Here is a 57,671-nt window from a genome sequence, read left to right on the forward strand (position 1 = left end):
GTATTCAAGGTGTTGGCGGATTGGACGAAAGTACTACCGAATTTTATCAAGGTTTAGAAAGATTATGCAAACAATACAACACAATTTTAATAGCGGACGAAGTACAATCTGGTTTTGGTAGAACTGGCGATTTTTTTGCTTTTCAAAAACACAATATTACGCCAGATATTATTTCTATCGCAAAAGGTATGGGTAACGGTTTTCCTATTGGTGGTATTTTAATTCATCCAAACATCAAACCTAGCTTTGGTTTGTTAGGTACAACCTTTGGAGGTAATCATTTGGCTTGTGCAGCTTCATTATCAGTTTTAGAAGTTTTAGAGGAAGAAAAACTACTTGAAAATGCTAAACAAGTTTCAGAATATTTTATTCAGAAAACTAAAGAATTACCAAGTTTGAAAAGTATTAAAGGTCGTGGATTAATGTTAGGATTAGAATTTGATTTTCCTGTTTCAGAATTAAGAAAACAACTCATACATAAACATCATATGTTTACAGGAAGTGCTAACAATCCTAATTTAATCAGAATTTTACCGCCTTTAACCATTCAGAAAAAACATATTGATGTTTTTTTTGAGGCATTGAAAAATGAATTAAAATAATGAATAAATACACCGAAATAAAAGACATTTCTAACCTAAACGAAACTATAAAGGAAGCTATTTTATTAAAAATGAATCCTTTTGAATTTCAAGATTTAGGAAGACATAAAACCTTGGTGATGTTGTTTTTCAATGCCAGTTTACGTACTAGATTAAGTACCGAAAAAGCAGCAAAGAATTTAGGAATGGATGTGATGGTTTTAAACGTTAATGACGCTTGGCAGTTAGAGTTTGAAGACGGAACCGTTATGAATACCAATACATCAGAACACGTTAAAGAAGCAGCTCAAGTCATTTCGCAGTACGCAGACATTATTGCGGTTAGAGCCTTTCCAACCTTAACGGATAAAGCCAAAGACCAAAGCGAATATATTTTAAAAAGCTTTGAAAAATATGCTACAGTACCAATCGTTAATATGGAAAGTGCGACAGCGCATCCATTGCAGGCGTTGGCAGATGCGATTACCATTGCCGAATTGGTAGAAAAACCAAAGCCAAAAGTCGTGTTGTCTTGGGCGCCACATCCTAGAGCATTACCGCAAGCAGTGGCAAATTCGTTTGTAGAAATGATGCAAAATTTAGAGGTTGATTTTACAATAACTCATCCTGAAGGTTACGAGTTAGATAAAAATATCACTAAAGAAACACCAATAAATTACAACCAAAAAGAGGCTTTAAAAGATGCTGATTTTGTGTATGTGAAAAACTGGAGCAATTTTAATGACTACGGAAAAGTCTTAAATCAAGATGAAAATTGGATGATGACAAAAGACAAGTTAGGCAACGCCAAATTTATGCATTGCTTACCAGTAAGACGAAATGTTGTTGTAGAAGAAGCTGTTTTGGATGGTGAAAATTCAGCTGTGATAAAACAGGCTAACAATAGAACTTATGCAGCTCAAATTGTGTTGAAGCAGATTTTAGAAGGATTAAAATGAAAGCACTAAAAATCATAAAAATAGGCGGAAATATTATTGATGATGAAGTTGCTCTACAATCGTTTTTAAAAGATTTTTCTACGATTGAAGAACCTAAACTATTGGTGCACGGTGGAGGAAAATTGGCAACAAAACTTGCGAATCAAATGCAAGTTAAGGTTAAAATGATTGATGGTAGACGCATCACAGATGCTGAAACTTTAGACATTATAACTATGGTTTATGCTGGTAAAATTAATAAGCATATTGTGGCAAACCTTCAAGCTAATAACTGTGATGCTATTGGGTTTTCTGGTGCAGATGGCAATACAATTGTATCAGACAAAAGACCTGTAAAAAATATTGATTACGGTTTTGTTGGTGATGTAAAACAAGTAAATATAAAAAGTTTAGAATTACTCTTAAATAATAGTATCACGCCTGTATTTTGTGCTATTACACATGATAAAAACGGACAATTGTTAAACACCAACGCAGATACAATTGCTTCGGAATTGGCTATAGCATTATCTCAAATTTTCAAAACAGAATTGTATTACTGCTTTGAAAAAAACGGTGTTTTAAAAGATGTTAATGATGATCATTCAGTGATTGAATCAATAACTTCAGAAAACGTTCAGCAATTGATAGATAATCAAATTATATCAGAAGGTATGCTACCTAAAATTAATAATTGCATGCGTGCGGTCAATAGTAATGTCCAAAAAGTATGTATAGGTAAACCAGAAATGCTTTTCGATAAAAAATCAATCTACACAACCATTTCAAAATGATATCAACGTTAACAGAACAAGCCATTTCGTTGTTAAAACAACTGATAGAAACATCATCGTTTTCATCCGAAGAAGACCAAACCGCACAACATATTGAGCAATGGTTTCAGCTTCAAAATATACCATATAAACGCACAATGAATAACGTTTGGGCTATCAATAAACATTTTGATGAGACCAAACCAACGTTGCTTTTAAATTCGCATCACGATACGGTAAAACCAAATAATGGTTACACTAAAGATCCGTTTAAAGCGATTGTTGAAGATGGAAAATTGTATGGTTTGGGAAGTAACGATGCTGGTGGTTGTCTAGTGAGTTTACTATCAACTTTCGCCTATTTTTATGATAAAGACAACCTAAATTATAATCTGGTTATGGTTGCTTCTGCTGAAGAAGAAAGCAGTGGTGACAATGGTTTGAATAGCATGCTTAATATAATTCCAAAAATTGATGTGGCTATTGTTGGCGAACCAACCTTGATGCATTTGGCAGTAGCCGAAAAAGGTTTGGTAGTGTTTGATGCTGTAGTAAAAGGCACACCAAGTCATGCAGCACATCCTAATGACAACAATGCAATTTACAATACGATTTCAGTATTGGAATGGTTCAAAAATTATGAGTTTACAAAAACATCCAAAACTTTAGGTGAGGTGAAAATGACAGTAACGCAAATCAATGCAGGTAAACAGCACAATGCTGTTCCTGCAAATGTTGATTTGGTAGTAGATGTTCGTGTGAACGATAAATATTCCAATCAAGATATTGTAGATATTTTACAAAAAGAAGCGCCTTGCGATAGTATCATTCCGCGAAGCACAAAACTGAATTCGTCGTCCATTCCAATCGATCATCCTTTGGTAAAAGCTGGTATTGAAATAGGAAGAAACACTTACGGTTCTCCAACCTTATCAGACCAAGCAGTGTTAAGTTGTCCGTCGTTAAAATTAGGACCTGGAGATAGTACACGATCACACAGTGCAGACGAGTTTATTTACATCAATGAGATTGAAGAAGGCATAAAGATTTATATTGAATTGTTAGAGAAAGTATTATAATGTCTGGTCGAGCGCAGTCGAGACCTAATCAACCTCTCGACTACGCTCGAGGAGACAAAAGTTTAATTAAAAAGAAAGCAGAGATTCCTGCTTTCGCAGGAATAAATTATGAAACTCTGGGATAAAGGCATAAGCATAGACAAAAAAATAGAACAATTTACGGTTGGAAATGATCGTGAAATTGATTTGCATATCGCAAAGTACGATGTTCAAGCCTCATTAGCACATGCTAAAATGTTGCAAACGATAGGCATTTTAACGACTGAAGAATTACAACAATTAGAAAAAGGACTTCAAGATTTAGCATCACAAATTGAAAACGGAACATTTACCATAGACAATCAATTTGAAGATGTACATTCAAAAATTGAATTTGAACTCACTAAAACCTATGGTGATGTTGGGAAAAAAATCCATACAGCGCGATCAAGAAATGATCAGGTTTTGGTGGCCTTACAACTATTTTACAAAGCCGAGTTAATCAACATAAAATCTAAAACAAGAGTTTTTTTTGAAACGCTTTTAGAGTTAGCTGAAATACATAAAAAAGTATTAATTCCAGGTTACACACATTTACAAGTCGCCATGCCATCATCTTTTGGGTTGTGGTTTTCAGCCTATGCAGAAGTCTTAATTGACGATGTGTATTTGTTAGATGCAGCGTTAAAAACCGTTGATCAAAATCCGCTTGGTTCTGCAGCTGGCTATGGAAGTTCATTCGCAATTGACAGACAATTAACTACAGAACTTTTAGAGTTTTCAACTTTGAAATACAACGTCGTTGCTGCACAAATGAGTAGAGGAAAAAGTGAACGTACTATTGCATTAGCATTAGGTAGTTTAGCTAATACATTGGCGCGATTTGCTATGGATATTTGCCTGTATATGAGTCAGAATTTTGGCTTTATAAGTTTTCCGGATGAGTTAACTACAGGAAGTAGCATTATGCCTCACAAAAAAAATCCTGATGTTTTCGAGTTGATTAGAGGAAAGAGCAATAAAATTCAAGCCTTGCAGCACGAAATGGTATTGATTACCAATAACCTACCTAGTGGTTATCACAGAGATTATCAATTATTAAAAGAAAATATGATTTCAGCCATTATGGATATGCAGGATATTCTCGAAATTTTCAACTATTCTATTAAACAAGTAGAGGTAAAATCTATCGACTTAAATGATGAGAAATATCAATATTTATTTACCGTAGATAACATTAACAGATTGGTTGAAAGTGGCATGAGTTTTAGAGAAGCTTATCAAAAAATTGGTAGTGATGTACAAAATGGAACCTATAAACCAGACACCTCAAAACAGCATACGCATATTGGGAGTATTGGTAATTTGTGTCTGAACAAGATAAAAGAGAAGTTTCCGAAATAGAATGTAACAATTTTATATTTCATTTGACTTATATTTTAAGACATTACCATAAAATTTGACCACTAAACTTCATAGCAAATTCTCTATTAGACATGTTATTATTGAACCAACAATAATTATTCTACTTGTATGCTTTTTATCTACAGTCATCACCTTTGCTTCTATAAATATGGTAGATGAAAAAACATCTATATTGATGACACCAATATGGACGATAGTTATTTTTCTATTACTTTTATTTTGGTCATTTAGATATTATTTAAAGACATTTAAACAATATATATTCTTTGACAAAGGACTAGAAGTAAAAAATATTTTTGGAAAAAAATTTTATTCTTGGCAATCTGTTCAAGAAATTTCTATAATTGAAACTGAGTTTGAAAAAATCTTGTGGCAATATTTACAAGAAGATGCTTTGTGTATTAGGTTAAAAAATGGAACGACCTTAACACTTTATTCAAAGTATTATTCAAACATGCCTAAAATCAGACAGTTACTCAATTCTAAAAATCAATTAAACATCATTAACTCATATAATGAACTAAGGGCCAGAACTAATAAAATTCACTTTAATAAAAAGACATTTAAAGGCATTTTTATTTTATCATTTGATGGCATATTTGCTTTATTTATAATTTCTATATTCGGAATTGCTTTATTAATAAAATGGGAGTCTATAACAACTATAGGTTTTTTATTTTTTTGGGGTTTCCCTGTATTTATACTATTTATCCTTGGATTAAAATCTTATTATTTCCAACTAAACCAAAACTACCTAATTGTTAAAAACAATATTTTTCTTAACCTTAAAAAAAGAATTAATCTTGAAAAAGTGAAGGTGATATACTTTGAGCAAAAGCTCAAAAAAGAACCTTCAATTAGAATTATAGATGAAAACTATAACATTAAATCATTTCAAGGCGCTTCATTAAAAAATAAACACTGGAAATCATTAATCCTAAATCTCAAAAACAAAGGAATTGTAATCGTTGATTATATGTTTTATGAATATAATGAATAGCCAATCCTATTTCAACATAATGCTTTGTATCGTTACACTCTAGGCAAATCTAATCCATCTTTTAAAGGCAAATTAGATTCTCCCATTAAATAAGTATCAACATGATGTGCCGCTTGGCGTCCTTCAGAAATTGCCCAAACAATCAAGGATTGCCCTCTACGCATATCACCAGCAGCAAAAATTCCTGAAACATTTGTCGCGTAATCTTTAGTCGAAGCTTCAATATTTGTTCTAAAGTCCATTTTTAACCCAAATTGTTCAGCTAATGTCTTCTCAGAACCTGTAAAACCAAGTGCCAATAAAGCTAATTCACAATCCCAAGTTTTTTCAGTACCTGGTATTTCTTTTAATTGCGGTCGCTCACCTTCTTTAAACAGCCACTCCACCTCAACAGTTTTTAAGCCTTTCAGATTGCCTTTTTTATCACCGATAAATTCTTTGGTTGAAATACTAAAAAACCGTTCTACACCTTCTTGATGCGAAGAAGTCGTCTTTAACTTCATTGGCCAATATGGCCATGGTTGATGCGCTGGACGACCTTCTGGTGGTTTACTCAAAATTTCGAAATTGGTAACTGATTTTGCTCCATGACGATTAGATGTACCTATACAATCGCTTCCTGTATCACCACCTCCAATAACAATAACATTTTTACCTTCAGCTGAAATAATATTTTCAAAATCCACGACTCCGTCAACATATTCATTGTTGAGTTTTAGAAATTCCATCGCCTGATGCACACCTTTTAAATCTGCACCTGGAATCGGGATATGGCGTCTCACAGTCGCTCCTCCACAGAGTAAGATAGCGTCGAATTCTTCTTTCAATTTTGAAGCGTCGATATCTATGCCTACATGTGCATTAGTTTTAAAAATGATACCTTCCTCTTCTAAAACTTTGACGCGTCTGTCTATTATATGTTTTTCCATTTTAAAATCTGGAATTCCATAACGTAACAAGCCACCGACTTTATTATCGCGCTCATAAACCACAACATAATGTCCCGCTCTATTCAATTGTTGTGCAGCAGCCAAACCAGCAGGTCCAGAACCTATAACAGCAACCGTTTTCTTGGTTCTTACTTTAGGAGGTTGTGCCGTAATCCACCCTTCTTTGAAAGCCGTTTCAACAATATTTTTTTCAATATTTTCTATAGTTACTGGGTCTTCATTAATACCCAAAACACACGCTTCTTCGCATGGAGCTGGACACAACCTTCCAGTAAATTCCGGAAAATTGTTTGTTTTGTGTAATATCTTCGCTGCTTCTTTCCAATTGCCTTTGTAAACATTATCATTAAAATCGGGAATTAAATTACCCAACGGACAACCACTGTGACAAAAAGGAATACCACAATCCATGCATCGTGCACCTTGGTGTTTAAGCTCTGATTCCTCTAATGGAATGGTGAACTCTTTATAGTTTTTTATACGCTTTTTTGGCGCTTCGTAAGTTTCATTCTGACGCTCGTATTCTAAAAATCCTGTAATCTTTCCCATGTCTTACGCTATTTGTAATTTTTCGTTTTCTAATCGTATTAAAGCCTGTCTGTATTCCTCCGGAAGTACTTTTTTGAATTTTGGCAGATAGGTTTCCCAATTTTCAAGAATTCGTTTTGCCAAAGGACTGTTTGTAGCTTCAAAATGATTTTGAATTAAGCCTTGTAATTGTTCACTATCATCACCTTTTAAAATGATGTAATCTATATTTAAATCTTCACCATTACAGTTTTGTTTGAAGGTGTTATTTTCATCTAAAACATAAGCAATTCCACCACTCATACCTGCTCCGAAATTCCGTCCTACTTCACCTAGAATGACTGCAACTCCACCTGTCATATACTCGCAACCATGGTCTCCAATACCTTCAACCACAGCTTTGGCTCCTGAATTTCTCACACAGAAACGCTCACCTGCTTTTCCGTTGATGTAAACTTCACCTGAAGTAGCACCATAAAGCGTTACGTTTCCTGTGATGATATTATCTTCTGGAACAATTGTACTTTGCTCTGGAACTCTAATAATCAGCTTTCCACCCGAAAGTCCTTTACCCAAATAATCATTGGTATTTCCATGAACCGTAAATCGTAAACCTTTAGTAGCGAATGCGCCAAAACTCTGACCTGCCGAACCATAGAAGTCAATATTTATCGTATCATTTGGAAGGCCATCTGCACCATAAATTTTTGAAATTTCATTACTAACAATAGCACCTACAGCCCTATCAATATTAGTGATAGGCATTTCTAAAGCTGTTTTTTGTTTTCTGAACAAAGCTTGATGGGCTTGTTTTATAATCTGAAAATCTAGATGGCTTTCTAAATGATGATCCTGCGTCGTTGTATTATAGAGTTTTGTTCCTTCAGGCACATCGATTTTATGTAAAATCGGAGTTAAGTCAACCCCAGAAGCCTTGTAATGTTCAATCGCTTTATTTCTATTAAGCTTATGAACCTGACCTACCATTTCATTAACCGTTTTAAATCCTAAAGAGGCCATGATTTCTCGTAATTCTTGTGCCACGAAATACATATAATTCACCACATGCTCTGGCTTACCTTTGAATTTTTTGCGCAGTTCAGGATTTTGAGTCGCAATACCAACAGGACAAGTATTTAAATGGCAAACTCGCATCATAATACATCCTGAAGCCACCAATGGTGCTGTTGCAAAACCAAATTCTTCAGCTCCAAGCAAACATGCAATAGCGACATCTCTACCCGTTTTTAATTGCCCATCGCATTCCAAAACAATACGGTTTCTTAAGTCATTCATCACCAAAGTTTGTTGCGCTTCAGCAATACCTAATTCCCAAGGTAGACCTGCGTGTTTCAACGATGTTAGAGGCGAGGCACCTGTACCACCATCAAAACCTGAAATTAAAACAACATCAGCTTTTGCCTTAGCAACACCTGCAGCAACGGTCCCAACACCAACTTCCGAAACTAATTTCACATTAATCCTTGCATCTCTGTTTGCTGATTTTGCATCGTAAATTAATTGTGATAAATCTTCAATGGAATAAATATCGTGATGTGGAGGTGGAGAAATAAGTCCAACATAAGGTGTAGAATTTCTTGTTTTAGCAATTTCGCGATTTACTTTAGGACCTGGTAACTGACCTCCTTCACCAGGCTTCGCACCTTGAGCTATTTTAATTTGAATCTCGCTCGCATTAGTCAAATAATTTGAAGTCACACCAAAACGACCTGACGCGATTTGCTTGATCGCTGAATTTTTCCAATCACCTTGTGAACTTTTATAAAAACGCTCTTGATCTTCGCCTCCTTCTCCAGAATTACTCTTCCCAGCAATTCTATTCATGGCAACGGCTAAGTTTTCATGCGCTTCTTTACTAATTGAACCATATGACATCGCTCCTGTTTTGAAACGCTTCACGATTTCTGTCCAAGGCTCTACTTCATCTAGAGGAATCGGGTCATATTGATCAAATTCAAAAAGGCCTCTAATAGTCATCAAACTTTTAGATTGGTTATTCACCAACTCAGAATATTCTTTATAAGTTGTAGCCTTATTTGTTCTTACAGCTTCCTGAAGTTTAGCAACGGTTAAAGGATTAAACATGTGCTTTTCTTGTCCTCTTCTCCATCTGTAATCTCCACCAATTTCAATGTCAGCTTGGTCATCATTAGGCTGAAAAGCTTTTCTGTGACGTTTTACAATTTCCTGTTCTATCTCTCTTAATCCAATACCTTGAATTCGGGTTGGAGTATTTGGAAAATATTTGTCCACAGTCTGTGTATTGATACCAATACATTCAAACAATTGCGACCCACGATATGAGTTTAAGGTAGAAATTCCAATCTTATTCATCACCTTAAGAATACCCTTACCTATAGCTTTGTTATAATTTTTAATAGCTTCTAAATATTCCAACTCAGAAATTTCACCTGCATCAACTTGCTCTTGAACAATTTCGTTAACGATATAAGGATTTACAGCACTTGCTCCAAAACCAAATAATAGTGCAAAATGATGCACTTCACGTGGTTCGGCAGATTCAATAATTAAACTGATTTTCGAGCGTTTTTTTAGTTTGTGTAACGCATGATTCACATAAGAACAAGCTAAAAGTGCTGGAATTGGAGCATGGTTTTCATCAACATAGCGGTCTGAAAGAATAATAATATTTGCACCATTATCAATAGCTTTTGATGCTTTAGACATAAGATTTTCTAGAGCTACTTCAAGTTCATTTAATCCTCTATTAACTTCGTATAGTATTGAAATCGATTCAACTTTAAAGTTAGGATTTGTATCATAATTTCTGATTTTATCTAAATCGTGTTTAGAAATTACAGGATTTTGAATCTTAAGTTTTCTACAATGCTCAGGACTAATATCAAAAAGGTTAACATCACTACCTAACGTTAAGCTGATATCAGTAATCAACTCCTCACGAATACCATCTAAAGGTGGATTGGTAACTTGAGCAAATATTTGCTTGAAATAGTTATATACCAACTGCGGACGCTCTGACAATACAGCTATTGGAGTATCACTTCCCATAGAACCAATCGGCTCCTTACCATTTTGAGCCATTGGTTTTATAATGGTATTTAAATCTTCTCTTGTATAACCAAAAACTATTTTTCGTTTTTTTAGCTCAATTTCATCGTACTTAATTGGACCACGTTTAGCAGAAATACTTTTTAGATGTACTAAATTATCGTTTAGCCATTTTCTGTAAGGATGTTTTGCTGCAATTTCTTCTTTAATCTCTTCATCATTAACGATTCGTCCTTCATTCATATTAACCAAAAACATTTTACCTGGCTCTAAACGCCCATGAAAGCTTACATTTTCAGGCTTGATATCTACAACACCTGTTTCTGAAGACATCACCACATTTCCGTTTTTGGTAACCGTATATCTCGAAGGTCGTAAACCATTTCTGTCTAGCACTGCTCCAATGTAATTTCCATCTGTAAAAGGAATTGAAGCTGGCCCATCCCACGGTTCCATCAGACAAGAATTATATTCGTAAAATGCTTTTTTTGCATCAGACATATCAGGGTTTTTCTCCCATGCTTCTGGCACTAACATCATCATAACTTCTGGTAATGAGCGACCTGTCATAAGCAACAACTCTACTACCATATCTAAGGTTGCCGAATCCGATTTTCCTTTTAAAATTGTCGGAATAATCTTTTTAATATCATCCCCAAAAAGTGGACTCTCCATTATCTCTTCACGAGAAAACATACGCGACACATTTCCTCTCAAGGTATTTATTTCACCATTATGACAGATGTATCTAAAAGGTTGCGCCAAATCCCAAGTTGGGAATGTATTAGTAGAAAAACGCTGATGCACGAGCGCTAGTCTGGTATCTAAATCCGTATCAAATAAATCTAAATAATATTCATTAATGTGTTCTGGCTTTAGTAAACCTTTGAAGATGATAATTTTAGTAGATAGACTCGGTACATAAAAAAATTGTGATTCAGATAATTTAGAATCATATATAGTATGCTCAGCTATTTTTCTAGCAGCATATAGTTTTAGCTTGAAATCAAAATCAGTTTGATTATCATCAGATTTTCCAATAAAAATTTGCTTGACAAATGGCTCTGTAGTTTTTGCAATCCTACCTAACACCTCACTATTTACAGGAACATCTCTCCAACCTAAAAGTTTTAAACCTTGCTTTTCAATTTCAGATTCAAAAACATTGATACAAAACTCCCTTTGATTACTCTTCCTTGGCAGAAAGACATTACTAACGGCATAATCACCTGGCTCTGGCAATTTAAAATCACAAGACTTTTCAAAAAACTTATGAGGAATATCAATTAAAATTCCCGCTCCATCTCCCGTTACACCATCTGCGCTTACCGCACCACGATGTTCCAACTTTTCAAGAATTTCTAATGCTTTATGTATAATATCATTAGAACGTTTTCCCGTTAAACTACATATAAATCCTGCGCCACAATTATCGTGCTCAAATTCTGGCAGATAAAGTCCTTGTTTCTTTAGCATCATCATCTATTTTTTGCTCTAAATTAAACCTGAGTGATTAACTAAGATAGGTGCTAATTTTTGATTTTGAAAAAAGTCAATTCACTTTTCATAAAATATCTAATAAGATGCCTTAGCAATAAAAAATTGCTAATAATTACAGGAAATAATGCAGAAATCACAACGACAAGACACACAAAGCTTAACTCAAAAATCTATTAATTTTAAAATAAATACACTTAAATGATATAAATAATGTATTTTTTGTGTTAAAAAAATATAACAAACACAAAACCGTGTTGATTATTCAAAAAAAACAACTTAAAAACAAATCACCCTAGAATTTTACAGGGTTTAAATTCAAAATTTAATAAAAATACACATATTAACCCCATTTTTTTTAGGGCTAAAAATAAAATATATAAATTTGAACTTTAATTATAATACAAACTCTATTTTATCAACCTAGCCAGACAAAAAAAATTACAATCATCACCAAAATCATGAAAAAAATTGAAGCTATTATTAGAAAATCTAAATTCTCCGCTGTGAAGGACGCTCTTCACGACGTTGGTGTGAATTTTTTCTCTTATTGGGACGTAACAGGCCTTGGAAATGAAAAAGAAGGCCATGTATATCGAGGTGTTTCATACAGCACTAGCGATATCCAGAGACGTTACTTATCTATTGTAGTTAACGACGACTTCGAAGAGGTTACAATAAATGCTATTTTAAAATCCGGTGCCACTGGGCAAGTTGGAGACGGAAAAATCTTTGTTTCCACTATCGAAGAAGTTTACAGAATAAGAACTGGCGAAAAAGGCGGTAATACTTTAAAATAACCACAATGGAATCACTTACAATCAACAACGTATGGATGATGATCTGTACTGCACTGGTTTTCTTTATGCACTTAGGCTTTGCTTTTTTAGAGATCGGTCTTACACGTCAAAAAAACACGTTAAACATACTTTTTAAAAATATTTTCATCATTACAATAGGTTTACTTCTCTATTGCTTAGTAGGCTTTAATTTAATGTATCCTGGAGAATTCAATGGTTATTTAGGCTTTGCTGGTTTTGGCTTAGATGCTCCACTCACAACATCAGAAACATTAGACTTAGCTTACAACGGAGGCTATACTTATTGGACTGATTTTTTATTCCAAGGAATGTTTGCAGCTACCGCAGCCACTATAGTTTCTGGCGCTGTAGCAGAGCGTATTAAAATTGGACCATTTATGATATTCACCCTTTTTTACGTAGGATTAGTTTATCCTATAGCAGGTTCATGGAAATGGGGAGGTGGCTTTTTAGATCAATTAGGCTTCTATGATTTTGCGGGCTCAACATTAGTTCATTCCGTAGGTGGTTGGGCTGCATTAGTTGCAGTTTGCTTATTAGGGCCAAGAATTGGTAAATTTAAAAACGGTAAGTCACAAGCTATTCCTGGACACAATATACCTATTGCTACTGCTGGTGTATTGATTTTATGGCTTGGATGGTTTGGTTTTAATGGAGGCTCTGTTTTATCAGCTGATCCAGAACTAACCTCTTTAACATTAGTAACAACATGTTTAGCCGCTGCAGCTGGTGGTGTATCATCCGCTATCATATCAACCATAGCTTATAAAAATCTAGATCTTACTATGTTCTTGAATGGTATACTAGGTGGTTTAGTAGGTATTACTGCGGGAGCTGACGTTATGAGCCCAACAGACTCAATAATCATCGGAATAGTATCTGGAGCTTTAATTGTGTTTGCCGTAAGTTTTATTGATAAGTTAAAATTAGACGATCCTGTTGGTGCAATAGCCGTTCATTTAATATGTGGTATTTGGGGTACTTTAGCCGTAGGCCTACTTGGATTTAAAGCCGCAACCAATGACGGTGGTGAATTCATTAATAGTAACGGTGATGTTGTTGCCACTATTTCTGAAGCCGCTAACCAATTAGCATTTTTACCACAATTATATGGTGTACTAGCTTACGCCTTAATATGCCTCTTATCTTCCTTCATCATAATATTCATTTTAAAGAAAACAGTTGGTATCAGAGTTTCTGAACTAGAAGAACTAGAAGGGCTTGATGCCCACGAACACGGTATGGATGCCTATCCTGATTTCAGATTAAATGATCACTAAATGAGAATGTTTTGTATTGTTTCATAAATTTAATTACCAAAAAAACCTCTGAAAATATTCAGAGGTTTTTTTATTATATCAAAATTCGATTTAGTTTTTTTTATGCTGAATTACGACTAGCATTAATATTTCCAAACAATGATCTAGTTACCATTTTTTCAAAAATCTTTAATCGTTCTTCATCCTTAACCTCAGCTTTTTCTAACTCCTGAATTTTTTTCAATGCATATTGTTGAATTGTCAACAAAGGCAACACAATGGATTCTCTTACCGCTATCGAAGCTTTACCCGATGGCTCTTCCTGCATTAATTCTTTGTAACCAGTAAGTTTAAGTATTAGTCGTTTTGTAGTTTCGTATTCGTTGTAAATGATATTCCAAAACTCACCATACTGAGGATCTTCAGACATATATCTTGTTAAATCAAAGAACGATTTTGACAAGGACATCATACTGTTTTCAATAAGAGTTTTAAAGAAATCAGAAGTCTTATACAGGGTTTTAACCTTATCAAACTCACCAGAATCTTCATAATGCTTTAATGCTGTTCCTACACCAAAGAAACCTGGCACATTTTGTTTTAACTGACTCCAAGATCCCACAAAAGGTATAGCTCTCAAATCTTCGAACACTAAACCTTCAGATTTCCCTCTTTTTGAAGGACGACTTCCAATGTTAGTTTTAGCATAATATTTTAGCGTACTCATAAATTCCAAATAAGGAATAAACTTAGGATGCGCTTTAAAATCTGAATACACCTTATAACTTCTTTCTGCCAGATCTGTCATTACATCTCTGTTTTCTTGAGTCATACTCAAATCTTTATCACTGATACTATTATAAATACCAGAACTTATAAGCTGTTCAAGATTGTATTGAGACGACTCTAATGTTCCAAAATTAGAACTAATTGTCTGACCTTGTATAGTTAACTGCACCTCTTCATCTTCTATCGTTGGCCCTAAAGACGCATAGAAGTTGTGTGTTTTTCCACCTCCTCTTGCTGGCGGACCACCTCTACCATCAAAGAAAATTACCTTAATATCGTATTTTCTAGAAACAGCAGTTAAAGCCTCCTTGGCTTTATAGATAGCCCAATTAGCCATTAAATAACCACCATCTTTGGTTCCATCACTAAAACCAAGCATAATAGTCTGCTTATTTCCTCTAGATTTTAAATGCTTTGCATATTCTGGATTTGTATACAACTCCTCCATCACTTTAGGAGCATTTTCCAAATCGGTTATTGTTTCAAACAAAGGTCCTATATCTACCGTAAGCTCATCTTGAAAGGCAACCAACTTCAACATTGCAAACAACTGCATAACATTTAGCGTTGTTTGGTTGTTACTAATAATATAGCGATTAGCCGCTTTTTCACCATTCTCGTCTTGAATGGTTTTGATAACCTTCATGGTTTCCAAAGCTTTTAGGGTTTCTTCATCATTAATTAACGACAAATCCACCTCACCTTGTACTTTTGATAAAATAGCGACTTGTTCTTTTTCAGATAAGTCATGATAATTTTTTGGAAAAATATTACTTCCACTATCAATTAAGGCATCTACCATATCTGTAAAAAACTGGTGATGCTTACGACTATCTTGACGGATATCTAAATTGGCAAAATGAAATCCAAAAAGATGAATCTTATTCAACAAACTATTCACCTCTGCTAAGTAAAGCGACTGGTGCTTTTCTTTAACCGTATCTCGTACTCCCTCCATTATTTCCCTAAACTCATTTAGCGTTAAGCTAGATTCATTTCTGGTAAATAATTTATAGAGCTCATTTTCTAAATATCCAATCTTATCTTCGACACCAGAAAATGTAAGTTTACGTTTCAGACGACGTACATCACGGTAATAATTTTTGATTACCGTTTCTCGAAGTCTCATTGCTACATTCAAAGTAATCTCAGGAGTTACAAAAGGATTTCCATCTCTGTCACCACCTGGCCAAAAGCCAATATTTATAATATCATTATCAATCTGTTTTCCATCGAAAATATTCTGCTGAATGTAATCGTAAATCGTTCCAAAGGACTTATAGAACACATTTTCTAAATACCAAATTAAACTTACAGCCTCATCATAAGGTGTTGGTTTTTTATGTTTAAAAAATGGTGTTTTACCCAACTGAGCCAACAAATCATTAATTCTTAACAAATCATTTTCTCGGATAGCTTCAGTTAAATCGGTAATAATACCCAAAACAGCACCTGGATAAAATTGAGTTGGATGTGCAGTAAGCACAATTCTAACTTTAAATTCTTCCAGATATTTTTGAAGCGTTCCTAATTTATCATTCGCTATAACAGATTCTTTCAAACTCCTAAGCGTACCAATACCATCCATATTGTTCACTACCGGAAATGCAGCATCTTCAATAGCATCGAAAAGCACTACTTGTCTTTCAATGTATTGAATAAAACGAAATAATAAATTGATTTGACTTTCCTCTGACCTCCTTGCCTGATATTTTTTGAAGAATGTATTGACTATCGTAGTTGGATCTTCCTGATTGGCAAATCCCTTATGACAAGTTTCATGAAACAAAGGCAATAAAGCCCCTGTTTTAGTTACACTATCAAAGGGCAACGTCATAAAGATACTGTTATATATCTGATATTTGGCTAATACATTTTGATTAAATCGAGTAAGTTTTGGTTGTGTGGGCATCTAATTTATATGATTGTAGATTGTCCTAAATGGATATTTGTAAAATTTAAATTCGTGTCATTAGGATTATGAATAAAATCCTGTATGAAATCACCAACTTTATTTGTGGTGATATTGTCGTGCTTTTCGTTGACATCAGGAGTACTGATATGTAATTTCAGCGATTTTTCTACTGCTAAGTTCACCAATTCTGCTTCATTATGCAAATTAAAATGCTCTAAAAGCATTGCAGCCGATAAAATTGACGCTATAGGATTTGCTATTCCTCTACCTTTTGCCTGAGGAAAAGAACCATGAATTGGCTCGAACATTGCATACTTTTCTCCAACAGAAGCTGATGCCAATAACCCAATAGATCCACCAATAACACTAGCTTCATCACTAATAATATCTCCAAACATATTTTCCGTTAAAACAACATCAAACTGTTTTGGGTTTAGGATCATTTGCATCGCAGCATTATCTACAAATAAAAAATCTAAAGTCACGTCTTTATACTGTTCAGCTACTTCGCCCACAACTTTTCGCCACAGCCTTGAACTTTCTAAAACATTAGCTTTATCTACTAAGGTGACTTTATAATTTCTAGATTGAGCTGCTTTAAATGCTAAATGTGCTATACGCTCTATTTCTTCTCGTGAATATTCACATAAATCTGAAGCTACATTACCGTCTTCACTCAAATGTTTTTCACCAAAATAAATACCTCCTGTAAGTTCTCTATAAATGCTAATATCGGTTCCTTCAATGATATTTCTTTTTAGAGGAGATTTTTCCAGTAAGGTTTCATATGCTTTTACAGGTCTAATATTTGCGAACAAGCCCAATTCTTTTCTCAATTTCAACAAGCCTTGTTCTGGACGTACTTTTGCAGTTGGATCATTATCGTATTTAGGATCACCAATAGCACCGAACAAAATAGCATCAGTAGACATACAAACATCTAGCGTTTCCTCTGGAAGAGGATCATTATACTTATCAATGGCAATAGCACCAACATCTGCATTAGTAAACTTAAAATTATGATCGAACTCTGTCGCAATTGCTTTTAAAACTTTAATTGCCTGACTTGTAACCTCTGGACCAATTCCGTCACCTGGTAAAACTGCTATATTTAAATTCATTAGTGTAATTAGTATGTTTTTTGTGCTTCAAAAGCTTCTATTAATTCTTTACTATTAACAAGGTAATCGATATCGTCGTACCCGTTTATTAAACATGTTTTCTTGTAAGCATCAATCTCAAATGTTTCTGACAAATCAGAACCTAACACAGAAATGGTTTGATCTTCTAGATTAACTTCTATAGTTGTTGTTGGTTCTTTTTCAATCTGACTGAATAATTGATTTAAAAATTCTTCAGAAACCTGAACTGGCAACAAGCCATTATTAAGAGCATTTCCTTTGAATATATCAGCAAAAAAACTTGAAACCACGACTTTAAATCCATAGTTTGTTATTGCCCAAGCTGCGTGCTCTCTACTAGAACCACAACCAAAATTATCTCCAGCTACCAGAATACTTCCTGAGTATTTTGAATCATTTAAAACGAAGTCTTCATTTAAAGAACCATCTTTGTTATATCTCCAATCCCTAAATACATTATCACCAAAACCTTCTCTGTCCGTGGCTTTTAAAAAACGCGCAGGTATGATTTGATCTGTATCTACATTCTCAATATTTAGAGGAATGGCAGATGATTTTAATGTTGTAAACTTTTCCATATTTATTTCCTAAGATTAGGACTATTTTAAATTTTATAATGTGTAATGAAAAGGGTCTTAAACTTAAAAGCCGTAAGTTAAATACCTACAGCTTCCATTTCCTCTATTTCTTGTGTGACATCCACTATTTTTCCAGCAACAGCAGTTGCCGCAGCAACCAATGGACTAGCTAGAATAGTTCTAGAACCCTGTCCTTGTCGTCCTTCAAAATTTCTATTGGATGTTGACACACAATATTCTCCTTGTGGAATTTTATCTTCATTCATCGCTAAACAAGCTGAACAACCTGGCTGACGAAGTTCAAAACCTGCATCTTCAAAAATAGTTTTTAATCCTTCTTCAATAATTTGAGCTTCTACTTGTTTACTTCCTGGCACTAACCAAGCCGTAACATTATCCGCTTTTTGTTTTCCTTTAATGAAAGAAGCAGCCACTCTAAAATCCTCAATTCTTGAATTGGTACAACTACCTATAAACACGTAGTTAATTGGTTTATTGATTAGACTTTCACCAGCTTCAAAATCCATATATGCCAAAGATTTTTTAAACGAGGCATTTTCTTCTTTAGGAATATTAGAAGTAATCTTTATACCCATGCCTGGATTAGTTCCATAAGTAATCATTGGCTCTATGTCCTCAGCATCAAAAGAATATTCTTTATCGAACGTCGCTCCTTCATCGGTTGGTAAAGATTTCCAATACGCTACTTGCTTTTCAAAATCTTCACCCTTAGGAGCAAATTCTCGTCCTTTTATATATTCAAAAGTTGTTTCGTCAGGAGCAATCATTCCACCACGCGCACCCATTTCTATACTCATGTTACAAACGGTCATTCGACCTTCCATACTCATTTCTTCAAAGACATTTCCCGCGTATTCACAGAAATATCCTGTACCAGAATTTGTACCTAATTTTGAAATGATATACAGGATAACATCTTTAGGTAAAACGCCTTTTTTTAGTTTTCCATTTACACTAACCCTAAGACTTTTTGGCTTAGTCAATAACAAACATTGACTTGCAAAAACTTGGGCTACCTGACTTGTACCAATTCCAAAAGCAATGGCTCCGAATGCACCATGTGTTGATGTATGGCTATCGCCACAGACCATAGTCATACCTGGTTGTGTGATTCCTAACTCTGGAGCCATTACATGAACAATGCCATTATACTTGTGTCCTAACTCGTATAAGGTAATATCGTTTTTCTTACAATTCTCTGAAAGTTGCTCTAACTGTTGTCTAGATAACGCATCTTTTACTGGTTTATCTTGATTTAAGGTAGGCGTGTTATGATCTGCCGTAGCTACAATTTGATCTGGTCTAAAAATAGGAATTCCGCGATCTTCCAGTTCTTTGAAAGCTTGCGGACTTGTAACTTCGTGAATTAAGTGTTTGTCTATATACAATATTTGTGGACCGTTTTCTACACTACTGACCACATGCGCATCCCAGACTTTATCGAATAATGTTTTTTTTGACATTTAAGCTGAAATTATTTGTTTATAGACTGAACTCGTTTCAATAATTTGATGGATATCATTATCATCAATCTCTTTCTTTTTATCTGCAAAATCCAAGAAATTAGCATACACTTCATCTAACTGAAGCTTGGTTAATTCATAACCTACATTCTTAGCTCTGTAAGCTAATGCTGCTCTACCGCTTCTTGCTGTTAACACAATTGCAGATTCGGTAACACCAACATCTTTTGGATCTATAATTTCGTAAGTTTCTCTGTTTTTTATAACACCATCTTGGTGGATTCCTGAACTATGAGCAAACGCATTAGCACCAACAATAGCCTTGTTTGGCTGTGTATAAATACCCATACTATCACTCACTAATTGACTCATACCATACAGCATTGATGTGTTGATATTAGTATCTAAATTTAAGTATGGATGTTGCTTCAGTACCATCACCACTTCTTCTAAAGCAGTATTTCCTGCACGCTCACCAATACCATTAATAGTACATTCTATTTGTCTAGCACCATTAATTACACCTTCTATAGAATTTGCTGTAGCCAACCCTAAATCATTATGACAATGACAAGACAGTATAGCATTTTCTATTCCTTTTACGTTTTCTTTTAAGTATTTGATTTTCGCTCCGTACTCGCTTGGCAAACAATATCCTGTTGTATCAGGAATATTCAAGACTGTAGCACCAGCCTTTATAGCTGCTTCGCACACTCTAGCTAAGTATTCGTTATCTGTTCTACCAGCATCTTCAGCATAAAACTCTACATCTTCAACAAAAGACTTTGCATACTTTACAGCTTTGTAAGCTCTCTCAATTATATCTTCTTTATTAGATTTAAATTTGTGAATGATATGAGAATCTGAAGTTCCAATTCCTGTATGTATCCTAGGTTTCACAGCATATTTCAACGCTTCTGCCGCTACTTTTATATCATTTTCTACAGACCTAGTTAATCCGCATACTGTTGCATTTTTTACAATTTGCGAAATTGCTTCCACAGATTTAAAGTCGCCTGGACTAGACACTGGGAAACCTGCTTCAATAACATCTACTCCAAGAAGGTCTAGTTGTTCTGCAATAACAACTTTCTGTTCTGTGTTTAATTTACAGCCAGGAACCTGCTCACCATCCCTCAAAGTTGTATCAAATATTTGAATATGGTTATTTGACATTTATTAAAATATATTTTAGTATTGTCTTACGAATTTATACTTTGAAAATAGTTTGGCTCTAAGTCTTCGCTCTAGTTTACGATGCCCAAAGTCCAAAACGAATATTAATTAACTGATTTACAATTTAATAACTCGATTTTTAATTGATAACTAAAGACCAAAAAGACAATTTATTCGCTCTTGTGAAGTCACTCACCAAATCAGAAAAACGTCAGTTTAAGCTATACGTTGGTAGACTTGACGTAAACTCGGATTCTAAATTTTTAAATCTTTTTAATTTTTTGGATAAAGCTTCTAGTTATAATGAAGCTGCAATAGTAAAAAGCGGCATTGTAAAAAAGCAGCAACTTGCCAATGTAAAGGCGCATTTATACAAACAGATTTTAATCAGCTTAAAATTGAGCCCATCGCATCAAAACATACGTTCGCAAATTAGAGAACAGCTAGATTTTGCATCAATTTTATACCACAAAGGCTTATACAAACAAAGTTTAAAAATTTTAGATAAAGCTAAAGAGCTTGCTATTACTAATGAAGAAAAGAATCTTGCTTTTGAAATTGTTGAGCTCGAAAAAATAATTGAGTCACAATACATCACACGCAGCATTAGTAACAGAGCAGATGAACTTGCATTGCAAGCCAAAAGCCTAAGTGCCCAGAATGTTATTGCCAGCAAACTATCTAATTTATCACTTCAACTTTACAGTACTATACTAAAAACTGGTTACGTTAAGAATGAAGAAGAAAGCCAAAAAGTAACTAAATATTTTAATGACAGGCTTCCTAAATTTAATTTCAATAAAGTAGGCTTTAGAGAAAAATTGTGGTATTACAAAGCGCAATTATGGTATAGTTTTTTAATGCAAGACTTTTTGAGTTGTTACAAATATGCTTCGAAATGGGTGGACTTATTTTATCAAAATACAGGCATGATTCACCTGAATCCAGTTTTCTTTTTAAAGGGTAATAATTATCTTTTAGAAGCTATATTCTACATTAGAAATAAGCCTAAATTCCTTCAGAAGTTAGAAGAATTTAAAACCACAGTAAATCACCCTAAATTTCCTAAGGATGAAAATGTAGCATCACTAGTTTTTCTTTACACCAACTTTCATAACATAAATGCTCATTTTATTGATGGTAGTTTTGAAGAAGGTTTAGAGCTAATTCCTAAGATAGAAAAAGAACTAGAAACCTTTAAAGATAAAATAGATGCACATCATAAAATGATTTTCTACTACAAGTTTGCTAGTTTACATTTTGGAGCAGGAAACAACAAAGAATGTATTAGATATTTAGATAAAATCATTTCGAATAAATCACTTTCTATGAGAGAGGATTTACTTTGTTTCTCAAGAGTTTTAAACTTGGTGGCACATTATGAGGCTGGACTTGATTATCACTTAGAAACTCTATTAAGAAGCACCTATAAATTCTTAATAAAAATGAATGATTTGCACGAGGTACAAAAGGAAATGATAAAGTTCATCAAGAATTTACAACACATTTATCCTCATGATTTAAAGGATGCTTTCAAAGAATTATTAATCACTCTAAAAACTTACGAAGATCATCCTTACGAGAGACGAGCATTTCTGTATTTAGACATTATTTCTTGGCTTGAAAGTAAAATTGAAAACAAACCTGTTAGCGACATTATAAACCAAAAATACTTGACTAGATACGCGCCTTGAGCTTAAAATTCTCATAAAAAATATATAAAATCACTAAAATATTTGGATTTTAATTTTTTGTATTGCAATATTTGTACTCACAAAGTTCAAAACTTACTGAAATGTTATCAAGAAAGGTGGAGGGAATAGACCCGTTGAAACCTTAGCAACCCTTAGACTTACTGAGAAGGTGCTAAATTCTACTTTATTTTCGATTCATTTATCGAACAATTTAGATAGATAACTCAAGACTAATCACTCATCTGTAATTAGCATTTTCTTTTTAACATTTTTCTATTAAGTACGCTTCAATCGAAGCTTATTTGGCTTTTGGTTTAATTTATTTATTAACTCAAAAACTTAGAAAAATGAGTACACAAAAATTCGCAACAAAAGCGTTGCACACAGGACACGATGTTAGTAAAAATGGCGGAACCAGAGCAGTTCCTATTTACCAAACCACATCATACGTATTTAATGATGCCGATGATGCTGCAGGGCGTTTCAACCTTTCTGTCCCAGGATTTATCTACACAAGATTAAACAACCCTACAAACGACATCTTAGAGCAACGTCTAGCAGACCTTGAAGGTGGTATTGGCGCTGTAGCAACAGCATCTGGTACAGCTGCAATTTCAACAACGTTACTAACCTTATTAAGAGCAGGAGACCATATTGTTGCATCGAGTAGTTTATATGGTGGCACTTATAATTTATTGAGTGTAACCCTTCCAAGACATGGAATTACAACAACTTTTGTAGATCCTTCTGACCCTGAAAACTTTCAAAAAGCAGCGCAAGAAAATACAAGAGCATTCTTTATTGAGTCTTTAGGAAACCCTAAGCTCGATGTTTTAGATCTTGAAGCGATTTCTAAAGAAGCTAAAGCTCATAAGGTTCCTTTGATTGTTGACAATACAGTGGCCACTCCTTATTTACTGAACCCTATTGAATATGGTGCCAATATTGTTATTCACTCTCTAACAAAGTACATCAATGGTAATGGTACATCTCTTGGTGGAATTATTATTGATGCTGGTACTTTTGATTGGACAAACGGTAAATTTCCTGAATTTACAGAACCGTCACCAGGATATCATGGTTTGGTATATAGCGAAGCTCTAGGAGCTGCTGCATTTATTGCCAAAATTAGAGTAGAAGGCCTAAGAGATTATGGTGGAACATTAAGCCCTTTTAATGCTTTTCAAATTATTCAAGGACTAGAAACCTTAGAATTGCGTATAAAAAAGCACAGTCAAAATGCTTTGGAATTAGCGAAATGGCTACAAGAACAACCTGAAGTAAATTGGGTGAATTATCCTGGATTAGCAACAAGCAAATACAAAAAACTTGCTGATAAATATCTACCAAAAGGACAAAGCGGTATTGTAACCTTTGGTGTAGATGGAGGCTACGAATCTGCAAAAACTATTGCAGACACCACAAAACTATTCTCCTTACTTGCCAACATTGGTGATACAAAATCTTTAATTATACACCCTGCAAGTACAACTCATCAACAACTGAGTGACAAAGCTCAAGAAGCTACAGGAGTTACTAAAGACTTAATACGACTATCTGTTGGTTTAGAAAACATTGATGATTTAAAAGCCGATTTAAAAGAAGCTTTTTCTGTTGTTATTAAGAAAAAGTCGCTTCAAAATTAGTCTTTAATTAGTGTTGTTTATTAGAAAACAGATGTCTTGTCTTAGCAAGACATCTGTTTAACCTATTAAAAATAGAAATGGAAAATTTACATTACATAAACATTCCTAAATACACCACATCTACAGGTAAAACCACGAGTATTAATTTGTCTTACCAAACCTTTGGAAAAAACTTAAATGAAGCACCAATCATAATGATTAACCATGCACTTACTGGAAATTCAAATGTTATTGGAGAGAAAGGTTGGTGGAATGATTTAATTGGAAAAAACAAGTGTATAGACACAGACACCTATTGCATATTAGCCTTTAATATTCCAGGTAATGGGTTTGAGAACATAGGAGAACATCTTTTAGATAACTACAAAGACTTTACAGCTAGAGATATTGCTCAGTTATTTGCAATTGGATTACAAAAATTAGGTATCGACAAGCTTTTTGCTATCATTGGAGGCTCCGTAGGAGGTGGCATTGCTTGGGAGTTAGCTGCGTTAAAACCAAATTTAGCAGAAAACATTATTCCTATTGCTACAGATTGGAAATCTACAGATTGGCTTATTGCTAATTGCCATATTCAAGATGCTATTCTCAATCATTCTAGTCAACCGCTATCAGATGCTAGGATGCATGCTATGACACTGTATCGTACACCTGATTCCTTGAAGGATAAATTCAACAGAACAAAAACTGAATCTGGTTTATACAATATAGAATCTTGGCTCAACTACCATGGTGATAATTTAAATAATCGCTTTCACCTTTCTGCTTACAAGATGATGAACCAAATATTGAAAACTATTGATATTACAGAAGGAAGAGATAACTTTTTAGATGTTGCTTCAAAAATTTCGTCCAACATACATATTGTTACCATAAATTCTGATTTATTTTTTAAACCTGAGGAAAATTGGAATTCCTACGTGGAATTAAAAAGCATTAAGGATAATGTTTATATCAGTGAAATTAAATCTATTCATGGGCATGATGCTTTTTTAATTGAATTTGACCAACTTTCGCGTTTTTTAAAACCAATTTTCAAACCTAAAGTAAACACCATCAGCAATACATTAAGACAATTTGTGGCTTAAGCACATTTCACCTAACTAATGTTTTACTTATTGTAGCGATTTCTAACTGCTTATTATACTTTTGTCTTAAATAAATAAGTATATGGATAAGAAAGCATATTTTATGCAAGAAGCAGTTAACACTGCTTTAAAAGGTATGAATAATAATGAAGGCGGCCCTTTTGGTTGCGTTATTGTTAAAGACGGGAAAATTGTAGGTCGCGGCAACAACAAAGTTACCTCAACTAATGACCCAACTGCTCATGCTGAAGTTACCGCAATAAGAGATGCTTGTAAAAATCTTGATTCTTTTCAGCTTGAAGGTTGCGAAATTTATACATCGTGTGAACCTTGCCCAATGTGTTTAGGCGCTATTTATTGGGCCAGACCAGACAAGGTTTATTACGGAAGTAATCAGGTAGATGCTGCCAATATTGGTTTTGATGACGCGTTTATTTACAAAGAAATTCCTCTTCCTTACGAAAAAAGAAGTATTCCATTTATTCAACTAGCAAGAGATATAGCTATCCAACCATTTAAAGAATGGGCAAAAAAAGAAGACAAAACAGAATATTGATGGATTTATCTTAAAAGTAGAAACCAAAACTACCGGTAACACCAAATCTTCTGGCGTCGGGATTATCAAGATAATTTCCTCTAAAATTAAAATCTATTCGAAGGATTTTAAAAATGTTTGCCACACCAAAACTGTACTCATAATAAATATCCTTATCTGGTGCCATTAAAGGAATTTCAACTGGATTTCCTGTAGTGTTCAAAGCTATATTTTCATCTGATAATTCACCCCAAACACCGCGCAAGCTCATAATAGCTCTCAAGTTGTATTTCTTCAAAAAAGGTATTCTTGAAAAAATACGTCCGTTGAAATTATGTTCTATATGCATTGAGGTATAAGTATCTGTTACAAACTCGTAAAAATCTAACTGAGAAAACGTATTATATATAGAAAAATAGGTTTGGTTACCAGGTACCACATTTAGTAACGATAAAGGCACTTCACCAAAAGTTTTTCCTGCTTCAATAGATGTTGTTAATCTACCAAAGCCACCTACTTGCCATGGTTGTATATAAGAAAACTGAAGCTTTGTATAGTCAAAATCACTACTTAACCAATCTCTATCACCTCGACTGATCTGAGCAAACAGTCTAGCGTAATCATCGTTTCGCTCTTTACGCTCCACTCCATAACCTGTCATTTGTCGCTTAGGGAAATAGGCTAAAGAAAAACGTGTTTCAAACTGCTCAACTTCTGAAGAAACTCCTGTTGGTGACTCAGGATCGTTATAATCTAAACTAAAAGTTGGAGATGCCGAACTCAAAGTTCTAAAACTACCATCGAGTCGCATTTCAAAATTTCTGAGTGGCTCAATAGACAGCCCTAAATTGACTAGATTAATGTTGGTAAGCTTATCATTGGTTCCCGTTGTTATAACCGATGAGGATGCCAAACTTCTACCTAAAACATCTGTAGAGCTGGTAAGACTTGCCCCTATTTGTTCAATATCTCTACGATTACCACCAAAAATGGTTAAACGACTCTTTTTATCTAACAACCACTTTCCTGAAATACCGTATTTAAATTTATCATCTCTAAAGCCATAAGCCAAAAAGCCTTCTAATCTCCATAAATCATTTGGTCCAAAATAAGTTCTTCCTCCTGTTCTAAGTCGTAAACCTTCAACTTCATTATAACCAAAAGTTGAAAAGATTGGCCCATAATCGAAATTTATACTCGGAAATTCTATGTAGCCAGAAGCTAAAACACTTCCTAAATTATAGAGACGCTTAAATTTTTTAACTGTTTTAAGTGTGTCCAACATTTTATACACACCTTTTTCATCTTTATTTAAAGCCTCTAACCTATTCTCTTCCCAAAAATCATCTTCTCTGTTATAAACGTCTTCATCATAATTATAAACCTCTTTGTCATAAAAGTCTCTATCCTTTGACTCATTGAATTTATAATTATCGTACAACGTAGTTCGCTTTCCGTAAACACCTCTTGATTTTTCCTTTTTATTCAGAGCAAAATCAGACAAGAAGTAATCGCGTTTTATCAGAAATAAAGAATCATTGAGCACTTCAAATTCTTGCTCTATATAAATTTCTTTAACCCAGTTTATATTGGCACTTTTTGAAGCTTGTAGGTTAATTTCTTTTATGGCATAAGTAGAATCATTAACCCAAAAATCACCTTTAAAAGTGAGTTCATTTTTTCGTCTTGGATAATAGATAATATTGTAGCACCATTTGTTATCAATATAAGCGCTATCGGATAGCACATAATTGTAGGTTTGAATTCCTGTACGGCTCAAAGGACTTACAAAACTCTTATCGAAAAACTTTAAGTAGTTATCGTAAACATTAAAATCTGAATATAAATCTTCAATAAAATCAATAATGATTTGATTATTACTAAATCCTGAATTTTTATTACCTACAAGATCTTCACGCTTTTTGTTGATAATATTGTCTCCATAAACTTTCTTTACAGATTCATTTAAGAAAATAGGCAAGTAGGTTTTTCCTGTAACGTTTGAAGTATCTACCTCCTCAAAAACAAACTCCATGCCTTTAAAAAGTTTACTTTTAATTAAAGCACTGTCAATGGTATTGAGATCAAATTCTACTTTTTCGTACTGGTCGTATTGGTATTGCTTAAATTGGCTAAGACCATTTTGTCGCTTACGTTCCCAAATTTTTTTGAGAATTCTAATCGCTGGGTTTTCTGAAGCCTTTTTTGACTGCTTTCCTGTAACAATTACAACTTCATTTAAAGAAGAGGCTTCTTCTTTTAGCGTAAACTTAAGATCGTAATTAACGCGTTTAGTTAAAGGATATTCTTGCATTTCGAAACCTAGAAAAGATACAATAAGTGTTTCCCAATTTTCATCAGATTCTAGATAAAACCTACCTTCTTCATTTGTGATTGTACCTGTTGTAGAACCTTTGAAAAGTACATTTGCAAAAGCAATAGGCTGATTGCTTTCATCAAAAACATAACCGCTGACTTTAGTCTGTGCTATAGCAGAAAAAAAACTGAGGCCTAAAAGAGTGATAAGTAGTTTTATCTTCATATTAAAATAAAAAACTTCATCAACAACCGTGCAAACTTTAGCATGAGGGTCACTAATGAAGTTTATTAAACGCAGAAAACCGCGATTTATTTATTTGTACATTACTTTTTTAACTGCTTTTACCACATCATTGCTATTAGGCAACCACTCTTCAAGAAGAACTGGTGAATATGGCGCAGGCGTATCTGCTGTATTTATTTTTACTACAGGAGCATCCAAGTAATCAAAAGCTTCAGATTGTACCAAATATGTAATCTCAGTAGCAACGTTTCCAAAAGGCCAAGCTTCTTCTAAAACTACCAATCTATTTGTTTTCTTTACAGATTCTAAGATAGCTTTTCTATCCATTGGTCGTACAGTACGTAAATCTATAATTTCAATTGAAATACCTTCTTTCTCTAATTCTTCTGCAGCTTTGTATGCTTCCTTAATGATTTTACCAAAAGAAACTACAGTAACATCTGTACCTTCTCTTTTAATGTCAGCGACACCTAATGGAATAGTATATTCTCCTTCTGGCACCTCACCTTTATCACCATACATTTGCTCAGACTCCATAAAAATTACTGGATCGTCATCACGGATTGCAGATTTTAAAAGCCCTTTAGCATCATAAGGATTAGATGGCACAACAACTTTTAATCCTGGAGTATTTGCAAACCAGCTTTCAAAAGCTTGAGAGTGCGTTGCAGCTAGCTGACCAGCCGAAGCTGTTGGTCCTCTAAATACGATTGGACACTTGAACTGCCCACCAGACATTTGTCTAATCTTAGCCGCATTATTTATAATCTGATCAATTCCAACCAAAGAAAAGTTAAATGTCATATATTCTACAATCGGACGGTTTCCTGTCATTGTAGAACCTATAGCAACACCAGCAAAACCTAACTCTGCAATTGGTGTGTCTATTACACGTTTTGGCCCAAACTCATCTAACATACCTTTTGAAGCTTTGTAAGCTCCATTATATTCAGCTACTTCTTCGCCCATAAGATAGATACTTTCGTCTCTTCTCATTTCTTCGCTCATGGCTTCAGCTATAGCTTCTCTAAATTGAATTGTCTTCATTATTATAATTTTATTCGAATAGCAAAAATAGGAATAATTCAGTTTAATTTTATAATAATAAAGCGGATAAAATTACCTAGACACAATAAAACTTTTAGCACTTCCACCCAATCAAAATCAATCAATCAAATTCTCAATTATTGCTTTTAAAACTGAAAATTTAACATTCAAATGTTAAGTTTTGTGAAAAAACCATAAATTTACTATGCATGCATAGTAAAAATTCAAATTATATATTTATCTTCGTGACCATATAAATAAAGACCTTTAAATAAATAATTTTTTATGAAGATATTAGTATGTATTAGTCATGTTCCTGATACAACCTCAAAAATCAACTTTACGGAAGGTGACACTAAGTTTGACACTAACGGTGTTCAATTTGTAATTAATCCTAATGATGAGTTCGGTCTAACGCGTGCCATGTGGTTTAAAGAAAAACAAGGTGCTAGCGTAGATGTTGTAAACGTCGGTGGACCAGAAACAGAACCTACCTTAAGAAAAGCCTTAGCCATTGGTGCAGACACTGCCATTAGAGTTAACACTCCTGCTACAGATGGTTTTTCTGTCGCTAAACAACTTGCTAAGGTTGTAAAAGATGGTGGTTACGATTTAGTTATTGCTGGTAGAGAATCTATTGATTATAACGGAGGAATGGTGCCAGGTATGATCGCAGCTATGGTAGGTGCTAACTTTGTAAACAACTGTATTAGCTTAGAAGTCGATGGTACTTCTGCAAAAGCTGTAAGAGAAATTGATGGAGGAAAAGAAACTGTAAGTACATCTCTTCCGTTAGTGGTTGGAGGACAAAAAGGTATTGTTGAAGAAAGTGATCTTAGAATTCCTAACATGCGTGGCATTATGATGGCGCGTAAAAAACCTTTAACTGTTGCTGAACCTGTTGATGCGAATGCTGAAACAAATGCAGTAAGTTTTGAAAAACCAGCGCCAAAAGGAGCTGTGAAATTAGTTGATGCTGACAATTTAGATGAGTTAGTAAACTTACTTCATAACGAAGCTAAAGTTATTTAGTACTTAACAGTTGTTACAATTTAGTTTCATTTAAAAAAATCATTAATGACATCCTGAACGCTTAACTTCGGGATAAGAAAAATAAAAAACATATGTCCGTTTTAGTATATACAGAATCCGAAAAAGGAAAATTTAAAAAAGTAGCATTCGAGGTTGTCTCTTATGCCAAAGCTATTGCTGATAAAATGGGTAGTACCGTTACCGCTGTAGCTGTTAATGCAGATCAACCTGATACTTTAGGTAAGTATGGTGCTTCAAAAGTACTTTCAGTAAAAGCTGATAGTTTAGATAGATTTAATGCAAAAACTTACGCTTCAGTTATTGAGCAAGCTGCTAAACAAGAAGGCTCTAAAGTTGTTGTAGTAAGCTCTAGTGCTAATAGTAAATATTTAGCACCTCTTTTAGCCGTAAACCTAGATGCAGGTTATGTATCTAATGTTGTTGAAGCGCCTTCAAACGTTTCACCTTTTACAGTAAAGAGTTCTGTTTTCACTAATAAAGCGTTTGCTAATACCGAAATAAACACTGATGTAAAAGTTGTTGGTTTATCCAATAATTCATTTGGTGTAGTTGAAAATGATACTAGTGCTTCCACAGAAGAGTTTTCACCTTCATTACCAGAATCTGGTGTAAATGTAGAATCAGTTGACAAAGCTACTGACAAAGTAAGTATTGCAGATGCTGAAATTGTTGTTTCTGGTGGTAGAGGTCTAAAAGGCCCTGAAAATTGGGGAATGGTAGAAGAATTAGCCGAAACACTTGGTGCTGCTACAGCTTGTTCTAAGCCTGTTTCAGATTTAGGCTGGAGACCACATAGCGAGCACGTTGGACAAACAGGTAAGCCTGTAGCTTCAAACTTATATATTGCTATTGGTATTTCTGGTGCAATTCAGCACTTAGCAGGTATCAACGCTTCTAAGGTAAAAGTAGTTATCAATACAGATCCTGAGGCTCCTTTCTTCAAGGCAGCAGACTATGGAGTTGTGGGTGATGCTTTTGAAGTTGTACCTAAATTAACAGAAAAATTGAAAGCTTTTAAGGCTCAAAACGCATAATTTTATTACCTTGTAGTAAGATAAGGACTGTTTAAATTTAGAAATTCTCATATCCGTTACGTTTCATCGAAACTATGAGAAAATTAACCAAATCTGTAAATTGCAGTTGGTAAAGTCCAAATTTAAACAGTTCTTTGTGTTTTATAATTATGAGCTTAGTTCGTTTAAATATAAAGGGGATTTCTTACAGCCAAACTCAAAATGGCGCATATGCTTTAATCCTCAATGAATATGAAGGAGATCGAAAACTACCAATCGTTATAGGTGCCTTTGAAGCACAATCTATAGCTATTGCTTTAGAAAAGGAAATTCGACCTCCAAGGCCACTTACACACGATTTATTCAAAAATTTTGCAGATAGATTCGATATTGTTGTCAAGCAAGTTATCATTCATAAACTTGTAGATGGAGTATTTTACTCTAGCTTGATTTGTGAGCGCGACAAAATTGAAGAAATTATCGATGCCAGAACAAGCGATGCCATTGCTTTAGCACTTCGTTTTCAAGCACCGATTTTTACCTATAAAAACATTTTGGATAAGGCAGGCATCTATCTTAAAGTGAATCCAAAAAAAGAGGATGAAGAACAAGATAGCATCTTAGTAGACGACGTAATTGCAGAAGAAATAGAATCTGCAACTTTTGAAAAGGAAGGCTACAAAGACAAATCTTTAGAAGAACTAAATGCCTTACTCGATGAAGCAGTAAATAACGAAGACTACGAAAAAGCTGCTAAAATTAGAGACGAAATATCTAAACGCTAACTAACACTTACATTTTCATGAAATACTTTTTCAAGGCCCTTCTTGCTATTTTTATTGGACTTTCATCAATCACAGCACAAGAACTTGAAAAAAAATGGGTTTCAAAATCATCAGACAGTGAGTTTCATACGCTGAATTTTCAGGATGGTGAATTTGAATTCTCTTCAAATTCTTCAGAAAACCTTAATGGTGACTATATGTACCAAAACAAATTATTGGTACTTTATCATAACGACTCTATTCAATCTATTGAGCGCTATAAAATCACCGAACTAACAGATTCTACGCTTGTTTTCTCTGGAGAAAGCATGAATTTTGATCTAATCTCACACAAAGAAGATGTTTCAACTATAACAAATAAACCTGACACCAATACTATTATTCCCAGTCAAGGTGTTTCCTTAGATAGCATTTGGCGAGGTGTTTTAGGAATGGTTGTACTGATAATCATTGCTTTTTTATTTAGTAGTAACAGAAAAGCCATCAATTGGAAAACTGTCGGTATCGGTCTAGCTTTCCAGATTCTTATAGCTATTGGTGTTCTTAAAGTAGGCTTTGTAAAAATAGCTTTTGAATGGGTTGGAAGTTTATTTGTAAGCGTTCTAGATTTCACAAGAGCAGGAAGTAAATTTCTCTTTGAAGGATTAGTTGTTGATATGGATACTTTCGGGTTTATCTTTGCATTCCAAGTGCTACCAACCATTTTATTCTTTTCTGCACTAACCTCTGTATTATTTTACTTAGGCATTATCCAAAAAGTGGTTAAAGCTTTTGGTTGGCTGCTAACAAAACTCCTTAAAATATCTGGTGCAGAAAGTTTGAGTGTTGCAGGTAATATTTTCTTAGGACAAACAGAAGCTCCACTTCTCATCAAGGCGTATTTGGAAAAAATGAACAAATCTGAAATCCTGCTAGTAATGATTGGTGGCATGGCAACTGTTGCTGGTGCTGTACTTGCAGCTTATATAGGATTTCTAGGTGGTGATGACCCAGCATTAAGATTAATGTATGCAAAACATTTACTAGCAGCTTCTGTTATGGCTGCCCCTGGTGCTATTGTGATATCAAAAATATTATTCCCTCAAACCGAAAATATTTATACCGATGTTAGAGTCTCTCAAGAAAAAATTGGAGCTAATATATTAGATGCCATTGCCAACGGTACTACCGAAGGGTTAAGACTTGCTGTAAATGTTGGAGCTATGCTTTTAGTTTTTGTAGCTTTCATTGCTATGATAAACGGCATTTTGGGTTGGGTAGGTGACGTAACAACCTTAAATAGTTGGATGGCGGCCAACACACCTTACCCTGAATTTTCTCTTGAAGCTATTTTAGGAACCGTTTTCGCCCCTTTAATGTGGCTTATTGGTGTTGCTAAAGAAGACATGATGATGATGGGGCAGTTATTAGGTATAAAACTTGCTGCAAGTGAATTTGTAGGCTACATACAATTAGCGGATTTAAAAAATGTATCTAATGCAACACATCTCACTTATGAGAAATCTATAATTATGGCAACATATATGCTATGTGGATTTGCAAATTTTGCTTCAATTGGTATTCAAATAGGTGGAATTGGATCTTTGGCACCAGGCCAGCGCAAACAACTATCAAAATTTGGTATGAAAGCACTAATAGGCGGAACCATTGCTTCTTTAATCTCTGCTACTATTGCAGGAATGATAATTGGTTAAGAACCTTTTAATTCACCAAAAGGAATCGTCTTATTCTAGAAACTCGTTAATAACTTTTAATATTATAATAAAGCTTTAAGTCTATGATTTTGAAGCTTTTTTTTATTTTCGTTTCTCATATAGAGAGGTCACACTGAGCGCAGTCGAAGTGTATCTATAAAAATCTATGACTTTAAACCAAAAGTTTAATTAAATTAGATTCCCACTTTCGTGGGAAATATTATGAAACAATACCACGACTTAGTAAAACACGTTTTAGAGAACGGAAACGAAAAAGGAGATAGAACTGGCACTGGCACTAAAAGTGTTTTTGGTTACCAAATGCGATTTGATTTGAGTGAAGGTTTCCCAATGGTAACTACAAAAAAATTACACCTAAAATCTATTATTTATGAACTTTTGTGGTTTCTAAAAGGGGATACCAATATTAACTATTTAACTGAAAACGGTGTTCGTATTTGGAATGAATGGGCTGATGAAAATGGCGATTTAGGACCTGTTTATGGCCATCAGTGGCGCAATTGGAATAGTGAAGATATAGATCAGATTAAGGAAGTTATTGATACTTTAAAGAATAATCCTAATAGTAGACGAATGTTGGTTTCTGCATGGAACCCTTCGGTTTTACCAGATACTTCAGTTTCTTTTTCTGAAAATGTAGCCAATGGTAAAGCAGCTTTACCACCATGCCATGCCTTTTTTCAGTTTTATGTAGCTAACGGAAAATTGTCTTGTCAATTATATCAACGTAGTGCTGATATATTTTTGGGAGTACCTTTTAATATTGCGTCTTATGCACTATTCACTATGATGATGGCTCAAGTTTGTGGCTATCAACCAGGTGATTTTATTCACACTTTTGGAGATGCACATATTTACAATAACCATCTAGAACAATTAGAATTACAACTTTCTCGTGATCCGAGACCTTTACCTAAAATGATTCTGAATCCTGAAGTGAAAGATATTTTCGATTTTAAATTTGAAGATTTTACTTTAGAAAACTATAATCCACATCCACACATTAAAGGAGTTGTTGCTGTATAATAAAAAAGGCGTTTTCAGAAGAAAGCGCCTTTTCAATTTTATAAAATAAATATTTCTACAGATTCAATACTCCATTTTCAGCTGATGCATAATCGTTCCATGCATAAGCATCTGCTTGCTCATCATTGATGTAAGATCCATCAACAATATATCTAAACTCATAAGAGCTATCGCTTTCTAAGTCTACAGTACCTTTAAAAGTACCGTTCTTTAATTTCTTTAGTTCATTAGCTTCAGTATTCCACTCGTTAAAGCTTCCAACAACTGCTACACTTTTTGCCTCCTCTGCAGGCACAGAAAACGTTACCTTACAAACTGGCTTACTTTTTAGATACTGCTTTTTAATCGCCATAATAATAGATTTAATTAACGTAACAAATGTATAAAAGAAAACACCTAAGCAAATCGATTAAAAGCTTAAAAATTAAAGAATTATCAATTTCTTAAATTTAAAGTATCATTTTATTTAAGTACATAAAAAACATTCTTATATTTTATTGTTTCAATAACCAACATATTTATTGTTAACACTTGATTTTCAATGATATCGTTTTCGTAATACAAACTCAAAAGACTTCGTTATCTACCACTAAAATTTCATTAAAATTTGGGTATCTTTACTTTATAAATAACAACATATGTTCGGAAAGAAAAAACAGACCTCAACTATAGATAAAGACCAATTAGAGCTTATAGAAAATGCGCAAAAACGTATCAAACAAAAAAAGCGTTTATACATTCATTTTGTAGTCTTTTTAATTGGTTCGGTATTTATCATTTTAGCAAACATAGCTTTAGGCATTGGCAAGAACTTTACTATTGCTGGTGTTGATTGGTTTGTATTTGCCATTTTAGCTTGGCTATTTCTATTTGTGTACCACTTTGTTTCGGTTTTTATTACTCACAAATTCATGGGTAAGGATTGGGAAAAACAACAGCTGGACAAACTGGTAAATCAACAACAAGAACGTATTGAAAAACTGAAAAAGAATTTCTTAAAAGAAGAAAATAAAATTGCTCAAACCCAAGCTTATAATGAAGCTAAAAATGAGCAAGGCAATGACGAAAAAAAAAACTCCCGTGAATTAACGATTATCGTTGCTGCTGGCGAAGATAATGCCATTGGTAAGGACAATGATTTAATTTGGCATTTGAGTGATGATCTTAAACGTTTTAAAGCCCTAACCAACGGTCACCACATTATAATGGGTCGCAAAACATTTGAAAGCTTCCCTAAACCTTTACCAAATAGAACTCATATTGTTATCACAAGACAAGCCGACTATGAAGTGCCTGATGGCGTTATTGTAGTACATAATATGGAAGATGCTCTCGATGCTTCAAGAAATGATAAACAACCATTTATTATTGGTGGTGGCGAAATATACAAACAAGCACTAATGCTAGCTGATAAGCTAGAAATTACGCGTGTACATTCCACTTTCCCTGAAGCGGATACTTTCTTTCCTGAGATTGATGAATCTAAGTGGAAAGAAATCAATAATACCACACATCAAGCAGATGATAAACATAAGTATGCCTTTTCGTTTATCACTTATGTAAAAGAATAAATATTCCTATTTTTGCAGCACTAAATACTAAAACAAATGAACGCATATATATTTCCAGGTCAAGGAGCACAATTTACAGGAATGGGTTTAGACCTATACGAAAACTCACCTTTAGCTCAAGAATTGTTTGAAAAAGCTAATGATATTCTTGGCTTCTCTATTACAGATATTATGTTTGAAGGTTCTGCTGAAGACCTAAAGCAAACTAAAGTAACACAGCCAGCTATATTTTTACACTCTGTTATTTTAGCAAAAACCTTGGGTGAAGATTTTAAACCAGATATGGTAGCAGGCCATTCACTTGGAGAGTTTTCTGCATTAGTTGCCGCTGGCGCTTTAACTTTTGAAGATGGACTTAAATTGGTTTCTCAACGTGCGCAAGCAATGCAAAAAGCTTGTGAGTTACAACCAAGTACTATGGCCGCTGTTTTAGGATTAGATGACGATGTTGTAGAAAAAATATGCGCCACAACTGAAGGTGTTGTTGTTGCCGCAAATTATAATTGCCCAGGGCAATTGGTAATCTCTGGTGAAGTTGAAGCCGTAAATAAAGCATGTGAAGCTTTAAAAGAAGAAGGAGCCAGACGTGCATTGGTGTTACCTGTTGGTGGTGCTTTTCACTCGCCAATGATGGAACCTGCTCGTGAAGAATTAGCTGCTGCAATTGAAAATACAACTTTTAGCAAACCTAACTGTCCTATTTATCAGAATGTAACAGCTTCTGCTATTACAGATGAAAATGAAATAAAAGCAAATCTAATTTCACAATTAACTGCACCTGTAAGATGGACACAGTCTGTACAACAGATGATTGCTGATGGAGCTAACCATTTTACTGAAGTTGGTCCTGGTAAGGTTTTACAAGGGTTAGTAAAGAAGATCAACAGAGAAGCTGAAACTACATCAGCTACTTTTGAAACTAATGCATAACTTTTAACCTACTATTTTGAAAAGAAATATCTTCATTGCATTACTTATTGCATTCAATATTGCGATAGATCAAATATCGAAAATAATAGTTCGTGCAAATTTTGATTATAGAGAGATAAAACCCATTATTGGTGATAAGTTTATACTACAATATGTAGAAAATAAAGGAGCTTTTCTAGGAATGGGAAGTGACATGAACGAAAGCTTAAAAATGATTTTTTTACTCGTTTTACCAGCCTTGGTCTTAGGTTATGTAATTTACTATATTATAAAAAACAAAAATTTAGACCGCTTAAGTCTTATTGCTTTTTGCTGTATTATTGGAGGAGGTATAGCCAATGTTTTTGATAGAATTGTACGTGGCGAAGTCACCGATTTCTTCTTTATAAACCTTGGCGGTGTATTTAAAACAGGAATTTTTAACGTTGCAGACCTTTCCGTTACTACTGGAATGATTATGTTGCTATTCAGTGGTGTTTTCAGTAAAAAGAAAAAGAAAGAATTAGCAGAATAAGTTTATCTCGCTAATTGACAATCTTCACAGTCTTTTACTTCTCCGTAATAGGTTTCGCGGTATTTATGAAGTGTTTTGTAAGGTATACTTAAAAATTGCTTTTTGATATAAGTAACTTTTGTTTGTAAAACACCCATTTTTTTGGTGAATCGACCTTCTACTTTAGTCTCTCTTTTAATGCTTATCAATTTCATGGTATTCAATTATCATTAACTACAAAAAAACAAAGAGTTATGACCAATCCCAAGAAATAAATGTTAAACCCTAGTTAAGTCTTACTGAGATTATCATATTGAAAATCAGACACAAATTTCATTGAGAAATACACAAAGAAAAGATTCAATGATTAAAAATAGCTTATTTGCATAAAAAGAAAAAAACAGGTTTTTCTATTGAAAACACCTGTTTTTTTTCTTTATAAAAGGTTTAAAATGTAATTATACAATTATTTACTTCTAATCTTTTTTTCCCATTTCCATGCTGAAGCCATCGCGTCGTCTAGGGTCAATTCAGTTTTCCAACCTAAAACGTCATTAGCTTTAGAAGTTTCTGCATAAGCTGCAACAACATCACCTTCCCTCCTATCTACAATTTGGTATTTTAATTTTTCACCAGAAACCTTATCAAAAGACTGAATAGCTTCTAGTACAGAACTTCCCTTTCCTGTACCTAAATTAAATACTTCATAGTTTGAAAGATTTTTTTCTTCTAACAAACGCTGTAAAGCAACGACATGAGCTTTTGCTAAATCTACTACATGGATATAATCTCTAATACAAGTTCCGTCTGGTGTTGGATAATCACCACCAAAAACTGATAATTGCTCTCGCATACCTATAGCCGTTTGCGTAATAAATGGTACTAAATTTTGAGGTACACCTATTGGCAACTCACCTATTTCTGCAGAAGGGTGTGCTCCAATAGGATTAAAATACCTTAAGGCTATACTCTTTAAATTAGAATTCACCTTACAAGTATCTCTAATAATTTCTTCGCCTATTTGCTTTGTGTTACCGTAAGGAGATTCTGCTGGTTTTACCGGAGCATTTTCTGTGATTGGTAATTCATCTGCCTGACCGTAAACTGTACAAGATGAACTAAAAATAAAATTTTGTTTATCAAGTTTAGAAAGCTCTTGTAGTATGTAAACTAGTGTTCCTATATTATTCTCGTAATACATCAAAGGCTCCTTAACACTCTCACCAACTGCTTTGTTGGCTGCAAAATGAATAACACCAGCTATATCATTATGAGTTTCAAAAAATCGAGTAACATCAGGCTTAACTCTAAGGTCTAATTTTTCAAAAAGAGGTTTTACGCCTGTAATAGCCGTAATACCATCTAATACTTCAATTGAAGAATTACTTAGGTTATCAATAATAATAACTTCAAAACCTTCATTTTGCAGTTCCACAACTGTATGAGATCCAATAAAACCTAAGCCTCCTGTTACAAGTATTTTCATGATTTAGTTTTCGTTTATAAAGTTTAAAACTGTTGTTGTTATGAATTCTATCTGTTCATCATCTAATTCGGTATGCATTGGCAATGAAATTACAGACTTCACCAAAGCATTCGTTACTTTAAAATCTTCTTCATTATAACGCTCATCTTCATATGCTTTTTGCTTATGTAATGGTATTGGATAATATACTCCACAAGGAATATTATTTTCTTGTAAATGCTTTACTAGAGCATCTCTATCAACACCTTCTAAGTTTAAGGTGTATTGATGGAATACATGACAGTCACAAGTATCACAAATACCATTGCAGCATGTTCTTCCTGATGGTGTTGTGATTTTTGGATGATTTTTAAACGCTTCCGTATACTTTCTTGCTGAATTTCTCCTTGCTTCGTTATAACTATCTAAATGCGGTAGTTTAGCATCTAAAACGGCTGCTTGTATAGAATCTAGTCTAGAGTTGACACCAACCACATCATGGTGATATCTTTCGTACATACCATGATTTACAATACCTCTAATAGTATGTGCTAAATCATCATCATTTGTAAAAATAGCTCCACCATCTCCATAGCAACCTAAATTCTTTGATGGAAAAAATGATGTTGATGCTACGTGACCAATAGCTCCTGTTTTTGTTTTGGTGCCATCTTTATGCAAATAATTTGCACCTATTCCTTGTGCATTATCTTCAATGACATATAAATTATGCTCATTTGCAATCTCCATAATGGCATCCATTTCAGCAGCCAAACCAAATAAATGTACTGGTACAATAGCTTTTGTTTTTGGAGTAATCGCTTTTTTGATAGCTTCAACATCTATGTTAAATGATACTGGATCAACATCAACCAATACTGGAGTTAATTGCAATAAAGCAATAACCTCTACAGTCGCTGCAAAAGTAAAATCTGCAGTAATAACCTCATCGCCTGGCTTTAAACCCAAACCCATCATAGCTATTTGTAGAGCATCAGTACCGTTAGCACAAGGTATAACATGTTTTACACCAAGGTAATCTTCTAAGTTTTTTTGAAATTGATGAACCTTTGGTCCGTTTATAAATGCTGCACTTTCCATTACTTCTTGAATAGAAGGATCTACAACATCTTTTATCTTTGCATATTGACTTTGTAAGTCAACCATTTGAATTTTTTTCATTTCTGAATCTCAATATTTTAATAACCGTACGATAATAATATTGTACTAAGCGAAAATACGAAATTGTAACCGCTAAGCCAATGCATTTTTGTGTAAAGAAATGTATTTTAGCACAAATCTTAGGTATTGAAGACACTTTACTCCATAGCAATTTACATTGCAAGTTTTATTGTTAAGCTATTAGCACTTTTTAATCCAAAACTAAAGCAAGGAGTTTTAGGCAGAAAGGAAACATTTAAAAAACTTGAAACCGCAATTTCAAAAAACGATAAAACATTTTGGTTTCATTGTGCTTCCTTGGGCGAGTACGAACAAGGCTTACCTGTTTTTGAAGCTTTAAAAGTCAAGCATTCAGATTACAAAGTTGTTTTGTCTTTTTTTTCACCATCTGGTTATGAAGTTAGAAAAAACACAAAAATTGCAGATGTTGTTGTCTATCTACCTTTAGATACCAAAGCCAATGCTAAACGTTTCTTAGATCTGGTTCATCCGAATTATATCATCTTTGTAAAATACGAGATTTGGCCAAATCTTTTACACGAAATAAAACTCCGAAACCTAAACGCTATACTTATTTCAGCAGTCTTTAGAGAAAGTCAAAGTTTTTTTAAATGGTATGGCAGCTATACAAAATCCGCTTTGTTTGCTTTTAAACATATTTTTACACAAAACGAAAGTTCAAAAAAACATCTAGAAAACATAAACTACACTAATGTTTCTGTATCTGGAGATACACGTTTCGATAGGGTTTCTAACCAATTAAAAGTTGATAATTCTGTAGGTTTTATTGAAGATTTTAAAGGAAATAATTTATGTATTGTCTTTGGAAGCACTTGGCCTGACGACGATAAACTTTACATAGATTACATCAACCATTTAAAGTTTCAAAATCTAAAAATTATTATTGCTCCTCATAACATTAAACCTAGCTATATTTCCTCTCTTAAATCACAGATCAAGACTAAATCTACCTGTTTTTCAGAAATGGAGAAGCACAATCTTTCAGAATCTAATGTATTTATATTAGACACCATAGGCTATCTCAGTAGAGCTTATAGTTATGCTGATATTGCTTATGTTGGTGGTGCAGCAGGAACAACAGGATTACACAATGTATTAGAACCTGCTGTGTTTGGTATTCCGATTATCATTGGAAAAAATTATGATAAATTTCCTGAGGCAAAGTCACTTATTGAACTTGGAGGAATTTCTTCAGTTGCAAGTTCCGAAGATTTTAAAATTGTTATGGATAAACTTATTCAAAACCCAGAAAAACGAGAAACTCAAGGTGATATTAACTCTAACTTCATACTAAACAATAAAGGTGCAGTAATCCAAATTCTGGATTTTATTCGTATATAGTAGAAATGTACCATGAATTCATTCTTGAAATGTTAAAATTTTAAAATGAATTTAGTAATTTTAGTACATAAGCATAATTAACACTAAAACTATCATTATGAAAAAAGTTGTATTAAGTTTAGCTCTAATCGCTTTCTTAGGATTATCAATTACTTCTTGTAGAGAAACAAAAGAAAAAACAGAAGAGGCTATTGACAATGCTGTTGAAGAAACAAAAGAAGCTGGTGATGCCGTTGAAGATGCCGTTGATGAGATTGACGGAGATGACAGCGAAACTCATTAATATGTGAAAAGTTAATCTTTTCGTTATAAAACATTAAAGCCTGATGAAAATCAGGCTTTTTTTATTCCTTTTTATGTTAGCTTTCTATATATTAGTCGCTTAACATACAACCTTTCATGAAAAAAATATTATCGCTCCTATTTTTACTTATTAGTCTATCCCTAACTGCCCAAGAAAAAATAAAATATGTAGACTTCGACGAAGTCCGAGAAAAAATATCAGAATTAGCTTCCGAAGAAAAGTATGATGAAGTTATAAAATCTCTAAATACAATTAGCAAAAACGACTCTACTTATTGCTCAATTCTTACTACAAAATCCTACTACCTAATAGCACAAGAAAAATTTGAAGATGCATTAAAGGTCACCAACGAAGCCCTAGAGTTAGACTGTGATTACAACGCTAAGCTATATTTTATGATTAACAAAGGGGTTTCTCTAAAAAGTCTAGAACGCTACAATGAAGCTATAGAAACTTATGATGAAGCCTTAAAAACTTTTCCTGCCAATCCTAAATTGTGGTTTAATAAAGCTACTTGCTATGTTGCTCTAGAAAATGTACCTAAAGCTGTTGAAGCACTTAAAAAAGCAATCTCTATTAGTCCTTTTCATAGAAACGCTCATCTATACTTGGGTAATTTATGCTATAAACAGCAACTTACTACACAAGCATTAATGTGTTATAATATGGCATTACTGGTAGAACCTGATTCAGAACAAGCGTTTGCCTTATTAAATTATTTAAACGAAGCCATATCTAGCAAAAATGAAAATGAGCCCTATGAAGATGTAACTATTTCTGAAGATGATGAGGCATTCGAAGATATTGATTTAATACTAGACAATAGAATTGCGTTAAACAACAAATACGAAGTTGACAATCCCGTTGAAATAGCAGTTGTAAGACAAAATCACGCAATGCTAGAACAGCTATCTAATTTTGAAGGAAATGGAGATTTCTGGGATCGATATTATGTTCCTTTATTCAAATGGATTAGTGACAACAATTTATTTGATGAATTTACATACACTATAAATTACAGTATAAAAAATGAAAAGTATCAAAAGATAGTTTCAAAAAAAACCGATGATATTACCACTTTTTTAGGGGCAATGATAAATAAATATTTTGAAATCATGTCGCCTCAAAACAAGAGCCTAAATAATGAAGAAAAGGATACAAACTTTTATTACTCAGAACAGGTACTTCAAGCAGAAGGTAAACTCATTGATGATGTCTCTGTTGGAGACTGGATATTCTATGGAACTAACGGTGAGATTACCGGAAAAGGCAGTTATAATAACGAAGGTGAAAGAGATGGTGCCTGGGAGTGGTTTTATACCAATGGTAACACAAAAGAGACCATAACCTATGACAAAGGCACTGCTAATGGTGTAAATAAGTCATGGTATGAAAACGGGAAACCTTACATTCAAACAAGTTATAAAGACAGTAAGTTAGATGGTGAATATTTATTTTATTTGAAAACAGGAGCATTAAAGCAAAAAAAATATTTTAAATCCGATTCATTAGAAGGAAAATACATTGCTTATTTTGATGTTGGCGAGTCTATTCCTGAGTTTGATATTGACTACAGCAATGGTAAAATTTTAAATAATGCCAAAGAATTTTATGCCTTTGGCGACTTGTATTCTAATATAGAATTTAAAAATGGAGAACGTAATGGCACCGAAACCAAATACTATTGGAACAAGCAAAAATCATCTGAAATCTCGTATGTTGACGGTCTACTAAATGGCTCCTATACCTTATATCACGACAACGGCCAAATTAGCCAAAAAGGTCAATGTGTAGATGGTAATTATGATAGTGATTGGAAAACATACTATCCTGATGGTACTTTAGAATCAGAATTCCATTATGACGAAGGAAAACTATCAGAGTTGTATAAAGCTTATGATACCGATGGAAAACCTTATTATGAGTTTGAGTACAAAAGAGGAGAAATCATAAACTATAAATACTTTAATAAAGAAGGTGGAATTATCACTGAAAATCGTAAACGTGGTGGTAAGTTTCATTTTAAAGGATTTTATCCAAACGGAAATATTATGTCTGAAGGTGACTATGACATAAAAGGTGGTAAAATGGGTAAATGGAAATTTTATGATGTTAACGGTATTTTATCAGAAGAAGGAAATTACGAAGATGATTTAGCCATAGGCACACATACAGGTTATCATCTTAATGGTAAAACCTCTAGCATTTCAGAATATGAAAACGGTATACCTTCAGGATATTATCAAGCATTTTTTGAAAATAAAAAACTTCAAACCCAAGGTTGGTACAAAGATGGTAGCCAACATGGTGAGTGGAGGTATTATAACATTGATGGTTCCTTAAGTTCTATAATCTTTTATCACAAAGGTGAATATCATGGTACTCAGCAATATTTTGGTGTTGATGGAAAATTAGAAAAGGAATTCGTCTATAAATTCGATGAGCTGATTAAAGAAATCATTTATAACCATAATAATGAGATAAATCAAACAATAGATTACCTCAATGCTAAAAACAAATACACTTTAATCGTAAAACATTTAGACGGTAGAAAAAAAAGCGAAATAGATTACTTAAATGGTCTAAAACATGGTAAATACACCGAATATTTTATCGATGGTAAAATCTACGTAAAAGGATCTTATTTAAACAATAGAATGCATGGAGATTGGGTTTGGTATTTCCCAAATGGTGATATCTTTTATAAAGAAACCTACCTTAACGGTAACGAAAACGGAAAATCTTTACGTTATTACGAAAACGGTAAAGTAGAAGACGAATACAATTATCAATACGGTACAAAACACGGAGAATCCATATCTTATTTTGAAAACGGAAACGTTGATAATAAAATGACTTACATAGATGGGGAAATTCATGGTGGAAGATCGTTTTATGACATAGATGGAAACTTACAGCTTATTAGAGTTTACAATCATGGCACATTAATTGGTTACACCTATAACGATGATAAAGGTTCTGAAAAAGAAATGATACCTCTAAATAATGGAACCGGAAAAATTACAGCTTACTATGATAACGGCAAACCGTCTCGAACAATGGAGTACAAAAATGGACAGCTGACAGGAAAGTACAAAGCCTATTATTATTCAGGCCAATTAGAAAGCGAGTTACAATATGTCGATGACAAGTATAATGGTGAATATACGGATTACTACAAAGACGGAACCGTTAAAAACAAATACAACTACTATTTAGACGAACTAGATGGTGAAGTGATAAAAAACTATCCTAATGGCAAACCTAAAGAAATTCTACATTATAAAAATGGAGAAAGGCACGGTGAACGTAAACTGTATGATGAAAACGGAAAATTAACAAAAAAAGAATATTATCATAATGGTTCAATATATAAAGCAGAGTAATTTCTTTAAAATACTCGTTATTATAATTAGCATTAATACATTCTCAAATATTAATGCCCAAGAATTCTCAAAAGAATTTCAAACTCTAAAAGAAAAATATCCTGAATCCTCAATGATCAGAATTTTGGACGAAATTAATATTCTAGTAGAGTTAGAAAATGATGAATTAGCCATAAAACAACAATTTGTTGAAGAAGACTTATTTCTAGATGAATCTGCCATCTATGGTTCAAAGAAATCCTTGGACTTTTCTTCTTTTTTTGAACTCGAATCCGTTACTGCAACTTCATATAATTTTAAAAAAGGAAAATATAGACCAACAGAAGTAAAAGATTTTATAGAAAAAGATGAACTTGAAAATTCATTTCATGATGATACCAAATCCTTAAATTTTATCTACCCAAATTTAGAGGAAGGCGGAAAAACAAAGCTTGAATACACTGAAGTTGTTAAAAACCCACGTTTTTTAAGCCCTATTTTCTTTGGTAGCTTCTATCCTATCAAAAATAAAAAAGTAACACTTACAGCTGATAGCAATGTTAATTTTAAGTTTCAAGAGTTCAATACCGAAAACTACCAGATAAAATTCAATAAAGAAGAAAAAAGAGGTAAAACCATTTACACTTGGGAAATTAATGATGTAGATGAAATAAAGTATGAAAGTTCTGTACCAACTTATAAAAAAGTTCTACCACATATTGTTCCTATAATCACTTCATACAAAACAAAAAATAATGAAATAAAAGTTCTTGGTGATGTGTCAGATTTATACAATTGGTATTACTCAATGATTAAGGACGTTAATATTCAGCCTACTGACACCGAATTGGTAAATTTAGTCAATACAATTACTAAAGATTGTAAAACTGATTTAGAAAAAGTCAGAGCTATTTATTATTGGACTCAAAAAAATATAAAGTATATAGATTTTGAATATGCTTTAGGCGGTTTTATTCCAAGAGAGGCTAATGATGTTTTCAATAAAAAATACGGAGACTGTAAAGACAACTCTAGTATTCTATCAGAAATGCTAAAAGTTGCAGGATTAAAAGGAAATCTTACTTGGATTGGCACACGCACCATACCTTATTCTTACTCTGAATTACCAACACCAATGGTAGACAATCATATGATATTGTCGTATCATGAGAATGGTAAAACATACTTTTTAGATGCCACAGGGAGATATTTACCATTAGAAATGCCTTCTTCATTTATACAAGGAAAGGAAGCTTTAATTGGAGATGGAGAAGGAAAGTTTAGAATTGAGGTTGTTCCTGTAATGTCACCAAAAACTAATTCTTATTTAGAAAAGACTAATTTAACTTTAGATAACAACTCCTTAAAAGGTAGTGCTGAAACAGCACTTTCTGGGTATTATAAAATTGACTTTTATAATCAGTTAGAATCTTACAATACAGAAAAAGATATCAAGGAGTATTATATTAGAAAATTGCAAAAAGGAAGTAATAAATTTTTGATTGATGATTTTATTGAGCATGACAAGTATAATTACGATAATGATTTCAAAATCACTTATAACTTCAATATTAACGACTATGCAAAAGAGCTTGGAGACGAAATATATATCAATTTAAATCTCGATAGACAAATCTCTCATTTTAAATCTGATGATGACAGAGAGAACGATATAGAGTTTAAATATAAAAGTTATTATTTCTATGAAAACAGTTTAGAAATACCTGAAAACTATATAGCCGAATATCTTCCTGAAAATTTTGAACTATCCAATGACTTTTTTAGTTGTAAAATTTCTTACACCAAAAGTGGTAATACCATAAAGTATACTCAAGAACTTACAATGGATTTTCTTTTCCTTACACCTGAAAATCAAAAAATTGTTAATGCTGCCATTAAAAAAGTAGAAAAACAATATCAAGAAACCGTTGTCCTAAAAAAATCTATCTAAAAATATCTAAACAAAATATGAAATCAATTTATATCGCCTTTGTATTCTTATTCATTAGTACCACAACAGTTTCAGCTCAAGAATTCTATGAAAGTTACGATTGGGAAAATAAGCCAAGTTATGATTCTAGCTCATTATCAGACAAAGACCTTGTCTCTGTCAAGGAGAAAACTGTAACTGAATTCAGCTTTACGGAGAACTCTGACTTTGTGGAATATTACTTAGAACATAAAGTCCTTTTTCTAAACTCTGATGATGCTATTGAAAGTTACAACAAGATTTACTTACCTTATGATTCGGATTCTGAATTAAAAATAAATAAAGCTAGAGTTATAACAGCAAATGGGAAGGTTCTAGATTTAGATGATTCTAAAATATTAACAGCAACTGACGATGAAACTAAAAGAACCTATAAGTATTTTGCTTTTGAAGGTATTGAAAAAGGAAGCTTTATAGAATATATGTATGTTGTTAAGCGTAGTCCTACATATAAAGGAAAACGTATTAGTTTTCAAGATGACTTTATTAAGAAAAATGTTGAATTCGACTTGTTTGCTCCTTCAAATCTAATTTTTAAGTTCAAAAGCTACAATGGTTTAAAGGAAGTTGAAGTAGACACAGTTATACAAGATAAAAATCATTGGTTTTTTAAAATTCCTGAAATCAGTAAAATAGAAGAAGAGCCTCAAGCTTTATTTTCTGCTAACCGTCAATTTATAATCTATGCATTGGATGAGAATACTGCTAGTAATTCAAAGAATATAACATCCTATGGACTAGTAGCACAAAATGTCTATGATTATTACAATTCAGAATTACCTAAAAAAACTCAAAACGCCTTAAAGAAATTTATTAGAGATCTTAAAATTGAGGACACAAATGATATTGACACAAAGATAAAACGAATAGAAAATTACATAAAAACCAATATCTATGCTGTTGAGTACTCAAATGACAAATTATCGGACTTAGATAATGTTCTAGAAGAAAAGGTTGCTAGCAGTACAGGAATAATTAAACTATACATTGCTCTTTTTAATCAGTTAGGTATTAAGCATGATATGGTATTTACCTGTAGTAAAGAGTTTATGCGTTTTGATAAAGAGTTTGAGGCAAATATCTTTTTACAAGACATTTTATTGTATTTCCCTAAAACCAAGAAATATTTAGCTCCTAACGAAGGTGAATCGCGCTATGGTTTTCCTCCAGGTTATTTTACTGATAATTACGGATTGTTTATTAAGCAGGTAACAGTTGGTGATTTTGTTTCAGCAGTAGGAAAAATAAGCAAGATAAAACCAGTTAAAGCTGAAGAAACAATAGATAAACTAGAAATCGATGTTAAATTTGATAGTGAGGATTTATCTACTATAAATGTAGATTTAAAAAAATATATGTCTGGTTATTACGGCATGTACCTACATCCTTTCATGGATATTATAAAACCAGATAAAAAAGAGGAAATTGTAGAAAGTTATGCTAAAAACCTAAATGATAACATTGAAATTTCCAGCACATCAATAGACAATGGTGAACCTGAATTATTTGGCAGTAAACCTCTAATATTCAATATAAAATTTTCATCAGAAGCTTTTATGGAAAAAGCAGGTAATAAATACTTGTTTAAAGTGGGAGACCTTATCGGTCCTCAGATGGAATTATACCAAGAAAATGAGCGAAAACTACCTCTTGAAAACGAATTTCAGCGTAGATATGAGCGTACAATTACCGTTCAGATACCTGATGGTTACAGCGTAGCAAACCTAGAAGATATTAATATAGATAACGAGTATAAGGATAGTGGAAAAACGCTTTTGAGCTTTATTTCAAATTATACTTTAGAAGGAAATATACTAACTATTACCGCAGACGAATTTTATAAATTAAATACCATACCTGTAGAACACTACGAGGAATACAGACGCGTAATTAATAGTGCTGCCGACTTCAATAAGATAATGCTGGTATTAACAAAGGAATAAAGATTATAATATCCTATTTAGTAGACCCACTCAAATTTAGTTCGCTAGGAACAACTATAGTTTGCTGCTTATGGTCTTCTTTATTTAAATTATCTATCAAAAGCTTCATAGACATCTCTCCTATTTTATGAGCCTTTTGATGGATAATGGATATTTTTGGGCTAGATAATAAGTTGGTGTGTTCATAACCAAAACCAATAACAGAAATATCCTCAGGTACTTTTTTACCAAGTTTTTTAGCCATGTTAATAGCTATGATTCCTGTAATATGATCTATTGAAACAATGGCATCTATATTTGAATTTTCTTTTAAATAGTTATAGATAGTTTCATGAACATTAGGGTCGTTAGCCAACTTAAGAATCTGCGGAGTTAAGCCGTTATCTTCAATTACCTTTTCGTAACCTTTTATTCTAAGTTTCCCTACACTAAGCTCTTCTATATTACTCACTAAAAGAATCTGTTTTCTTTTCTCTTCCTTAATAAGATATTCTGTAGCCTCATAAACCGATTTAAAATCATCTACAACAACTTTATCACATTCAATATCACTGACAACCCTATCAAACATTAAAACAGGAATTTTACTATCTAAAACCGTTTGTATGTGCTTTGTATCTTTAACCACCTGACTCTCTCTTGCAACAGCTATGATAAAACCATCGACACTTCCGTTAGACAATAATTCTAAACTTCTTTTTTCTTTATTTAAAGTTTCGTTAGAAAGACAAACGATAATATCGTAATCATTGTTTGTGGCTGCTGTTTCTATACCGTGTAATACTTCTGCAAAAAAAGGATTAGTGACGGTTGGCAGAATGACACCAACTGTTTTTGTTTTATTAGTCTTAAGTTGCTGTGCTATCCTATTAGGTTTATAATTTAGCTTTTCAGCCAATTCTTTTACTCTAATTCTGGTAGTCTCACTAATTTCATGACTGTCATTTAAAGCTTTGGAAACTGTTGACACAGAAATATTTAAAATCGAAGCTAACTCCTTAAGTGTTGTCATTTTTCAATTTATTTTAAAATAAAAAAGAGCGTATAATATACGCCCTTTAATTTTGCTTTAAAAAAAATTCAAACTAGTTTTTTATTAATTTGATTGTTTTAGATTCTTTAGAAGAATTAATTTTAGCCAAATACACTCCATCTACCAAATTACCAGCCTCTATAGCAACATTTTTTGAATTAGGATTTAACTCTAAAACTTGTTTACCTAATATATCAAAGACTTCAATAGATGTTATTGTATCATTAGAATCTATTGTCCAACTACCAGTTGTAGGGTTTGGAAAAACCTTAAAACTTGTAAGACTAACTTCATTAATTGATAAACTGGCAGGTTGAACAATAACACTTCCTAAATTAGCGTATGCTGTATCAAAACTAGCATCTGAATTTATATTTGGTCCAACAACCTGAAAACCATACTGAGCATGAGAATCTCCAGGTACAGTTGTAGCATCAACTGATAAGGTAAAATCACCTGTAGTATCTAAAGAAACTGTTTCTTCTATCAACACTGATGAGTAATCAGCTGAATACACTTTTATAAAAGCTATCTTAACAAAGTCAATACTCAGACTAGAACCATCTAAAGTACTAGAAACCACATTTCCCGTAAAACTAAAATTTGTTCCTACTAATGCGTCGTCTTGGATATAACAATTGGCATCCATAATCTTATTACCTTCTAACTCACCTGTTGTTTGCCAATAAGGATCAGGATCACCTATCCTATTTGGCTTTAGCGTCATCGTGTTAGATCCCGTATTCAATTCTACGATAAGGTCAGGAATTCCCCAACTACTTCCAAATAGATACCCTCCTACTGAACCATTTTTTGGATTATCAAAAACGTTCATGTATCCAAGACCAACACCTGTTGGATCTGGACTAAAAGCTGTTGCATCAAAATTTATTACGGTTTGCGAAAACCCTAATGACAATGATAGCATTACAAACAAAAAAGTAATTTTCTTCATAAGCATGTTGTTTAAAGTGTTAATATTTAGTTTTTTACTACCTTAATATAATCAATTTCAAATTGTTTAGGAAATATATTGTCATCAACTTCTGGTCCTCCAAAATTTCCTCCAATAGCCATATTTACTAATATGTAAAATGGTTGATTAAATGGCCAAGTGTTTTCATCTTTTACTTTAGGATTAAAAACATAAACTTCATTATCATCAATATAAAAGGTAATGCTCTCTTCTGTCCACTTAGCTTTGTATGTATGAAAGCCTTCTTCTATAGTTTCGATAGTTGAAATTTTAGTGTTTTTAGACTGTCCGTAACTATCTTGTGTATGCAAAGTGGTATGGATTTCATGCGGTTTTTTACCTACATATTCCATAATATCTATTTCACCAGACTTTGGCCAACCAACTTCACTTATATTGCTACCTAGCATCCAAAACGCAGGCCATAGACCACTTCCTTCTGGCAACTTCATTTTGGCCTCAATAGTTCCATACTGAAATTCAAATTTATTCTTAGTTGTTATTCTTCCTGAAAAGTATGACGTAGAGTCCTTAGTAGCTGTAATAATTAAGCTTCCATCCTTTACTTGTACATTCTCCTTGGTATAAACTTGTCTTTCATTGTTTCCCCAACCACATAGGTTTGGACAACCATCACCTAGTTCGTAGTTCCAGATAGATGTATTTAAGCTTGTTCCTGAAAAATTTTCAAAAAACAACACCTCTTCTTCCTTTTTACAAGAAAAAAAAGATGTTATAAATAAGATTACAATTATTGACTTATTTCCCATTGTAAATCGAATTTATCTTCTAAAACTGTAATTGAGCTTCCTCCAACGTATACTTTAAATTCACCAGGTTCCATGGTGTAGTTTCCTTCATTATCATAGAAGCCTAATTCCTCTTCTGTGAGTGCGAATTCAATTCTTTTTTCTTCACCAGGTTCTAGCTCTACCAGTTCAAATCCTTTTAATTCTCTTACAGGTCTTGTAACGCTTGCAAACAAATCTTGGATATACAGTTGTGCTACTTCCTTTCCTTTAAGCTTACTATCATTTTTTAGATTAAAAGAAACTGTTACAGTTTTTTCAACATTATTAGCTTGAACACTTAAATCTGAATATTCGAATTTTGAATAACTTAAACCGTGACCAAAAGGATACAATGGAGTATTACTCTGATCAGTATAATGCGACCAAAATACTTCACCTGGAGCTGGCTCATTTGGTCTACCTGTACTTTTGTAGTTATAATAAATTGGCACCTGACCAACATTTCTAGGAAAGCTCATTGGTAATTTTCCGCTTGGGTTATAATCGCCATAAAGTACTTTTGCAATAGCATTACCACTTTGAGTTCCTAACTGCCAAGCTTCGACTATTGCAGGAACATGCTCATCTGCCCAAGGAAGTGCTAATGGTCTTCCGTTATTGAGAACTAAAACTATGTTTTTATTTACTGAGTAGACTTCTTCCAAAAGCTCTTGCTGAACACCAGGTAAATCTATTTCAGTTCTACTTCTGGCTTCACCAGTTTGAAAACCATGTTCTCCTAAAACCATAATTACAACATCTGCTGTTTTAGCTATTGATTTCGCCTCAGCAAAACCGGATTTATCTTTAGTGTTTATGGTTAACTCTTTTGCAAAGACAGTTTCTCCTGTTGAGACATCTGCACCTTTAGCATATACAATCTCGTTACCATTATACTGCTTCAATCCTTCAAGAACAGATACTGCTGTCTCATCTTCGGCTGCAATTCTCCAACTTCCTAAAGGACTCGTTTTATCATTTGCCAAAGCACCAATTACTGCTATTTTCTGATTACCTTTTTTTAAAGGGAGTAGATTGTTTTCGTTTTTCAATAACACAATGGATTTTTGTGCCACATCTAAAACGGCATCATGAAATTCTTGCTTTCCTAATGTTGCTTTTTCTCTATCTAAATCACAATATTTGTAAGGATCATCGAATAAACCAAGTTCAAATTTTACTCTTAAAATTCGTCTTGCGGCATCGGTAATTAATTTTTCATCAACTTTTCCTTCTTTAACCAATCCTGCCAATTCTTCAACATACAAATAAGATTCCATATCCATATCCGAACCAGCATTTGCAGCCATTTCAGCTGCCTGCTTACCATCTTTGGCATGACCGTGAGCAATCATCTCGGTAATTGAACCCCAATCTGACACTACAAAGCCATCAAAATTCCATTTGTCTTTTAAAATATCTCTTTGAAGAAATTTATTTCCGGTAGCAGGAATACCGTTTAACTCATTAAATGAATTCATAAACGTTCTCACACCTATTCTTGTTGATGCCTCAAAAGGTGGAAGAATAGTATTATATAAAGTTGAAGTCCCTACATCTACAGTGTTATAATCTCTACCAGCCTCAGCAAAACCATAACCCGCAAAATGCTTAGCACATGCGGCAATGGTTTTAGGATCTGATAAATCTTCACCTTGAAAACCTTTAATTCTAGCTTCGGCAATTCTTGAACCTAAAAAAGGATCTTCACCTGCACCTTCCATAACTCTTCCCCAACGTGCATCTCTTGATATATCTACCATTGGAGCAAAGGTCCAGTTGATACCTGCAGCAGCAGCCTCTTCGGCCGCCACCTCAGCAGATTTCTTTATAGCTTCTAAGTCCCAACTTGCAGATTCCGCAAGTGGAATTGGACTTAAGGTTTCATAACCATGAATAACATCAAAACCAATAATAAGCGGAATACCAAGTCTAGTTTCTTCAACAGCTATTTTTTGAACAGCCATGACGTCCTCAACACCTCTAACATTTAGCATTGAACCAACATAACCTTTACGTAAATGTTCATACTTTTTAGCACCTGCACCTTCAGAAGGAGCTGGACCAGTTAAATCCCAAAAACCATTATACTGATTCATCTGACCTATTTTTTCTTCTAAGGTCATTTTGCTTAATAGGTCTTCAACTTTACTTTCTATTAAAGCATTTTTATTATCACTATTATTAGAAGATACTGCTAACCGATCATCACTTTTATTACATGAATATAGGCTTACAAGCACTAATAATATTATAATTATTTCCTTTCTGAATTTCATCTTATTGATATACTCTTACGTAGTCAACTTCTAATGTAGACTCTACAAAACTAGGATCTACTGTTCCACCAAAATTACCTCCCATAGCAAAGTTTATGATTAAGAAAAAATCGCTATTAAATGGAAGTGTACCGTCATTATCAAATGTAAAATAAGGTTCATCATCTACTAGAAAGATAATTTCAGTTGGTCTCCACTCTACAGAATACAAATGAAACTCTGAACTTGCTGTTGCATTTGTTGTACTTCCACTAACTGCATTACCTCCTGAGTTTCCTGGGAAGTGCAATGTACCATGAATTGTATTCTGACTATTACCCACATGCTCCATAACATCAATTTCACCACATTCTGGCCAACTTACTTCTGTAAAGTTTGCACCAAGCATCCAAAGTGCTGGCCAAGTACCTCCACCTTCTGGAAGTTTAGCTCTAAATTCTACTCTACCATAAGTAAACTCGTAAAGATCTTGTGATTTAATTCTGGATGATGTATAATCACTACCTGAAAAAGATTCTGCTCTAGCTGTAATTTTTAGCAAACCATCTTCTACAATAATATTATCAGGACTATCTGTGTAATATTGTAATTCTAGATTTCCCCATCCATCAGTACCTGTTCCTAAATCGTATGTCCAGTTTGCAGAATTAGGCGCACCATTTACATCAAACTCGTCTTGCCAAACAAGATTATCATAATCTGTTGTAAAATCATTAGAAGCAGGCTCTTCGGAGGTAAGAATGAACCACCAATCAAATTCATTATTACCATCAGTAGTTTTTAAAAGTAATTCATTAGGAACTGATCTGTCAAAGATTTGATAATTATGATTACCTCCTGTATAATAACTTATAAAAGACAGTCCGTCAAGACTAATTGTTTCTACTCCACCTGGAGCTATTAACACATATGAAGACGTATAATCATTATAAGGTAAATTTTCAACATCGGCACCATTAACATTACCACCTGATCCTATTTCATCTATTAAACCATCTCTTCCGAAAACAGTTCCTGAAGGGTCAACTGTAGGGTCATCATTAGTATTATTGGTAATATGTGTGAAAGTTCCATCAATGTCGAATATAAACCTATCATCGTACATTCCTACTCCTACCTTTTCTTCAGGACCTGCACCATACCACTCAACAGGAATCTGTCCGCCAACTGGACCTAATCCAAAATGTCCGTTAGCCTCTGATTTTAAACGCCAAGTTTTAGAGCTATTTCCTACCAATTTATCTATTAAATCTTGTGGAGGCGAATAGGTTGCCGAAACCTCAATCTGAATAGATGTTGTTGTTGATAATCCGCCTGTACCATACGCAATTGCTGTTACCGTATATGTATTAACACCCAAATTAGTAAACAAAGCTTCCGCCTGACCCGAAGGAGCATTAACTTCTGTAGCTGAATATAAAAACTTATAGCTTAATGCATTATCAGCAGTAGCATATAAATTCACTACACCAGAGCCATCACCATATGGATTGTCTGCATCTTGTCCGACAATTTCAGCCTCTACAGATAAATTGGATGGTGCAATTATATCGCCTATTGTTGCGTCATCCTCTTCACAAGAAAAGAATGCTGTCAAAATTGTGAAGACTATTATATTTAATCTAATATTTAAACTTTTCATTTTTTGCTTTTTTTAAATTTTCACCAATTTATATTGCCAAAATACTCCTGCACCAGACTCTATTGAGACGTTGATTGCTGTATCACTTTCAAAAGAGATTGTATAGGTTATAGAACTTGGTACTGCCACATTTGGCAATTCGCCTTCATTATTAGCTTTTGGTATACCTATATAAGCGCCTGTACCATTTATTGTAACTGTTCCAGCTGATTCATCATAAGAATATGTTGCAGATGCTATTCCATCATATGGAGCGACTGGTGCTGCACAAGCATCAGATCCTCCTTGCCATGCCTCAACCCAAGTATCTGATCCTAATACATTAGAAAAACTACCGTCCGAACCAAATACAAATTGATCATCATACTGACATGCTCTATCACCAATACAAGCAGCATCACAACTCCACCAACTTGTGTCTCCTAAAGCAGGCCCTACTGCTAAAGATCCAGCTTCAGGTGCTAAAACCCATGTTCCTACCAAAGGTGAAGGTGCACCACTTCTTACTAGCTTATATTGCCAAAACACACCTGCTCCAGCTTCAATTACTACACTAATAGTATTACTATCTAAAAACGTAACATCATAAGTAATAGATTCTGGAACAGCAACATTAGGAAGTTCACCTTCGTTATTAGCTTTTGGTATTCCAATATAGGCACCAGATCCAGAAATTGTTACTGTACCATTATCTTGGTTGTGAACAAAGGTCGCTGTTGCATTTCCATCATAAGGTGCTACTGGAGTTCCACAAGCATCAGATCCACCTTGCCAAGTCTCAACCCATGTTTCAGTGCCAAGAACATTTGTAAAAGATCCATCTGAACCAAAAATAAATTCATCATCATATTGGCAAGCTCTATCTGCCACACATGTAGCATCACAACTCCACCAGCTAGTATCTCCCATTGCTGGTCCAACTGCTAAAGCTCCTGCTTCTGGCGCCAACACCCATGTTCCTACTAAAGGCGAAGGAGCGGTTGGTGTTCTCCAGAAATAAATATTATCAATAAAAACTGTTCCTTCTGCCCATGGTGTACCAACGAATTTTAACTGAAAAATTTCAGTAACAGTTAGTCCTTGATCTGTATATTCCGAAATTGGAATATCAATACTTGTCCAATCATTTGGTGTTAATGCTCTACTTGCAGGTGCTTCGGTAACAGTTCCTGAAGCATTATTAATTAAAGATGTCTCAATATCAGTTACATCTTC

General features: G+C 33.7%; 44 protein-coding genes and 1 riboswitch (2 of these 45 only partly in view). Of the genes, 25 read left to right on the forward strand and 19 right to left on the reverse strand.

The features are described from left to right. From AC2H4K_RS04835 to AC2H4K_RS04860, 6 genes are all read left to right on the forward strand, one after another. Nucleotides 1-602, forward strand: the 3' portion of a protein-coding gene (locus AC2H4K_RS04835; RefSeq protein WP_281138656.1) for an aspartate aminotransferase family protein. The gene continues 526 nt to the left of window position 1, outside the view; 602 of the gene's 1,128 nt are visible here — the last part of the coding sequence; its start codon lies beyond the left edge, outside the window; the stop codon is at nucleotides 600-602. Further along, nucleotides 602-1,540, forward strand: a complete 939-nt coding sequence (locus AC2H4K_RS04840; protein WP_281138657.1) for a Rossmann-fold NAD(P)-binding domain-containing protein — start codon at nucleotides 602-604, stop codon at nucleotides 1,538-1,540. Before AC2H4K_RS04835 ends, AC2H4K_RS04840 begins: the two co-directional genes overlap by 1 nt. Then, nucleotides 1,537-2,313, forward strand: coding sequence for an acetylglutamate kinase (gene argB / locus AC2H4K_RS04845; protein ID WP_281138658.1), 777 nt, complete (start codon nucleotides 1,537-1,539; stop codon nucleotides 2,311-2,313). The genes AC2H4K_RS04840 and argB overlap by 4 nt, the downstream gene beginning before the upstream one ends. Further along, entirely contained in the window at nucleotides 2,310-3,371 is a 1,062-nt protein-coding gene (locus AC2H4K_RS04850) for a M20 family metallo-hydrolase (protein WP_281138659.1), read from the forward strand. The genes argB and AC2H4K_RS04850 overlap by 4 nt, the downstream gene beginning before the upstream one ends. Before the next feature lie 108 nt (nucleotides 3,372-3,479). Continuing rightward, nucleotides 3,480-4,754 (forward strand): argininosuccinate lyase, encoded by a 1,275-nt coding sequence (gene argH / locus AC2H4K_RS04855; RefSeq protein WP_281138660.1) that lies wholly within the window; start codon nucleotides 3,480-3,482, stop codon nucleotides 4,752-4,754. A 55-nt stretch (nucleotides 4,755-4,809) separates the two neighbouring features. Further along, nucleotides 4,810-5,775, forward strand: coding sequence for a hypothetical protein (locus AC2H4K_RS04860; RefSeq protein ID WP_281138661.1), 966 nt, complete (start codon nucleotides 4,810-4,812; stop codon nucleotides 5,773-5,775). Between the two features lie 32 nt (nucleotides 5,776-5,807). Here AC2H4K_RS04860 and AC2H4K_RS04865 read toward each other — a convergent pair whose 3' ends face one another. Together AC2H4K_RS04865 and gltB are read right to left on the reverse strand one after the other, a co-directional pair. Then, nucleotides 5,808-7,274, reverse strand: a complete 1,467-nt coding sequence (locus tag AC2H4K_RS04865; protein ID WP_281138662.1) for a glutamate synthase subunit beta — start codon at nucleotides 7,272-7,274, stop codon at nucleotides 5,808-5,810. Between the two features lie 3 nt (nucleotides 7,275-7,277). Further along, complete coding sequence (gltB, locus tag AC2H4K_RS04870) at nucleotides 7,278-11,783, reverse strand: glutamate synthase large subunit (protein ID WP_281138798.1); 4,506 nt, start codon at nucleotides 11,781-11,783, stop codon at nucleotides 7,278-7,280. Nucleotides 11,784-12,262: 479 nt separating this feature from the next. Between gltB and AC2H4K_RS04875 the strand changes: the two genes are divergently transcribed. Continuing rightward, nucleotides 12,263-12,601, forward strand: coding sequence for a P-II family nitrogen regulator (locus tag AC2H4K_RS04875; RefSeq protein WP_281138663.1), 339 nt, complete (start codon nucleotides 12,263-12,265; stop codon nucleotides 12,599-12,601). A 5-nt stretch (nucleotides 12,602-12,606) separates the two neighbouring features. Then, nucleotides 12,607-13,902, forward strand: coding sequence for an ammonium transporter (locus AC2H4K_RS04880; protein ID WP_281138664.1), 1,296 nt, complete (start codon nucleotides 12,607-12,609; stop codon nucleotides 13,900-13,902). 100 nt (nucleotides 13,903-14,002) lie between these two features. Here AC2H4K_RS04880 and AC2H4K_RS04885 read toward each other — a convergent pair whose 3' ends face one another. The 5 genes from AC2H4K_RS04885 to AC2H4K_RS04905 all read right to left on the reverse strand — a co-directional run bounded on the left by AC2H4K_RS04885 (nucleotide 14,003) and on the right by AC2H4K_RS04905 (nucleotide 20,965). Beyond that, entirely contained in the window at nucleotides 14,003-16,582 is a 2,580-nt protein-coding gene (locus AC2H4K_RS04885; RefSeq protein ID WP_281138665.1) for a phosphoenolpyruvate carboxylase, read from the reverse strand. Between the two features lie 5 nt (nucleotides 16,583-16,587). Next, complete coding sequence (gene leuB, locus AC2H4K_RS04890) at nucleotides 16,588-17,706, reverse strand: 3-isopropylmalate dehydrogenase (RefSeq protein WP_281138666.1); 1,119 nt, start codon at nucleotides 17,704-17,706, stop codon at nucleotides 16,588-16,590. A gap of 8 nt (nucleotides 17,707-17,714) precedes the next feature. Continuing rightward, a complete protein-coding gene (gene leuD, locus AC2H4K_RS04895; protein ID WP_281138667.1) occupies nucleotides 17,715-18,305 on the reverse strand; it encodes a 3-isopropylmalate dehydratase small subunit in 591 nt (196 codons plus the stop codon). A gap of 77 nt (nucleotides 18,306-18,382) precedes the next feature. Then, complete coding sequence (leuC, locus tag AC2H4K_RS04900; RefSeq protein WP_281138668.1) at nucleotides 18,383-19,789, reverse strand: 3-isopropylmalate dehydratase large subunit; 1,407 nt, start codon at nucleotides 19,787-19,789, stop codon at nucleotides 18,383-18,385. After that, complete coding sequence (locus AC2H4K_RS04905; protein ID WP_281138669.1) at nucleotides 19,790-20,965, reverse strand: 2-isopropylmalate synthase; 1,176 nt, start codon at nucleotides 20,963-20,965, stop codon at nucleotides 19,790-19,792. Between the two features lie 146 nt (nucleotides 20,966-21,111). Here AC2H4K_RS04905 and AC2H4K_RS04910 point away from each other — a divergent pair, with 146 nt between their 5' ends. From AC2H4K_RS04910 to AC2H4K_RS04925, 4 genes are all read left to right on the forward strand, one after another. Beyond that, on the forward strand, nucleotides 21,112-22,659 hold the full coding sequence (locus AC2H4K_RS04910; RefSeq protein ID WP_281138799.1) for a hypothetical protein: 1,548 nt from the start codon (nucleotides 21,112-21,114) through the stop codon (nucleotides 22,657-22,659). A 101-nt stretch (nucleotides 22,660-22,760) separates the two neighbouring features. Further along, nucleotides 22,761-22,885, forward strand: a riboswitch (SAM riboswitch). 121 nt (nucleotides 22,886-23,006) lie between these two features. Continuing rightward, entirely contained in the window at nucleotides 23,007-24,305 is a 1,299-nt protein-coding gene (locus AC2H4K_RS04915) for an O-acetylhomoserine aminocarboxypropyltransferase/cysteine synthase family protein (protein WP_281138670.1), read from the forward strand. Between the two features lie 77 nt (nucleotides 24,306-24,382). After that, a complete protein-coding gene (locus AC2H4K_RS04920) occupies nucleotides 24,383-25,393 on the forward strand; it encodes an alpha/beta fold hydrolase (RefSeq protein WP_281138671.1) in 1,011 nt (336 codons plus the stop codon). 82 nt (nucleotides 25,394-25,475) lie between these two features. Continuing rightward, complete coding sequence (locus AC2H4K_RS04925) at nucleotides 25,476-25,949, forward strand: nucleoside deaminase (RefSeq protein WP_281138672.1); 474 nt, start codon at nucleotides 25,476-25,478, stop codon at nucleotides 25,947-25,949. 10 nt (nucleotides 25,950-25,959) lie between these two features. Here the strand turns inward: AC2H4K_RS04925 and AC2H4K_RS04930 are convergent, their stop codons facing one another. Next, complete coding sequence (locus tag AC2H4K_RS04930; protein ID WP_493742936.1) at nucleotides 25,960-28,470, reverse strand: DUF5686 and carboxypeptidase-like regulatory domain-containing protein; 2,511 nt, start codon at nucleotides 28,468-28,470, stop codon at nucleotides 25,960-25,962. A 90-nt stretch (nucleotides 28,471-28,560) separates the two neighbouring features. After that, nucleotides 28,561-29,538, reverse strand: a complete 978-nt coding sequence (locus AC2H4K_RS04935) for a pyruvate dehydrogenase complex E1 component subunit beta (protein ID WP_281138674.1) — start codon at nucleotides 29,536-29,538, stop codon at nucleotides 28,561-28,563. Nucleotides 29,539-29,823: 285 nt separating this feature from the next. Between AC2H4K_RS04935 and AC2H4K_RS04940 the strand changes: the two genes are divergently transcribed. The 5 genes from AC2H4K_RS04940 to AC2H4K_RS04960 all read left to right on the forward strand — a co-directional run bounded on the left by AC2H4K_RS04940 (nucleotide 29,824) and on the right by AC2H4K_RS04960 (nucleotide 35,130). Further along, nucleotides 29,824-30,570, forward strand: coding sequence for an electron transfer flavoprotein subunit beta/FixA family protein (locus tag AC2H4K_RS04940; RefSeq protein WP_281138675.1), 747 nt, complete (start codon nucleotides 29,824-29,826; stop codon nucleotides 30,568-30,570). A 92-nt stretch (nucleotides 30,571-30,662) separates the two neighbouring features. Further along, nucleotides 30,663-31,625 carry an electron transfer flavoprotein subunit alpha/FixB family protein gene (locus AC2H4K_RS04945; RefSeq protein ID WP_281138676.1) on the forward strand — a complete coding sequence of 321 codons (963 nt, stop codon included), beginning with the start codon at nucleotides 30,663-30,665 and terminating at the stop codon, nucleotides 31,623-31,625. A gap of 149 nt (nucleotides 31,626-31,774) precedes the next feature. After that, the gene (locus AC2H4K_RS04950; RefSeq protein WP_281138677.1) at nucleotides 31,775-32,389 is read left to right on the forward strand and encodes a bifunctional nuclease family protein; all 615 of its coding nucleotides are present in this window, start codon (nucleotides 31,775-31,777) and stop codon (nucleotides 32,387-32,389) included. Between the two features lie 17 nt (nucleotides 32,390-32,406). Then, nucleotides 32,407-34,083 carry a NupC/NupG family nucleoside CNT transporter gene (locus AC2H4K_RS04955; RefSeq protein ID WP_281138678.1) on the forward strand — a complete coding sequence of 559 codons (1,677 nt, stop codon included), beginning with the start codon at nucleotides 32,407-32,409 and terminating at the stop codon, nucleotides 34,081-34,083. Between the two features lie 222 nt (nucleotides 34,084-34,305). After that, a complete protein-coding gene (locus AC2H4K_RS04960) occupies nucleotides 34,306-35,130 on the forward strand; it encodes a thymidylate synthase (RefSeq protein WP_281138679.1) in 825 nt (274 codons plus the stop codon). Between the two features lie 55 nt (nucleotides 35,131-35,185). Here AC2H4K_RS04960 and AC2H4K_RS04965 read toward each other — a convergent pair whose 3' ends face one another. Beyond that, nucleotides 35,186-35,482, reverse strand: coding sequence for an isoamylase early set domain-containing protein (locus AC2H4K_RS04965; protein ID WP_281138680.1), 297 nt, complete (start codon nucleotides 35,480-35,482; stop codon nucleotides 35,186-35,188). 286 nt (nucleotides 35,483-35,768) lie between these two features. Between AC2H4K_RS04965 and AC2H4K_RS04970 the strand changes: the two genes are divergently transcribed. From AC2H4K_RS04970 to lspA, 3 genes are read left to right on the forward strand one after another with little or no spacing between them, the layout of a single operon-like run. Continuing rightward, complete coding sequence (locus tag AC2H4K_RS04970; RefSeq protein ID WP_281138681.1) at nucleotides 35,769-36,701, forward strand: dihydrofolate reductase; 933 nt, start codon at nucleotides 35,769-35,771, stop codon at nucleotides 36,699-36,701. 36 nt (nucleotides 36,702-36,737) lie between these two features. Beyond that, nucleotides 36,738-37,631, forward strand: a complete 894-nt coding sequence (gene fabD, locus AC2H4K_RS04975) for an ACP S-malonyltransferase (protein WP_281138682.1) — start codon at nucleotides 36,738-36,740, stop codon at nucleotides 37,629-37,631. A gap of 16 nt (nucleotides 37,632-37,647) precedes the next feature. Next, nucleotides 37,648-38,145 carry a signal peptidase II gene (lspA, locus tag AC2H4K_RS04980; RefSeq protein WP_281138683.1) on the forward strand — a complete coding sequence of 166 codons (498 nt, stop codon included), beginning with the start codon at nucleotides 37,648-37,650 and terminating at the stop codon, nucleotides 38,143-38,145. A 2-nt stretch (nucleotides 38,146-38,147) separates the two neighbouring features. On the opposite strand, the gene AC2H4K_RS04985 is transcribed toward lspA, so the two are convergent. From AC2H4K_RS04985 to AC2H4K_RS04995, 3 genes are all read right to left on the reverse strand, one after another. Further along, nucleotides 38,148-38,339, reverse strand: coding sequence for a hypothetical protein (locus AC2H4K_RS04985; RefSeq protein ID WP_281138684.1), 192 nt, complete (start codon nucleotides 38,337-38,339; stop codon nucleotides 38,148-38,150). Nucleotides 38,340-38,590: 251 nt separating this feature from the next. After that, the gene (gene galE / locus AC2H4K_RS04990) at nucleotides 38,591-39,613 is read right to left on the reverse strand and encodes a UDP-glucose 4-epimerase GalE (protein ID WP_281138800.1); all 1,023 of its coding nucleotides are present in this window, start codon (nucleotides 39,611-39,613) and stop codon (nucleotides 38,591-38,593) included. Beyond that, nucleotides 39,614-40,771, reverse strand: a complete 1,158-nt coding sequence (locus AC2H4K_RS04995) for a DegT/DnrJ/EryC1/StrS family aminotransferase (RefSeq protein WP_281138685.1) — start codon at nucleotides 40,769-40,771, stop codon at nucleotides 39,614-39,616. It lies immediately after the preceding gene. A 126-nt stretch (nucleotides 40,772-40,897) separates the two neighbouring features. Between AC2H4K_RS04995 and AC2H4K_RS05000 the strand changes: the two genes are divergently transcribed. The 5 genes from AC2H4K_RS05000 to AC2H4K_RS05020 all read left to right on the forward strand — a co-directional run bounded on the left by AC2H4K_RS05000 (nucleotide 40,898) and on the right by AC2H4K_RS05020 (nucleotide 49,735). Next, nucleotides 40,898-42,133 (forward strand): 3-deoxy-D-manno-octulosonic acid transferase, encoded by a 1,236-nt coding sequence (locus AC2H4K_RS05000; RefSeq protein WP_281138686.1) that lies wholly within the window; start codon nucleotides 40,898-40,900, stop codon nucleotides 42,131-42,133. A 97-nt stretch (nucleotides 42,134-42,230) separates the two neighbouring features. After that, nucleotides 42,231-42,416: a hypothetical protein gene (locus tag AC2H4K_RS05005; RefSeq protein WP_493742937.1), complete on the forward strand. Its 186-nt coding sequence runs from the start codon at nucleotides 42,231-42,233 to the stop codon at nucleotides 42,414-42,416. A 116-nt stretch (nucleotides 42,417-42,532) separates the two neighbouring features. Continuing rightward, nucleotides 42,533-45,823, forward strand: coding sequence for a tetratricopeptide repeat protein (locus AC2H4K_RS05010; protein WP_493742938.1), 3,291 nt, complete (start codon nucleotides 42,533-42,535; stop codon nucleotides 45,821-45,823). Beyond that, complete coding sequence (locus AC2H4K_RS05015) at nucleotides 45,798-47,753, forward strand: DUF3857 domain-containing protein (protein WP_281138689.1); 1,956 nt, start codon at nucleotides 45,798-45,800, stop codon at nucleotides 47,751-47,753. The genes AC2H4K_RS05010 and AC2H4K_RS05015 overlap by 26 nt, the downstream gene beginning before the upstream one ends. A gap of 17 nt (nucleotides 47,754-47,770) precedes the next feature. Next, on the forward strand, nucleotides 47,771-49,735 hold the full coding sequence (locus AC2H4K_RS05020; protein WP_281138690.1) for a DUF3857 domain-containing protein: 1,965 nt from the start codon (nucleotides 47,771-47,773) through the stop codon (nucleotides 49,733-49,735). Between the two features lie 13 nt (nucleotides 49,736-49,748). On the opposite strand, the gene AC2H4K_RS05025 is transcribed toward AC2H4K_RS05020, so the two are convergent. The 6 genes from AC2H4K_RS05025 to AC2H4K_RS05050 all read right to left on the reverse strand — a co-directional run. Then, complete coding sequence (locus AC2H4K_RS05025; RefSeq protein ID WP_281138691.1) at nucleotides 49,749-50,747, reverse strand: LacI family DNA-binding transcriptional regulator; 999 nt, start codon at nucleotides 50,745-50,747, stop codon at nucleotides 49,749-49,751. 73 nt (nucleotides 50,748-50,820) lie between these two features. Beyond that, nucleotides 50,821-51,723 (reverse strand): T9SS type A sorting domain-containing protein, encoded by a 903-nt coding sequence (locus AC2H4K_RS05030; protein ID WP_281138692.1) that lies wholly within the window; start codon nucleotides 51,721-51,723, stop codon nucleotides 50,821-50,823. A gap of 26 nt (nucleotides 51,724-51,749) precedes the next feature. Beyond that, nucleotides 51,750-52,514 carry a glycoside hydrolase family 16 protein gene (locus AC2H4K_RS05035; protein ID WP_281138693.1) on the reverse strand — a complete coding sequence of 255 codons (765 nt, stop codon included), beginning with the start codon at nucleotides 52,512-52,514 and terminating at the stop codon, nucleotides 51,750-51,752. Next, nucleotides 52,496-54,814 (reverse strand): beta-glucosidase BglX, encoded by a 2,319-nt coding sequence (gene bglX, locus AC2H4K_RS05040; protein WP_281138694.1) that lies wholly within the window; start codon nucleotides 54,812-54,814, stop codon nucleotides 52,496-52,498. Before bglX ends, AC2H4K_RS05035 begins: the two co-directional genes overlap by 19 nt. A gap of 1 nt (nucleotide 54,815) precedes the next feature. After that, on the reverse strand, nucleotides 54,816-56,456 hold the full coding sequence (locus AC2H4K_RS05045; protein ID WP_281138695.1) for a glycoside hydrolase family 16 protein: 1,641 nt from the start codon (nucleotides 56,454-56,456) through the stop codon (nucleotides 54,816-54,818). 12 nt (nucleotides 56,457-56,468) lie between these two features. After that, on the reverse strand, nucleotides 56,469-57,671 hold the 3' portion of the coding sequence (locus tag AC2H4K_RS05050) for a hypothetical protein (protein WP_281138696.1). The gene runs 891 nt beyond the window's last position; 1,203 of the gene's 2,094 nt are visible here — the last part of the coding sequence; its start codon lies beyond the right edge, outside the window; it ends in the stop codon at nucleotides 56,469-56,471.

It is taken from the genome of Winogradskyella sp. 266wxhm (assembly GCF_058964685.1).

What these genes read in the sequence shown, in the direction of transcription:
- gltB (WP_281138798.1), bottom strand. Translation starts at nt 11,783, where the DNA reads ATGATGCTAAAGAAACAAGGACTTTATCTGCCAGAATTTGAGCACGAT.
- AC2H4K_RS04930 (WP_493742936.1), bottom strand. Translation starts at nt 28,470, where the DNA reads ATGAAGATAAAACTACTTATCACTCTTTTAGGCCTCAGTTTTTTTTCT.
- AC2H4K_RS04995 (WP_281138685.1), bottom strand. Translation starts at nt 40,771, where the DNA reads ATGAAAAAAATTCAAATGGTTGACTTACAAAGTCAATATGCAAAGATA.
- AC2H4K_RS04945 (WP_281138676.1), top strand. Translation starts at nt 30,663, where the DNA reads ATGTCCGTTTTAGTATATACAGAATCCGAAAAAGGAAAATTTAAAAAA.
- AC2H4K_RS04905 (WP_281138669.1), bottom strand. Translation starts at nt 20,965, where the DNA reads ATGTCAAATAACCATATTCAAATATTTGATACAACTTTGAGGGATGGT.
- argB (WP_281138658.1), top strand. Translation starts at nt 1,537, where the DNA reads ATGAAAGCACTAAAAATCATAAAAATAGGCGGAAATATTATTGATGAT.
- AC2H4K_RS04950 (WP_281138677.1), top strand. Translation starts at nt 31,775, where the DNA reads ATGAGCTTAGTTCGTTTAAATATAAAGGGGATTTCTTACAGCCAAACT.
- AC2H4K_RS04880 (WP_281138664.1), top strand. Translation starts at nt 12,607, where the DNA reads ATGGAATCACTTACAATCAACAACGTATGGATGATGATCTGTACTGCA.
- AC2H4K_RS04850 (WP_281138659.1), top strand. Translation starts at nt 2,310, where the DNA reads ATGATATCAACGTTAACAGAACAAGCCATTTCGTTGTTAAAACAACTG.
- AC2H4K_RS05045 (WP_281138695.1), bottom strand. Translation starts at nt 56,456, where the DNA reads ATGAAAAGTTTAAATATTAGATTAAATATAATAGTCTTCACAATTTTG.
- leuB (WP_281138666.1), bottom strand. Translation starts at nt 17,706, where the DNA reads ATGAATTTAAATATAGCAGTTTTACCAGGTGACGGAATTGGTCCAGAG.
- leuC (WP_281138668.1), bottom strand. Translation starts at nt 19,789, where the DNA reads ATGTCAAAAAAAACATTATTCGATAAAGTCTGGGATGCGCATGTGGTC.
- AC2H4K_RS04935 (WP_281138674.1), bottom strand. Translation starts at nt 29,538, where the DNA reads ATGAAGACAATTCAATTTAGAGAAGCTATAGCTGAAGCCATGAGCGAA.
- AC2H4K_RS04840 (WP_281138657.1), top strand. Translation starts at nt 602, where the DNA reads ATGAATAAATACACCGAAATAAAAGACATTTCTAACCTAAACGAAACT.
- AC2H4K_RS05035 (WP_281138693.1), bottom strand. Translation starts at nt 52,514, where the DNA reads ATGGGAAATAAGTCAATAATTGTAATCTTATTTATAACATCTTTTTTT.
- AC2H4K_RS04915 (WP_281138670.1), top strand. Translation starts at nt 23,007, where the DNA reads ATGAGTACACAAAAATTCGCAACAAAAGCGTTGCACACAGGACACGAT.
- AC2H4K_RS04865 (WP_281138662.1), bottom strand. Translation starts at nt 7,274, where the DNA reads ATGGGAAAGATTACAGGATTTTTAGAATACGAGCGTCAGAATGAAACT.
- AC2H4K_RS04940 (WP_281138675.1), top strand. Translation starts at nt 29,824, where the DNA reads ATGAAGATATTAGTATGTATTAGTCATGTTCCTGATACAACCTCAAAA.
- AC2H4K_RS04885 (WP_281138665.1), bottom strand. Translation starts at nt 16,582, where the DNA reads ATGCCCACACAACCAAAACTTACTCGATTTAATCAAAATGTATTAGCC.
- bglX (WP_281138694.1), bottom strand. Translation starts at nt 54,814, where the DNA reads ATGAAATTCAGAAAGGAAATAATTATAATATTATTAGTGCTTGTAAGC.
- leuD (WP_281138667.1), bottom strand. Translation starts at nt 18,305, where the DNA reads ATGGAAAAGTTTACAACATTAAAATCATCTGCCATTCCTCTAAATATT.
- AC2H4K_RS05020 (WP_281138690.1), top strand. Translation starts at nt 47,771, where the DNA reads ATGAAATCAATTTATATCGCCTTTGTATTCTTATTCATTAGTACCACA.
- AC2H4K_RS04875 (WP_281138663.1), top strand. Translation starts at nt 12,263, where the DNA reads ATGAAAAAAATTGAAGCTATTATTAGAAAATCTAAATTCTCCGCTGTG.
- AC2H4K_RS05025 (WP_281138691.1), bottom strand. Translation starts at nt 50,747, where the DNA reads ATGACAACACTTAAGGAGTTAGCTTCGATTTTAAATATTTCTGTGTCA.
- argH (WP_281138660.1), top strand. Translation starts at nt 3,480, where the DNA reads ATGAAACTCTGGGATAAAGGCATAAGCATAGACAAAAAAATAGAACAA.
- AC2H4K_RS05015 (WP_281138689.1), top strand. Translation starts at nt 45,798, where the DNA reads ATGGTTCAATATATAAAGCAGAGTAATTTCTTTAAAATACTCGTTATT.
- AC2H4K_RS04960 (WP_281138679.1), top strand. Translation starts at nt 34,306, where the DNA reads ATGAAACAATACCACGACTTAGTAAAACACGTTTTAGAGAACGGAAAC.
- AC2H4K_RS04965 (WP_281138680.1), bottom strand. Translation starts at nt 35,482, where the DNA reads ATGGCGATTAAAAAGCAGTATCTAAAAAGTAAGCCAGTTTGTAAGGTA.
- AC2H4K_RS05010 (WP_493742938.1), top strand. Translation starts at nt 42,533, where the DNA reads ATGAAAAAAATATTATCGCTCCTATTTTTACTTATTAGTCTATCCCTA.
- AC2H4K_RS04985 (WP_281138684.1), bottom strand. Translation starts at nt 38,339, where the DNA reads ATGAAATTGATAAGCATTAAAAGAGAGACTAAAGTAGAAGGTCGATTC.
- AC2H4K_RS04925 (WP_281138672.1), top strand. Translation starts at nt 25,476, where the DNA reads ATGGATAAGAAAGCATATTTTATGCAAGAAGCAGTTAACACTGCTTTA.
- AC2H4K_RS05030 (WP_281138692.1), bottom strand. Translation starts at nt 51,723, where the DNA reads ATGAAGAAAATTACTTTTTTGTTTGTAATGCTATCATTGTCATTAGGG.
- AC2H4K_RS04970 (WP_281138681.1), top strand. Translation starts at nt 35,769, where the DNA reads ATGTTCGGAAAGAAAAAACAGACCTCAACTATAGATAAAGACCAATTA.
- AC2H4K_RS05005 (WP_493742937.1), top strand. Translation starts at nt 42,231, where the DNA reads ATGAAAAAAGTTGTATTAAGTTTAGCTCTAATCGCTTTCTTAGGATTA.
- AC2H4K_RS04920 (WP_281138671.1), top strand. Translation starts at nt 24,383, where the DNA reads ATGGAAAATTTACATTACATAAACATTCCTAAATACACCACATCTACA.
- AC2H4K_RS04955 (WP_281138678.1), top strand. Translation starts at nt 32,407, where the DNA reads ATGAAATACTTTTTCAAGGCCCTTCTTGCTATTTTTATTGGACTTTCA.
- fabD (WP_281138682.1), top strand. Translation starts at nt 36,738, where the DNA reads ATGAACGCATATATATTTCCAGGTCAAGGAGCACAATTTACAGGAATG.